A 57,671-nucleotide genomic window follows, 5' to 3' on the forward strand; every position below is an offset into this window, starting at 1 on the left:
GAATTGGGGACGTATTACTAGTGGAGCCGCTGCTGCGGTGAAGGGGCGTGTGTTGTTAACATGGGCCAGCCCGATATATAATCCAAATGATGATGTGGAAAGGTGGCAAGCAGCCTATGATGCTAATCAAGAGGCGAAAACACTGTTGGTGCAAAACGGTTTTGGTCTTTACACGGAAGGGAATCTCGCGAATGGCGAGGCATGGGGCAATATGTGGTTTAAGGAGGAGGGAAATCCGGAAGCCATTATTGTTTTTGGATTCAACAATATGCCAAAAGGCGGAAATTTTACGAAAAACAGCGGCTGGGAACAAGCCATTAGACCCAGAGAAATTAGTGGTGGCGGTTCGGTGACCCCGACTAAACAAATAGTAGAAGCATTTCCGATGAAAGATGGGAAGCGCATCGATGATGCCTCTTCTGCGTATGTTTATGATGCGAATAAATTCTACAAAAATAGAGATCCAAGATTCTATAAATCTTTTGCGTATAACGGTGCAATCTGGCCGTTCGCTGGTGAAGAAGGATATCGGGTGTGGACCTATTCATGGAAAGAAAATGCAAACGGAGCATACAAATCGACGGAAACAAGAGGTGCAAACGGCAGTGGAATATACGTACGTAAAGCTTCCAATATAAACGCGAGCAACGCAATCAATAACTTCGAAGAAAGTGGAACAGACTTTATGGAATACCGCTTTGCGGAATTAGTTTTGAACATTGCTGAGTGTGCGGTTGGTATCAATCGTCTAAATGAAGGGTTGGAAGGGCTGAAGGCTATACGAGAGCGTGCAGGTGTGGAAAATAATGACGGTTCGTACGGCTTAGCTGCTGTTGCTGGGAATAGGGACAAGTTGTTCAAAGCAATCCTAGACGAAAGGAAAGTTGAACTAGCTTATGAAGGTAAGCGTTTCTACGATTTGAGACGTTGGATGCTCTTCGATAACGAGACCGGTATGAATACCCGTTTGGGAATTCCGGTACTTAATGGTACGAGACGGACGGGGTACAGGATAACTGTTCGTAATGAGGACGTGCCATTCTATAGCGCTGTAGATCCATTGTTGGGAGAGGCGGCTCCGCTGGTTAATAGAAACGCGACAAGTTATCCCGAAGGTATAGCGACATATGACGAATATGTTGATTATCTATACGATAATTATTTTTTAGTTGAAGAGCGAGACGATTTAGACCGTACAAATGTTTCTCCGGCTTGGACATTTAGGTGGTATCCGGAGTACTATTATTTTGGAATACATCAGGGCGTTTTAGAAGGATCTCCCTACCTCGAACAAACAAAGGGATGGAATAGCTTTGACGGTGCTGGAACTTTCGATCCGTTACAGTAAAGAACAAAGTTAAAAATCAGAAAACTCCTCGTTCCAAAAAGGGGCGAGGTGTTTTTGTTTATAATGTATTGCAAACCTTTTTATCGCGGGGGAGCTTGTCGTTTGCACTGGGGCAATTGGATAACGAATATCAGAAGGTTGCCATGGACCGCGTGGAAAAGATGGTCGAGAGAGTACAACCTGCTTTGGCCACCGATAAAAGGAATAACCATATGGGTTTGGATCCAAATAACGGATAAGACGCTGCCGCGATATCAGAATCTGGCTATGCCAACATAGAGATCTACCTGAACAAACTCGCTGCGAAGTAAAAACAACAGCTTGCTTACTATACGTCTCCTATATTGTCGCCGACTAATATAGGAGACGTTTTTGTTCGGATAATATGGTACAAATAGTCGTGAAGATATTATAGATAAATCGCCCGTCATCTCGCTAACTTTGATCTCACTGATATCAATTGGTAGGTGATATACCTAGATATTATCATTAAATTTATGTATATGAACAAAATATTTTCATTACTTGTGGTGATTATTGCAGTAGCCACTATACAAGAAGCAAGGGCACAGTACCCGAAAATACCGGCGGAAGTAAAGGCGGAAACCGATGAATTGATGCGGAAGGCACAGGAGCAGTCTGATCTCGCCTGGAAAAAAGCCTGGCCGACTATAGTACAATATGCCAAACAAGGGAAACCTTATATTCCTTGGGCTTCTCGCTTGACAGATTTACCGCAGGCGGAAATCCCAGCCTTTCCGGGAGCTGAAGGTGGCGGTAAGTACTCCTTTGGTGGCCGGGGTGGTAAGGTGATTGTGGTCACCAGTCTGGAAGATAACGGCCCGGGAACTTTAAGAGAAGCCTGTGAACAAGGAGGGCCGCGTATTATCGTGTTTAATGTGGCGGGAATTATTCGCTTGAAAACACCCCTGATGATTCGCGCGCCTTATGTTACCATTGCCGGTCAATCTGCTCCGGGCGATGGTGTTTGTGTGGCAGGGGAGTCCGTTTGGATCGATACCCACGATGTTGTTATCCGACACATGCGTTTCCGTCGGGGCGAAACCTATGTTGGTAGACGAGACGATGCCATCGGAGGTAATCCCGTTGGGAATATTATGATCGACCATGTTTCGGCCAGCTGGGGACTAGATGAGAATATGTCTATTTACCGCCATATGTATAGCCCGGGAGGAGACTATCCAGAAGTGAAATTAGGAACGGTAAATGTGACCATACAGAATAGTATTTTCTCGGAAGCTTTAGATACGTACAACCATTCTCTAGGGAGTACACTGGGGGGCGAAAATTGTTCCTTTATGCGAAACCTTTGGGCAAATAATGCTGGAAGGAATCCGTCGATTGGTTGGAACGGTATCTTTAATTTTGTGAATAATGTGGTGTTCAACTGGAGCCACCGTACCACCGATGGTGGCGACTATACCGCGCAATATAATATCATCAATAACTATTACAAACCCGGACCTGTAACCCCAGTGGGTAAAGATATCTCCCATCGTATTTTAAGGCCTGACGCAGTATTGTCGCGCTTGGATACCTTGATGTATGGCCGTGCGCATGTTGCCGGAAATATTATTGACGGTAATGCTGCAGTAACAGCGGATAACTGGAATGGTGGCGTGCAATTAAATGGTAAAGAAGGAAGCCTGAGCAAGGAAGAGGCACAACATTATTTAGCATTGATCAAATATGATAAGCCGTTTCCAATGCCGGAAATGACCATTTTGTCATCGGATAATACCTTTGACCACGTCATGGATAATGCCGGAGCAACGCTGCCCAAAAGAGATCCGGTGGATGAGCGTATTATTCGTACCGTGAAAACCGGTAAACCGGAGTACGCTGAAGGTTTAGACCCCGAGTCATTTTATCAGTTTAAACATAGAAGGCTTCCCGCTGATTCGTACAAACAGGGTATTATCACCGACGTCGCTCAGGTGGGGGGCTACCCCGAATATAAGGGTAAACCTTATAGAGATACCGACAACGACGGTATTCCGGATGACGTAGAAGTAAAAATGGGATTGGATCCTAAAAATCCAAATGACGCGGCTGAAATAACCGAATCAGGTTATGCTAACATTGAGCTTTACTTAAATGAATTAGCGTCAAAAGGATAAAGATGAAAATGAAGTCATGTATATCTAGCCTGCTTCTGATTTTCCCGTTTTTTTCTTTCGCACAATATCCGGTCATCCCCGATTCGCTGCAACAAATGGCAGATGCTCGGGAAAAGGCAGAGGAACAGCGCTTAGAGCAGGCATGGGAAATGGCAAAAGCTGTCATGGAGCAAGAAGGAAAGCCGTATATTCCCTGGGCGGCTAAACCCGAAGATTTACCGCAAGCAGCTATTCCGGCGTTTCCGGGAGCTGAAGGCGGAGGAGCTTATACACCGGGTGGACGTGGAGGAAAAGTATTTGTCGTAACCAGTCTCGCAGATAGCGGTCCAGGTACCTTACGGGAAGCTTGCGAAGCAGGGGGTGCGCGGATTATCGTATTTAATGTTGCTGGGATCATCAATTTGGAGAAACCCATCGTAGTTAAAGCACCTTATGTCACGATTGCAGGACAGACCGCGCCGGGCGATGGCGTCTGTGTGGCAGGAGAATCTTTTTTGATTGATACACATGATGTCATTGTGCGCTTTATGCGGTTCCGTCGGGGAGTGACGGATGTAACGCGGCGGGATGATGCGCTGGGAGGCAATGGTGTAGGAAATATTATCCTTGATCATATTTCCGCCAGTTGGGGGCTGGATGAAAATATGTCGATGTACCGGCATGTATACGACAGAACCGGCAAAAACTTAAAGTTGCCTACCGTGAACATTACGATTCAGAACTCTATCTTTTCGGAAGCGTTGGACACGTACAACCATGCTTTCGGAAGTACCATTGGGGGCTTGAACAGTACGTTTATGCGCAACTTATGGGCGTCGAACATTAGCCGTAACCCTTCTATAGGGATGTATGGTGATTTCGGATTCGTCAATAATGTAGTCTGGAACTGGTGGAATCGGAGCGCAGACGGTGGAGACCACCGCTCGGAATATAATTTCATCAATAACTATTACAAGCCGGGACCGATTACGCCATTAGACAAACCAATATCCTACCGGCTTTTAAAGCCAGAATCCGGTAGGAGCAAGGAAAATGCCGGGACGTTTGGAAAAGCGTACGTGCATGGAAATATCGTGGAAGGCAATCGCCGTGTCACGAAAGATAATTGGGATGGTGGTGTACAGCCGGCAGTGGACGGAGATCCTACTCCTTATTTGGCGAAAATCAAAGTAGACAGCCCGTTTCCGTTGTCTAATTTTGGCAAGATATTATCAGCAAAAAAAGCATATGATTATGTGCTGAAAAACGTTGGTGCGACCCTTCCGAAACGAGATGCGGTAGATGAACGTATTGTAAAACAAGTAAAGACGGGTAAGGTGTTCTATACAGAGCCTGTTGAGCCCGTACAGCCGTCGCCTTATGTAAAACGTCGGTTGCCGATGGATTCGTACAAACAAGGTATCATTACGGATGTCCGCCAGGTAGGTGGGTATCCTGAATACAAAGGTACTCCCTATAAGGATACCGACAATGATGGTATTCCAGATGAGGTCGAGATGAAGATGGGACTAGATCCAAATAACCCGAACGATGCTGCACAGATCAGTGATAATGGATACGCCCATATTGAGAACTACCTGAACAGTGTCGTTCCAAAGAAGACTGTTACACCTTTTTAACCACTTAAAGGCGCTTTTTTATTAGTTTAGTTTAGTTTAGTTAGTTTAGTTAGTTTAGTAGGCTGTTGCGATCGCAACAGCCTCTTTTAATGAACTCCCCGTGTTCATTTCTTTGTATAATGTTTGTGTAACCTTTACAGCGCTATAAATTCAACGCGTCTATTTTGGGTTCGTCCCGCTTCTGAGTCATTCGGAGACACAGGAACCGCTTCACCTTTTCCGAAGGTCTCTAACCTGTCTGCGGCGATGCTATGCGTCGACACTAATATCTCCTTGACGGCCGCCGCTCGCTGTTCGCTTAACGTCAGGTTTGTTTTATCATCTCCGACATTATCCGTATGCCCAACGATCTGCAAGCGTAATTCCGCATTTTCCAAAAGCAGATCAGCAACCGATTTTATAACGCCAAACGACTCTGGTTTTATGCGTGAAGCTCCCGTGTCAAACAGTATCCCGGTTGTGGTAAATGAACCATTTTGAAGAAGATGTTGGCGAGGCGGCACTAAGCCTTTCGCTATTTTGATGTTGCTGATGTAAATGCCGATTTGCTCATCCTTGTACGGACTACTTGCTAATTTGAAAAACAATTGATTAAACTCTCCAGCTTTTGCTACACCTTTTGGTGCATCATAGAGCTTATCCCCGTCAATCCAAATACGTAAACGTTCTTTCTGAACTTGGATAGCTACGTGTGCGATTCGTTGGTACCATGTTTCTACCTTTTTGACATCTTTTGCCGGACTGTTGAAGTACCGAATATACTTTTCATACGAATCCAAACTAAAGGTTCCCGAATGGGCATGCGGTGAGATGTTTACATAGAAGGACTTGTCGCCATTTTGTTCGTTGAGCAGCTTGTTTGATGTAGGAGGCTGTTCACCCGAAGCTAATAAGCCAAATCTAAACTCAGGAGCCATCCATCCCTGAAAGTCTATATCGAAGACCATATCAAATTCTACGCTAAAATCTTGGCCAAACCCTTGTTCATTACCGGACAAGACAACGCTTCGTTGTGCCATGCGTAACCATTTCCCTTCGATGTTATTTAAATTAACGATAACCGAACTGCCATTGCTGTTCCAGCCTGAAGGCAATTCCCCAATTGGATCGTCGGAAAAATTTGCCGCATATAGTATAGAATCGCCAGGAATGAAATCGTATTTGCTGTAAGATTGGAGCGGGTTGTTATTTTGTGGTTCAACAACATGTGTGTTCGTTGATTTGTCTTGCTGTATCGTTGTATCTTGTCCGTTGGCAGTAGAAGCCGATTCTATAGCTTTATCGATTCCTTTGGAAACAGCTTTGTCTGTTTCGTTTAGTATTTTATTCACGGCCGTGTTTTCTATCCTACCTTTTACTTTCTTCAATATTCCCTGAGAATAGAGCGGACTGATGACACATGCCGATTGTACGGCGACGACCAGCATGATTCTTGTCCATATCACTGTTTTTTCCATCTTAATATACTGTTAATAAGTTTTGATAAATCTACCTAAGTATATAGTTTACCAACTATTTTTTCGACAAACGGCTATTTTTGGCGTTCTATGTTGTTGTTTGATCGATAAAATATGCAGTGGCGTGTTATTAAAGTTTAAAAGTCACGCCAAGGTTCAATATTCCAGCACCGTAACCTATTTCTCCGAATGCGCCTACTTTTTCGGTAAACCAATATCTAGATCCAATATGTCCACCCCATAAGAAGCCACCGGCAGAAGCAGAAAAAGGAGCATCATCGTCTCCGTCCCATTTAACCGATGCAATATTATAGCCGAGCATTATTCCCGCGTAAGGATCGAATTTTGTTGAATTTACTTTCAGGTGGTACGACCCCCTCGCTGCGGCCAGGATATGGGTATACTTCCAATTTCCATAACCACCAAAAGATTCTTTTTCAGTTGAAAATGCGGCATATGCGCCCACACTAATCCGATCGGAAACAGCCTGCTCATAGCTCAGGCCTACGGGTATACCGAAGCCGCCAGCGATACCTACCCCTACATTAAGCATCTTGTCTCCTTTTTTAAAAGATTGCGCCGCGGAGGTTGTAGCGTATAAGATGCACGCCAATGTAATAAATGCAATGTTTTTAATCTTAGTCATGATTTGTTTAAGTTTTATTTTTTGTCAGGACAAAATTAGATGAAGAAAAAGATTGGAATTTACGTGCTACTACGGAATGCCAAAAAATCAGTATGACCGTCATATATGGTATCCGGCAAGGCGAAATTGCAGCATTGAAACAAGAACTGCTAGCGTATAAGTGATATGCTATAACCTAATACATCAATTCCTTGATGGCCGGGAGATAGTTTCGACTGACGTTCAGCTCTACATTATTGGGTAGCGTGATGAATGTTTTGTGAATGTCCTTATATAGTTCCTTTAGGTGATCCAAGTTCACGACGTATGATCGATGGACACGTAAAAATTGGTGAGGGTCAAGCCTTTGCATAAATTGACCTATTCCCTGTGTACTTAAAAAAGATTCGTTGTGAAGGGTATAGATCCATGTATAATCTTTGTCCGCTTTTAAATGCGTGATTTCGGAAACAGGGATACAGGTCAAACGATTTCCCTTTTCCACCAGAATACGTCGCGGATATAAGGTTGATTTCTTATCAAATGGATTCCCGACCTCGTTGTTCTTACATTCAAGTTTATGTAAGGATGCCTGTAAGCGTTTTGTGGTGAGCGGCTTGAGTAGATAGTCTACTGCATCATATTCAAAAGCTTTGGCTGCGTCGGCTGGCGTCTCAGAAGTGAGGATGACAGCGGGTGAATGTTCTGTTCTATCCAGTACCTCAAACCCATTGATGCCAGGCAGTCTCACGCTGATGAACACCACATCTGGCTGAAGTGCGTCAATATGCCGTAAAGCTTCCAGACCGTTACAGGCTTCCCAAAAAGTAGCGGGATACCGATTTTGCTTCACTTCATCAATAAGTTGCCTACGAAACAAACAATCTCGGTCCACAATAAGCAAAGTTTGTTTTCTCATATTTCGTTTATTACCAAGTTTCGTCAAAAATAGACGTCGAAGCAGTGATTTAGAACTGACAAATGTCAGAAAATGAAGTTCGTATAATTTTTGTTATCTTCGTCTTCATACAATTTGGCGGAGAATCGATATGCTTTTGCGACACCATTTTGAACACGTATGCGCTTTTGCTGGGAACTATAATATACACTTCACTCCTGATGAATTTGATATGATACGCACCCACACCAAATGTGAAGTCTTACCTGCGCATACCGTACTCATGGAACAAGGTAAAAAGGTGGATAAACTGTATTTTCTCAATCGGGGTATTGCAAGATTATACCGCGTTCATAATGGGGTGGATCACACACTGGGTATTGTTTCAAGCCATTATTTTTTATCCACGCCCTTATATCTGCAAAGTGGCGAGATTTCTACCTGTTCTCTGGAATCATTGAGTGAGATCGATGTGTTGATATGGGACAAGGAAAGTGCACTCTACTTGAAAAAACACATCCCAAAGATGGAAACTATGGATTTGGCCGTCATGGATACGCTACTCAAATGGTTGCAGGATATCCAGATCAATTCCATCTGTATGACGGCCGAAGAACGCTACGTTCATTTGATGGAGACGCAACCGCTTGTTATCCAGCAAGTTCCATTAAAGTATATTGCATCCTTTTTGGCCATACATCAAGACAGTTTAAGCAGAATTCGTAAAAATTTGACGCAGCGGAGTTAAATAAGACCGCGGAGATAAGCTTCTTTAACAAGTCCCGCGGTCGTCTTTATATTAAGCTTTTGATTGAGGCTGTGTCGGTGAGATTCCACGGTACGGACACTAAGGAAAAGCTTGTCGGCAATTTCCTGATTGGAATATTCGTTTGCTATCAAAGCCAGAATCTCAAGTTCCCTGTTGGTGAGCTTAACGTATGCCGTCGCTTTTCTGCCATGAATAGATTGCTGTAGGATCTGTTGTTCAATCTGCTTATCGATGTACTGTTCCCCTGCTGCCACCGTTTCTATAGCCTGAAGAAGCGACTCTTTTTCTGTGCCCTTAAGTAAGTAGCCCATGGCACCATTCCGCATCATTTTTCGGACGTATACCACGTCGTCATGGTTAGTTAGCGCAATCACGGCAAGCTTTGGATATAAAATAAGGAGCTTTTTACAAAGATCTATTCCGTTTGTATCGGGCAATTCGATGTCCAACAACAGTACATCCGGAGTTTCTTCACTTAATTTCTGTAATAAATCGGCACCGTCTTGAGCGGTGAAAAGGACCTGGTACGCCGGTTCATCTTGTAGCATTTTTAGAAGTCCATTGATGATCAAGGAGTGATCGTCTATTATGCCAATAGTTATCATATATGCTGATGTTGTTTCTTGTACAAAAGAAGAAAGAATGGAGACGATATTTTACCGTATTAGTACGGAAAACATCGTATCGTATCCAATACGTTTAAAGATCAACAGTCGCTTTGTCCAAAGATGCGGTCATAGGGCAGTCAATCTCGATAAATACAGAAGTTCCCTGTCCGATACAAGATCGAATATCGATGTTGCCCTGCAGTGACTTTACACGATTATTCAAATTGTGAAAGCCAATACCATTGGCCCAAAGGGTTTCGGTATCGAATCCTGTCCCATTATCTTCAACGGTGATCAGTAAGCGTCCCTGTTCTTCGCTGAGTTGAACAATTCCTTCAGTAGCTTGTGCATGTTTCAATATATTGGTCACGCATTCTTGGATGACACGATAAATGGTTAGCTGAGAACCCTTGTCTAATTCAGGAAGCTCGCCCATGACGTAGCAATGCATCTGGAAGTCCGGTTTATTTACCCTTTGGCAAAACGATTGAATGGCGTAGCCAAGTCCTTCCTCGAGAATCATTTCTGGCGCAAGGTTGTGGGAGATATTCCGTATCTCGCGCACGGCTATTTCTATCAATTGACTTACTTCTTGGAATGTCGTACGGGGGTCGCTATGTTTCGTCATTGCGTTGATTTGTAGGCTTGCTGCTGATAAGATACTGGCTACACCGTCGTGCAGTTCCTTCGCTGTCCGTTCCCGTTCCCGTTCTTCACCTGCTAATTGTGCTTCGATCAGCTTCTTTTGCAATTCCGTAGATTGAGCCTTTCGTTTTTGTCTATTTAATAGTCGTATGGCGACCAATCCGAATACCAACAAAAATATCGAAAAGATAAAGATAATAAACCATTTATTCTGACGGTCGAGTTCGGCAGCCTGCTCGACGATCTTGAGGTCTCGTTCGACGATCTGCTTTCTATTTTGAGCCGTTTCATATCGTACTTCAAGTTCCTGTATCGTTTTTTGTGTTTCTTGGCTCTGTAGCGAATCCTTTAGCTGTGCATGCTTTTTGTGAAAATTCAGCGCCTGCTTATAGTCGCCAAGCGCTTCGTTGATGTCGGCCCCATCTTTATACAAATCGACAAGCTGCGGTGTTGCCAATTCCGTTGTCGCTAGTTTAAGAGCCATTTCGAAATATTCTTTTGCGGCTTGTGCACTACCTATTTCTTTAAATATACGCGACATCCCTGAAAGTGTGTAAACCTCATTTCCGGGAATCGATTTCGGGGTGATGGCCAGCGCTTTAGCAAATGTCTCGAGCGCCAATGGATAATGCTGCTGCATACGGTATACCTCGGCCAGATTATTCAGTGCCTTGATTTCCATCTGTAGGTCACCATAGGAGCGTCCTATGGATAGATACTGTTTCCCATGATGTACAGCGTCGGCCAATTTGCCTGCCATGGCCTCCGCAACCATCACATTGACGAGGCTGTTGCCCATAGATATCGTGTCCTTTAACTGCCGAGCTATTTCATAAGACTGCCACGCATATTCCAGACCTTTGTCGAGATCTTGGAGATCCAGCAATAGGGAGCTCAAATTATTAAGATATTTTCTTCTATCAGACAAGTCCTTGTGTGTTGGATGTTTGATTTCGTTGGAAATTTCCAGCGCACGGATCAGGTTGTTTGCAGCTTCTTTTAATTGTCCTTTGGCCTGATGCTGTAACGCGATATTATTGTATGCTGCAGCCGCCTTCGGACGATTGTTTAGACGTAAGCTTATGGTTAGGGCGAGTTGAGCATATTCCATAGCCTCCTCAAATCGCACTTGATCGTATAGAAATACACTGTAATTGCCAGCGAACAATAGCTTGCCCGATTCTGAGTTCAATTGATCGGCAAGTTCGCCAGCTTGTTTGAAATAATATTCAGCGGAATCCGGGAGCCTCTCCTTCTGTTTTTGTTTCGCGATTTCCACTAAGTGCGTAATTCGAGAAGTATCTTGCTTCCCTATGAAAGAGGAAGTTTCGGACGGTAACGCGATAAAAAGAAATAAACAAAGTGTGTACATAGGTATTCTGGTAATATCCTGATTAAGTTGAAATATAGATCGTTTAAATTTTTCTGCACATCTCTTTCTACTAAAGTTTTTATTCATCGACCAAGTGTATCAGCGAGCGACTAAGATACAATGGAATTTTGATGCAGGACATCCGTAGCAATACGGAAAATTTGTGAATAGGCTTTACTACAGTTCTTTTCGGGTTAATATCCTCCTAGATTCGCAAAAAAAATTATGATGAAGAAAATTGTATTCATTCTTATATCAGGTTTGTTATTATTGATATTGTTTTCCTGCAAGCGGGACGAACATCAGGAGCCGGAGGAACCCACGTTTCCCTTTATGAAAGTGGGTAACCAGTGGAACTATAGGCTGATAACCGAAGCAGGGGAGACGGAGATCAGTTATATGATCGCAGATAAAACGAAACAAAACTACTTCAAGGTATTGTTGAATTTTGTAGGTTCAGAACTGCCTGCAGTGGATCATTTTTGGTACGCCGATCAACAGACTTTTACGATGGCAACGGAGTGGCCGGACAGTGACCTCAAATTTACGATGTTAGAGAAGGCGGCCAAAGTTGATGACCGTTGGGAATATTTTGTTCCGGCACCTTTGAATCCAGAGAATGACGATCTTTCAGGTACGATCACCTATGAAGTAATAGCGGTTAATGCTACTACGATAGCCATTGGAAAGACGTTTACGGATGTATATAAAGTACGACACACGGCGTCGTCCCATCCGCAATTTTATGCGGACTATTTCATTAGTTTGTCCTCGGGAATCATAAAAATGGAGGGAATGGGATATGTGCGGATAGATGATGACGAGATTGCATATTTTCCGCTAGAATGGCAATTAAAATCGAAGAACTTTTAATGTTTTTATATCAATTTAATGAACATCACGCTATTTTACAAGCTGTTTATACTGGGACTGATTGCCATATCGTTCAATTCCTGTCGATTGGATTTAAATGATAGTAGCACCTATCCGGCGATAGATCAGCAAAAGATAATTTTACATCATTATTCCGTATACGGACTGCTACCTGTATCACAGGCCTATACGGATGCTGTGCTGAGGGAGTCAGAAAGGGGTTGTTTCAAACCTGATCGATCATTTATAAATGGTGTGTTGGCTGCTGTGACATTAGGTATATATACGCCGAATGGAACGGGTAACTAGTAATGAAAGGCTTCAGAATATTAATAGGTCGTACAGCGGTGATATGCATACTAAGCAATATTATACTGACAACATCACTCACGTTAATGTTGATAAGCGCAGTTGAGATAGTCAATACACTGTATTTTAACCAGGGAAACCTTAATTCCTATGGAACGGGCTTTCTTATTGGAAATGTTTTTTTGTTTTTTGTGTCCACGTTGTTAAGTTATAAGTTGGCAAAATCTATACATAAAAGATCCTGATTAGATCGTTTTGCGCTGTTAGCGTGCCTTTCCGGGTTTTCTTAAAAAATTCGTATCTTGCAGTAGACACTAATTATGAACTGGAAATGCCGGAAAAAAACTTGATTCATGTATGGAAGGAAACCCTATCGTCCAAGCCCGTTACTCGGGAAACGTTCAAAGGGATGCATCTCACTGCATTGCATCAGGCAACCCAGCAAAAACTGGACGAGTATCTGTTGTGTGTCCGGTTTGAACTCCACGATTTTATTCTCTGTGAACATGTCTTGTGGATCACTCTATTGTTTTTATGAAGAAGTTGGTTGTTCGGGTAAGAAAATCCACTGTTTTCATCCGAAAGCTAACTATCCTCTTAGAAGAATGAGCTGTTATATGTTTTTAGTTAACTGTTTTTCTTTTCCTATTAGTTGTCCTACGAGAACGACTGTCTCTTTTTGCCCGGTAGCTACCTACTCAGACAGAACAGCTAACGCTATCTGTACAAGCGTTAGCTGTTTTGTTAGAAAACTTAGCTGTTTTTCCGAAACTGTTAACTCTTCTATCCTGTGTCTGTTCTGCTGGTTTACCTTAAACAATGGTTCTTTGATGGCATAAATGCTGTTTTTATAATGAAAATCTGTTGAAATAGTATTTGTAAAGGTTCGTTTTTTCGCCAGAAAGTTTTTCGGGGTACCCCTAAAATTGGCGAAAACACGAACCTTTTGCCTGCTTTTGTGCCGCATCTTTGTACTGTACGTACGAATCGAGTAATTCATAAATTTTAAAACATTAAAAAAGAAAGAAATGGCAAAACCAATCTTTAGAAGCAAGAACGCAACGGAGTTATTGCGTTATGCAGAACAGATCTTTAAAAAGATGACAGAGAACGCGGACATGTTTGTTGATCCGGTTCCGGATTTAGAAACGTTGGAAAGCAGACTATCCGCCTATCGGGCTGCTTTTGCAGAAGCCTCGTTTCGTGATCAACGGGCGGTTATCCTGAAGGGGCAGGAGGGTGAACGGCTACAGGAGATCGTCTATCGCCTTTCCCACTATGTGGATGCGGTGGCGCAGGGTGACCCCGGTATCATCGTAGCGGCAGGATATCAGCCCTCCGAGAGTACGGGCAACCGTATCGACCGGACACCTAAAGCTGAAAACCTACGTGTATCACATATACAGGTGGGATTGGGTATCGTCCGCGTACGGGTAAAACCCTGGAAACCGGCCAGGCTTTACCGTTACGAGTACCGTAAAAAGGGCTCGGAAGAGTGGACGGGCATCCTGCACAGTAGTTCAACGGTAGAATTGCGCGGGCTGGATAAGCTGCAGGAATACGAATTCCGGGCATCCTACATCGGCCGGGACATCGAGCCAAATTTTAGTGATACCATCACGGCGCTTGTTGTCTAGCAAGGCAAAGGGGAAAGTCTCAGAACGGGGCTTCCCCTTGCTTTCAGATTTAGATTTTAACTCCTTATCTTTATAACAATTAAAAAATTATGGAATTATAACCCAGTCCCATCCTCTCCGCACGATCACGCTACGGTATGACCGCTCGAAACTAGCACCGGAGTTCGAAACACTGGCGCTGCAATATTTTCAGGAGATGCACGACCGCACTTGGGAAATCAAGCAACGAATAAACAACGCGAGGCTCCAGATACCAGCGTTCAACATCCAGGTGGAGGAACTGGACGCCTTGCTAACGGAAGCCAAAGGGAAATTTAAGCACCTCGAAATGGCCTATGAGACAAATCCGTACAAGGACACGATCCGTGTGCAGCTGAAGAAGCTATTGGCTGCTATAAATACATTTTTGGAAAGCTTCGTGCCCAAACTGGTAACACTGACAGAGAATTATTACGATTATGATGATTATACCTTTGCACAGGATAAATGGAGGACGGAAACCGCTCATCCGCAATTCCACAAAATCTTTGCGCATTACCAGGACTGTTCCGTGGATATGGTTTTCTTTGACGCGGATCTGGACGATTTTAGGGGTATACTCAGCTTTGTAAAAAAACAAGAGGGGAAATACTACGAGGAAATGGATACACTCATCGATGATTATACAGATCTTAACGAGCAGTTGGCCGATTTTTTTGAGGCTGTCGAGAAATTCGATGAAGGGTTAATAATGGGTGGTTGAAATCAATAGCATAACATCATATTAGGGGACTATCCGAGAAGCAGGATGGTCCTTTTTTGTTTTGCTGCACAACTGATTCGCTATCGGCGGGGCAAGATTACAAAACGCCGGAAAGTCGGATATGGTAATATTTCACAATAAAAAGGTAATGGGCTATAATATTTACGATGTGTTTATTATCAATTTTGTTACAACGACTAGCGATTATATATTTAGTTATAGCATGTTTGTAGTAGTACATGTGTAGAAGGGAGAAAAGGATTAGCATTATAAACGTTTTTTTAGTACTAACTAATAGAGGAATCGTAACTGAAAATCGTAAAGATTAAGAAAAATAATAAGAGTCGCGCATAGTGTCTTTTGTACAATATTGGCAGTTCGGGATATAGTCAATACGTATTCCGATGGTAAATTATCGACTATCTTGTTGGGATGGTTCTTGATTATGGCATGTTGTCGCTATGTGGTTGTGGATTAATTAAGGGAATGTAATTTAATAACCTAAAGTATAATTTAATTAATAACAAAAAACCTAAAAAGATGAGATATAAAAACTTTATGGGTAGTGTATTTTCGATTGGCAGGATGTTTTTTCTCTTTCTGTTTGTCGCGTCCATTTACGCGTGTAATAAGGATGCAGCGCCAGGTCCGCCGACGAGTTTGACACAGATGACAAGTGGTATTACCATTGAGCATGCAGACACATCTCTTGTACTGAAGTGGAGCCCCGGGATAGCCGCTTGGGAAGGTGATGACCGTCGAGCTGAGGTGTCCTATCAAGTCCAGATCTCTACAGATCCTACCTTTAGCGATGCGAGTCAGAATTCGCTTGATTTAGAAACCGATTCCACATGGTTTTTTCTTGGTGACGAGGAGATCACGCCTTTGCAGGAATACTATGCTCGTGTACGCACGGTGAAGAATACCGGTACAGGTGCTTCTGGGTGGATAAACACACCGAGCTTTCAGCTAAAACCTATAGATCTCTTCCGGCCAATTAAAGTATGGAATCTGACGGATGAAGCCGTTATTTTGGGCTGGGCGACGCACGGTGAACTGAATACCTTGGTAGTGGAAACTGCTGAGGGTACGGATAAGCAGGAATTCAATGTAAAAGACGCCGGCTCGCTCTCCAAGCTAATAGAAGGATTATCATCTGGGAAAAACTATGTAGCGAGACTCTTTCGTCATGATGACAGACCATTAGGTGTGTTGGAATTTACGACGAAACCTACGGTGGAACAGGCAGGTTATATCGATTTGCGTGCTTCTAGTGACCCAATGATCTTGCAAAACACCTTGAATACGGTGCCAGCCGGAAGTACGATTGCATTGAAGAGAGGGATGACCTACACCATTACAGAAACCTTCAAGCTTGATCGTGATGTAACGATAACGAGCGAACCGGGCTTCGGTAATCAGGCACGTATACAGATGTCTTCTTCTTTTGACGTAGCGGAAGGATCGCAGATTAACTTGATCAAATTCGAGGATGTGGAAATAACAGGAGAAATAGCAAGTACTTATGCCTTCAATTTATCTCCGGCCTCTACCATTAAGAAAATTGAATTTGAAGCTTGCCGGATATCGGATCAAAGAGGTGTGGTGCGTTTAAAAGATGCAGGATCGAAAATCGTGGAAGACTTTGTGATCAACAATTCTATTGTCCAGAATATCGGAAATTATGGACTGCTTGCCCCCGATCATGTGGATGGTACTGTAAACAATATCCGCTTGACAAACTCTACTATTATCAATGCAGAGTGGATTGTCCGATATAATAATTCGGCGGTTAATCATTTGAATACTATGATAATGGAGAATATGACCTTCTTCAATGCGCCACATAGTAATCGATTCATTATTGATATGCAACGGACAGGAAGTACGATCGGTAGCTTTACCGCTCGCAATACGCTATTTGGCTATACGGCAGGAGGGCGTTCGTTTAATCGGTTTGTGCCGAATTCGGTTTCCGCAACGAATAACTTCGTTACGTCTGAAGCGATCTGGGGCACCTCGGCGACTCAGGGATTGGCAGCAGCAGGTATCGTGCGCTATTCAGCGACTTCAGAGCAGGTTTTTGCCGCGCCGGATAAGACTAACTTCGCCAATAGCGATCTGACCATTATCGATGCTGCGTTGTTTACTGTCGGTGATCCGCGTTGGAGACCCTAAGTGAAGAGAAGAATAATAGAGATGAAACCTATTTTTAGAATGAATAAACTTAAAATGAAGTATATGAAGAGTCGTGCTGATATGCCCCAAGTTGTTCTAAGGGGAACACGAAATGTGCTGCTGGCCTGCTTGCTAGCCACTCCTTTTGTGGGAGTGGAAGCAGCCGATATACCTGTTCGAGAGCTGACGAAAATCGAGAAGCTTGTCAACATAACAGGGAAAGTTATCGATCAAGATGGCAACCCGGTCGCTGGCGCCACCGTTTTGGTAAAAGGAACAAAGTCGGGGGTACAGACGGATAAAGATGGTGTATTTAGGATAAATACGCCTGAAGGAAATACACAGCTGGTCGTGAGCTTTGTTGGTTACAAAGTGCAAGAAGTCAATGTTGGTGGAATGACTAGTATCACCATTACATTGGAATCCAGTGATGCGATTGAAGAAGTGATTGTAACCGGATACGGTACGCAGAAGCGATCCGAAATTGTGGGATCCGTGGCGACGATAACAGGAGAGGAGCTGATGGATATTCCGGCACCAAATATTGCCGGGGCCTTACGAAACCAAATCGCCGGTGTAGGCGTGAGCGAAGTCTCTGGTCGACCAGGATCGCGTATCTCCTTAAACATCCGTGGGGCGACGACGAGTGAAGCTGGCGCTTCCATCAACGCGACATCTGAACCATTGTATATTGTCGACGGGATTACCGTGGGCGCTGATGTGTTCGATGCGTTGGACCCTTCCATGGTGGAAAATATTACCTTCTTAAAAGATGCATCTGCAGCCATCTATGGGGCAGCTGGTGCGAAAGGAGTAGTTCTTGTTACAACCAAGAGAGGAAAGCAAGGGAAACCGAGTATATCTTACAATGGTTACCTCGGAATTACCGATGCCGCGCGAAAACCTGATTTTTTAACAGCCTATGAATTGGCGCAGTTCCTGAACGAAAGCGCATTTGTAGGGAATAAACGAGCAAGTGAAATGTTTTCAGAGGCTGATTTGGCCTATTTGAGGGGCTTAGATGCGGAAAGTTGGTACGATCAGCTGTGGAAACCGGCAGTGATGCAGCGGCACAATCTAAATATTTCCGGTGGCGGCGAGCGTACGACCTTTTTTGTGGGCGGAAGTTTTCAGAATCAGAACGCTAATTATGCCGGGATGAAAAATGACAAGTATTCGTTGCGTAGTGGCTTGACGACGACTATCGTGGAAGGATTAACCGCGGATATTGCTTTTAACCTCAATCATAATATTCGGGAAAGCCAGAACCAGATTGGTAATGAAACCGATGCGGATTTCTACTCCAAACTGATTGCAACCCCGGATTGGGTTCCAATGTATATCAATGGGCTTCCGGTAAATATTAATGGTCAGAGCAGCAATCCTTTAGCCGTTCTTAACTCGGGCTATCTGCAAACAAGCAAGTCGCAGGATTACAACATCAATGCTAGCTTGAACTGGGCGCCTTCCTTCCTAAAAGGCTTTTCCGCAAAACTGCAGGTTTCGCAAAGAGGAGGGAACAGTAGTGGCGAACAATATGTGCCGCCTTATCGGTTGTGGAATTTTCAGCGTATGGGCAACAACGGTGAATTATACTCCAATAGTTTGGTTGCATCGGGAAATCAATATAATGAAGTGCTCCCTAAATCAAGTTCTACGTTGGACGCGAGTTTAGGTAACACTAGTGGCTATCAGGGATTTGTTACGTTGAATTATAATGGAACTTTCGCCGATCATACGATAGGTGTGGTTGTAGGAGCGGAACAAACGGTGTCGAACAGCGATAATCTGTCCGTTCGTTGGCTGAGCCAGGCGATTCCAGATAAGATGGACTATTGGGCATTTGATTTACACGATCGTCCAGGCCGTTCTATAGGCGAAATGACCAAGCGCTCAGGTTTTGGACGTTTGAGCTATGATTATAAGAAAAAATACATCTTGCAGGTGGTAGCACGTCTGGATGCTTCGTCCAACTTTGCGCGGGGCGACCGCTGGGGTTGGTCGCCAAGTGTCGGCGCGGGATGGATCGTGAGTCAGGAAAACTTTTTCAAGGACAATGTGGACTTTGTAAATCACCTGAAACTGAAAGTAAACTGGGGGATTACGGGCGATGACCGGGTTACGGATCGTCTGTGGCAGGAACGCTATAGTGTCGATATAAATAACGGTTATATGTTTGGTGAGGGGAACTACGGTGTAGGCCTTAATCCCACTGACTATCCCAATTTGCTCATCACCTGGGAGAAGAAGCGTTCCTTTAACTTCGGGATTGAAACTACGATGTGGAACAACCGCTTAAACCTGAGTGCAGAGTTCTTTCAAAACAAAGTGTTTGACGGATTTGACCAAGGTGTCGATCAAACAAATCCGCTGTACTCAGGTTTGATTGCACCACCGGTAAACTACCGCGAAGCTTATAACTGGGGTTCGGAATTTACCATTGGCTATAATACCCGTATTACAGACGACTGGAGTATCAATGCCGGCATGAACTTCGGCTGGGGGAATTCTGTCGTAACCAAGATGCTGTATAATCCGAATGCGTTTACAGAGCGAGATCGGACACATAACGATTGGTTAGGGACTAAATTTGGCGTGGATCCGCGGAAATACAATACAAATAACATCGGATATCTAACAGAGGGGATGTTTCGTACACAGGAGCAACTGGACGCTTTTATGGCCGAAAACCCGAACTATACCATTAACGGTGATGTGCCACAGGTGGGCTGGATGATCTATAAAGATACCAATGGGGATGGCGTGATTAACTTTCTAGATAAAGACATATTGTTTGATCGTACCACACCGGTATTCTCCACGGGAATCAATCTTGGTGTACGTTACAAAGATTTCAGTTTAAGAACGAACATCATGGCCCGTTTTGGCGGAAAGGTATTTGTGGACAGCCGGGCGAGGACTAAACCGAGTTACAACACCAATGTGCCGATTTTCTGGCGTGACCGCTGGTCACCAGATGATCCGATGAACGGCAAGTACCCAAGGGCCGACGATCCGTATATCAATGACGCGGCTGATATCTGGGCGCTAAACGGAACAACTATCCGCGTGAACAACATGACGTTGAGTTATGCAGTGCCATCAAATGCAGCTCGTCGTATAGGTTTGTCAAACGCAAGGCTATTGCTGACGGGCAATAACCTTTGGACCCTTGTCAATCCGTTCAGCTACAAGGATCCTTATAGCTCCCAGGTGTATAATTACCCGATCGTACGGACGATATCGGTGGGTTTGAGTGCTAGTTTATAAAATTAATACGAAGAGACATGACAAAGAAAATATATACAAGGTTTCGGAAAGGCTTCATGCTGGCAATATCTTCTGCCGTACTGCTTTCCTGCAACAACGACGACTTTTTTATCCTGCCCGATAGGGGAGGATTGGATGCTGAAGGCTTATGGAATACCGAGGGTGCTGTAAATATGCACCTTAATAAAGCTTATGAATTGATTATTCCTCGGTTCCCCTATCAGACGATTCCCTCGCGCTTCGATATTCACCTGGTCAGTGACGAAAACTTCTTGGCATCCGATGGTGGACACGGTGCGCGGGCCATGGGAATTTTCGGCACGGAGCTGATCAATCACGATGTGTTTTACGTCGGGAACCGTTATACGCAAAACTACCTAGATAACCGTTATATGGATATTGCCCGCTGCAACAACGGGATTAAATACCTACCGGAGAGTACGATTGCCGATCATATCAAATACCCGATGTTGGGGCAGTATTATGCGTTGCGGGCAATGGTTTATCTGGAGCTAGTAAAGGTCTACGGTGGAGTACCGCTGGTACTAGAACCACAGGATCCCGACAATGTGATGACAGATGGTCGGTCTAGCGCCCGTGCCTGTTTTGAACAGATTGTAAGTGACCTCGATAATGCCATGACGTATCTTAAAGATGTAACATGGGGAGGGAGCGAATGGGGACGTATAACCTACGAAGCCGCCGCCGCATTGAAAGGCAAGGCGTTGTTATATTGGGCCAGTCCACAGTTTAATCCACTGGATGATCCCAAGCATCCGCACGATGCGTCACGCTGGCAGGAGGCGCTTGTAGCGAATAAAGAGGCGTACGATATCGGTTTGGCATCGGGACGCCGTCTGGTAGAGGAATATGGCATGATCTTTCAGACCAAGGGGGCTTCGAATCCCGAAACGTTAATTTCTCGTCCTTATTCCAATACGGAAGCGCGGCGCGGACATGATGAGGAACGGAGATCGCGGCCGAGATCAGAAAGCCAGAATGGATCACCCTTTAGAGGCTATCAACCTACCGTGAAACTGCTCCGTGCTTATCCGATGAAAGATGGAAACCGTATCGACGAGTCAGGTGATTATACCTTCAATGAAATACTATTCTGGAAAGATCGAGATCCTCGTTTTGAAGCGACCATGGCTTATAACGGTAGTGTATGGGAGTTGAGTGGTAAGGAAGGGCGTCGTCAGTGGAACTATGAGGGAGCATCGAATGGTGGAGACTTGGAAAGTGCCAATTGGGCCGTTTACTGTAAAAAGTTTACTACACCAGATTTGGCTGAAGCCTCCGTTCCATATAATGATGGACGAGGAGGAAGTGGTATGGACTGGATCGAAATGCGTTTTGCAGAGGTGATGTTGAACCTAGCGGATTGTGCTAATGAAACCGGTGATATGGCGACGGCAAAAGATATGGTACGGCAGATCCGTGATCGTGCCGATATTGAACAAGGTAGTAACGATTATGGGTTGGGTCGGATTGCCAGTAAGGAGCAAATGCGTGAATTGCTCCTCAATGAACGTATGATTGAGTTTGCTTTCGAGAACAAACGTAATGCTGACCTGCGCCGCACCCGAAACTGGTCTAAGCTAAGCGGTGAATTTTTGGAAGTTTACCAATTACAGGTGTTCGGCATTAATAATGACGCTAGAAGGGACACGATTGCAAAATTACAAACTGTTGTTAATGAAACAACCGGAGAGCAATTCCGCGATCGTCTGGATCTGAATGATGAGGAAACCTATCTGAAGTATTTTCAACCTCACGTCGCCCGGCCGCAGGAAACCAACTTTAGGGCAATCTTTATCCCGGAGTACCACAATTTCTATACCTTCCATAACGACTTTGTACGTCGGGGTGTGAACATCGAAACCACGATCGGATGGGAAGGCGGAACCTTTGATCCTCTAGATGATTAAGTATCGAGATAAGAACCCATGGAAAAAATTATATAATAAGAAAGATGATGAAAATAGCAAGATGGATCCCTCTCTTTGCGATACTATTGGCCTTTGTAGCCTGCAAAAAAGAGTCGGAGAATATATTTACGATGTTTGAGGACGTCAAGGTCACTTTTCACAATAACAGTGAATATGCGATTGTAGAAGATGCTGTCGTCAATGATGGCGATAGTGTACATATTTACTTTACTATTACCTCGGCTAAAGAGGATATGATGTCGGTAGTGGTAGACAGTACTAACGGTACCGGGACGTGGTCGCAGCGTTCGATACCGATATCAGAAAGCGACCGCCGTTCCTATTCCGGCGTCGTCAAGTTTAAAATGCAACGCGATGGGAAAATGACTTTCCGTTTTTATGCGATGAATGAGAAGAATGTGTATATAGGTGATGGGTATACATCAATTACGGTAGATGCTAGACCCAGCTATAATCTGTTCGCCGACCGACGGTTATACGCGCCTGTTGAAGGAGAAGACTACCCAAGCTTTTTGTCACTCAGTACGGGGAAAACCTACAGCTATAGTGAGGCTGCTGCAGTATCAGACCAGATAGACTTCGGAATTGATACGATATTTGATAGCAGACCAGGGAACACTACTTTTTTGGTTTACAATTTATATGCATTGACTGTGGATGAGTATCCGGTGCCGTACTACGATGTTTCGGGCTGGACAAAGCGTGAGACCAAGTTTAGTGCGCCCGTGTCGTCTTCAAATTCACGGCAGTTCTTTACCCAAACATTGGTGTCGTCCAGCAGAATCGAAACGGAGGCAATGAAGCAAACGATTGATAAAGAACAGACAAACGGTGTAGAATATAATTCCGGAGGAATGGTGGCGACGCAGATTATATACTTCCAGACACCAGAGGGTAAATATGGGGCAATGTATGTCAACCAAGCCACACGCGACCAGCAAAATAGGCAGTACGTAAGTGTTAATATCAAAATCCAGAAGTAAAATCAGCATACATAACATACAGGTGAATCTAATCCGAGCATGTTATTTTACATGCTCGGATTTTTTATATCCCTACCGCTGAACAACAACACGGACTCAAAAAAGCAAAATAGGGAGGATAATCGCTTGGGTAATATCTTGAAATAACGCGTAAAAATGGTATAATAAATAATACACAAACCTGCCTATCTTTAACTAATTAAATCGCTAACGCTTTAAACATCAGTTTTTAAACCTCATTCGCAGTTTAAATGAGTTGAAGCATAGTTGGCCAAAAGGTGAGTAATTACCTATTTAAAATCTGAACAGTATGTCTATAAAAAATATAGTTTCCCGTCGACTTGCCTGTGGATTAGCGTTTTTTAGCCTATTTTCAGCACAAACAGTTTGCGCCCAGCAAAAGCCGGTGGTGAAAGTGGATCTTAACGAAAGCAGCCGCCGAGTTACGGAGACGAACGAAGTTGGTTACGCCTCGTGGCAGGTAAAAGCCAGTATGTCTGATACCTTCACACAAGGCAATATAAAAGTAACGTTTACAAAGATAGGGAGCGGAAGCGGTGAGCTGGCGTCCGAATGGTACAAAACAGGTATGGGGTCGCCTAACTTTGCCTATTTGGTTTCCGACGGACTCACGCTAAAAGATGGAGATGCCGCAGGAAAGATTGAGATGCGAATCAGTGGGCTGCCGGAAGGTAAAAATACCCTGCTGACGTATCATAACATCCCCCACAGCCCGGAAGGCAATACATTCAGCCCTATCGTGATTTCGCATAAAGGTAAAAAGCTAACGGTGCAGCCGAGCGTGAGGGCTCTCAGAACGGCGGACGCTGTAACCGCTTATACACATCTGGATGTAAAACAAGGCGAAGATGCAGTTGTCGTATTTGAGGCCGGAGACAAAACAAACGCTGTTATCAGAGATCTCATTATCAGTGCGTTCGAAATCAACACGCCTGATGCCGCGAAACAGGCGCATTCGCCATCACCAGGCAATGCCGATGAACACGTGGAATCAAAAGGCAAAACCTTGAAACTGACTTGGGAATCCGCTCCCGGTGCGACGAAACGTGCGGTCTATTTTGGTTTGGATTCGACCAAGGTGGCTGATGCGACGCCTGATTCTCCCGAATTCAAAGGGGAGCAAAGTGCAACTGAATTTGTGACAGGTGACCTTTACAGCATGGATACGTATTACTGGCGGGTAGACGAGATAACCGGTGAGGGAAAAACAAAGGGTGACGTCTGGTATTTTCGGCCAGCACAGCTGGCGTTTCCAGAAGCGGAAGGATACGGCCGATATGCGCGTGGAGGCCGTGGTGGAAAAGTAGTTGAAGTCACCAATCTGAACGATAGCGGCCCCGGGAGTCTGCGAGAAGCCGTAGAGGACCATACGGGGCCAAGAACCATTGTCTTTGCCGTATCGGGTATTATCCACCTGAAATCCCGTCTCGTTGCGAATCAACCTTACGTGACCATTGCCGGACAGACCGCGCCGGGTAAAGGCATCTGTATCGCCGGTGCACCTTTTGGATTCACGGGGAATGACGTCGTGGCACAGCATCTGCGTGTTCGCTTAGGTGCGGGGAAAACCGCTGACGGCATGGGCCTGACCGGTGCAAATTACAGCATTGTCGACCATTGCTCGATCAGTTGGACAATCGATGAGGCTTTCAGCTCACGGGGGGCAAAAAATATTACCTTACAGCGGACGTTAATTTCCGAAGCGTTGAACTCGGCGGGGCACAGTAAATATGAAAAGGGTAAAATGCATGGGTATGCCGCCAGTATTGGAGGAGATGTAGGAAGTTTTCACCACAATCTATTGGCACATTGTTATGGCAGAAACTGGAGTCTGGCCGGCGGTTTGAATGGTGACGGATTTTATAGCGGTAAACTGGACCTTCGCAACAACGTCGTATATAACTGGGGCGCGCGCGCTACAGATGGTGGAGCTCATGAAGTCAATTTCGTAAACAATTATTATAAGCCGGGTGCAGGAACAACGCAGTTCTTCGCTTTCATCGGTGATCATGAAAATGTCGGAAAAGGTATGCAACGTTGTTATTTCAAAGGAAATGTGATGCCTGGACATTTTGACGAACGAAACCAGGAAGCGGGTAGGAAAGCAAGATATAGTAACGGAGACTCCGAAAAATATGAAACATTTGTCGATCAGCCGTTTTTTAATCCTAAAGTGACTACTCATAGTGCACGGCTGGCCTATAAATTGGTGTTGTCTGATGTGGGTAACAACCGGCCTGGGTTGGATGAACACGATCAGCGCATCATCCGGGAAACGATTGATAGCACCTATTCTGCAACTGGTAGTATATCCGGTAAGCCGGGCTTCCCCGATCACCAGGATGATGTAGGTGGCTATGATGACTATCCTGAAGTAAAACGTGCTGCTAACTGGGACAGCGATCATGACGGGCTACCGGATTGGTGGGAAATTCATCGTGGGTTACATCCCAATTCTCCGAAGGGGGATTTTTCAGATGCGAATCTGGACAAAGATCGCAATGGTTACACGGAATTGGATTATTATCTGCAATGGATGTCCAAAGCGCACTTTAGCGCAGCGGCTGGAGAATCCTTAGAAATAGATCTCCAAGCATTGTCTAGAGGATTTACGGAAGACCCGACATTCCAAGTAAGTCATGTGGAGAATGGTACCGTATCGTTGGAAAGTGGTAAAGCTGTTTTCAAACCGTCCGCTGATGGCGTAGGTTCGTTTGAGTTTACGGTCACGGACGAGGAAGGCGATAGGATGACGCGGAAGGTCAATATTCTCAGCGGTATCACGATCTAGCCACGATCTGTTATGATTAGAGAGATACATTTCACGCGTCGACAAAATGATACAAGAGCCGGAGAATATATTATAAGTATGCTTCGGCTCTTTTACCTAGATTTGTCTAGTGTAATGAAACGAAAAAATAAACAGTATATGATGATCAATAAAACATTTCCACATAATTCGCTGAAAAAAGGTCTGTTTTTTTTAACGCTTATATTGGCGGGAACTGGGGTTGACGCACAGCAAGCGCAACCTGAACGCGGACAGATCCCTCCACATCCTCCAAGATTACCCGAAGAGGTTATTCCGGCATTTCCTGGAGCTTGGGGCGGGGGGATGTTTACGACAGGAGGCCGCGGAGGAAAAGTAATCGCAGTGACGAATCTCAACGATAGCGGCGAGGGTAGCTTACGTGCTGCTTTAGAAGCAAAGGGACCGCGTATTGTTGTTTTTCGCGTCGCCGGTACGATCAAAGTGGATGGAGACCTAAATATTGATCATCCCGATATTACCATTGCAGGGCAATCTGCACCCGGTGACGGAATTTGTGTTGCCGGAACCTTAAACATCAATACACACAATGTTATTGTTCGGCATCTACGGGTACGTCGAGGCGTTCCGGTTGGAGGACAGGGCGATGACAACATCGGCGGAAATCCACATCATCATATTATCATTGACCATTGTTCAACGAGTTGGGGGATGGACGAAAATATTTCCTTATACCGACACATGCGCCCGTCGGCAGACGGAACCACGCAGATTAAAGATCCCGCGGAGCATATTACTATTCAATGGACGATTTCCAGCGAGGCACTAGATGCTAAAGGACATGCTTTTGGAGCGACCTGGGGAGGGACACCGTCTACATTTCATCATAATCTCTTTGCGAGCAACACGGCGCGAAACCCATCTATTGGTATGTCGGGCGCGTTTGATTTTCGATATAATGTGCTTTTCAACTGGCGTCATCGGACGATAGACGGTGGCGATGAGACGTCGATGATAAATATCATCAATAACTATTTCAAGCCGGGTCCGGCGACGAATGATAATATGCGTGGCATCATAGCGCGTATTGAACAACGTAGTATGTACTCACCTGGCAATGCATGGGCAGCAGGTGATTGGTATCCGAAAGAGGTAAACCGTCCAGGAAAATGGTACGTGGCCGGTAATGTCATGCACGACAATGAAGAGGTTACCCAAAACAATTGGGCGGGTATGCGCATGAAAGAAACAAAAGGATCGATTATTCCCAATGATAGCGAAGGAGAAAAGTACGCGCGGGTGTACACGCCATTTGAGGGGTGGCCGGTGGCACCACATCAAACGGCGGAAAATGCTTTCGAAGCCGTATTGGCGAAAGCAGGAGCCACCCTGCCGAAAAGAGATGTGGTTGATGCTCGCGTAGTGGAAACGGTGCGGACAGGAAAACCGACAACTGCAACAGGTATTATCAAGTCCATTGATGAAGTGGGCGGTTACCCGGAGTTAACTTACGACCCCGCGGAAGTGCTTGTTGACACCGATGGCGACGGTATGCCGGATGAATGGGAAATAAAATATGGTTTGGATCCAAACGACCCTTCGGATGGTGCTAAGGACGCCGACGGCGATGGATATACCAATGTGGAGGAGTATCTGAACGGAACAAATCCAAAAGAGAAAATCGATTACCGGAATCTTGGTAACAACGTGGATACCATAAGTTAGCACACAATTGTCCTAACACAAACGCTCGTCTGCCGCAAGTAGACGAGCGTTTGTGTTACTTCACGATTCTTCCGTCCGTCGACAAAATGATACAATAGCTAGAGAAAATACTATAAACATGACTACGGCCTTTTCGCTATGTTTGTATAAACGATAAGTAAGCTTACACACAAAATATTCAGGTTATGGTCGAGATGTCTAACTGATTTATTTAAAGCGTTGTAGATCTTTTTTAAACGGTATTTAAGTTGAATAATAAACATACATTTTGTACATGGATTCCGAGTAAATTATTGCTGGGATTCGCGTTGTTTTTTGTCGGCTGTTTTGTAGGATATGCCCAAGATGCCACTAAACCTTTAGTCTGGAAGGAAGGAAAATTAGTCTACCAGCCAGACTCACTGGGCAACCGCATCCCTGATTTTTCGCATGCAGGCTATGCGGGTGGTAACACAGCTATTCCCGAGGTACCAGTGAAAATGGTTGTGCCAATACAAGAGGGCGACGCTACGGCACGTATACAAGCTGCGATTGATTATGTGTCGCAATTACCTGTGGATGAGAAAGGGTTACGTGGAGCGGTGCTGTTGCAATCGGGAGAATACCGTCTATCGGGTTCTTTGAAGCTGCATACTTCCGGTGTCGTGTTGAGAGGTTCCGGTTTTACAGAAAACGGCACCTTATTGATAGGTGAAGGCACCACCAGAGAAACGTTAATCCGCATAGCAGGGAAGCCTGATGTCGTCCGTGAAAAGAAACAACAGGTTCGGGATGCTTATGTTCCTGTAAACGCGCGGACGTTCCATGTGGATAATGCAGGCGATTTGCGTACGGGCGACCGCATCATGATTACCCGTCCGTCAACAGACGCATGGATTAAGACGCTGAAAGCGGAAGAGTTTGGAGGCGGGATGTCGTTCTTGGGTTGGAAACCAGGGTACTGGAATACGACTTGGGATCGGACAGTCGTTCGCATCGAAGGAGACTTAGTTGAGGTAGATGTTCCCCTTACGATCGCTTTAGACGAACGTTATGGTGGTGCTATGGTGGAGAAATATACTTGGAACGGCCGGATTGAGCAGGTCGGTATTGAAAATATACTGCTGGAGTCGACTTTTAACACGTCGAATCCAAAAGACGAAGACCATCGATGGATGGCTATTACGGTTGAAAATGCGACGAATGTATGGGTTAGACGCATGCAGTTCCGCTACTTTGCTGGATCAGCCGTGTACGCAAAAGAAACTTCGAGTAAGCTGACCGTCGAAGATTGTATATCGAGAGATCCCGTTTCAGAAATCGGCGGACAGCGAAGATATACCTTCTATACCCGAGGCCAACAGACGTTGTTCCAGCGACTGTATTCGGAAAAAGGTTACCATGATTTTGCCGTAGGTTTTGTAGCTGCCGGTCCGAATGCTTTTGTACAATGTCAGGCGGTAGAACCGTACAGTTTTAGTGGTGCGATAGATAGCTGGGCTTCTGGCGTATTATTTGATATTGTGGATATCGATGCACAAGCGCTGCGTTATGGCAACCGCGGACAGGATGGAAAAGGTGCCGGTTGGACAGCAGCGAATAGTGTGTTTTGGCAATCTACGGCAGCACTGATTGAAAGTGTGCAGCCGCCAACTGCACAGAACTGGGGATTCGGTCTCTGGGCGCAGTTTCAGGGGGACGCCTATTGGGCGGAATCAAATAGCCATATTAACCCGCGGAGCTTGTATTATGCGCAACTGCAAGAGCGAGTAGGAGAGTCCGCTAAAGAAAGGACGGTGCTGTTGCCCGTGACCACCGAAGCTTCCAGCAGTCCATCAATTGAAGTTGCCATGGAGTTAACGGAAATTGCCCGGGAACCGGCGGCGCTGTTAACGGATCTAATCGCCGGAGCAAACGATCGTGAATCTTTAAATGTCTCTACAGCAGGCGTAAAGATCTTAACAAACAAAGACGTGCCAAAAGAGAAGGCCGTCGTGAAAACAGCCGATATGACAATCAGGAATGGCTGGTTGGTACGTGGTGACGAGGTGCTCGTGGGGCTTAAACACGATATTCAATGGTGGAATGGCAACATCCGTCCACGTGGACTAGAAGCTGCCAAACCGCATATTACCCGCTATGTTCCCGGAGAGACCGGAACCGGTCTGACGGATGATCTCCAAGAAGTGGTAGATAGCATGTTGGTGAACCATGTCTTGAGTATAGATCATAACTATGGTTTATGGTATGATCGCCGTCGGGACGACCATCAGCGGATACGCCGGATGGATGGCGAAGTATGGCCGCCGTTCTATGAATTGCCTTTTGCCCGAAGTGGGCAGGGACTGGCGTATGATGGTTTGTCGAAATATGATTTAACAAAATACAATCCTTTCTATTGGAGTCGCCTTAAACAATTCGCAGATTTGGCAGAGCAAAATGGACTGGTACTGCTGCACCAGAACTACTTTCAGCACAATATTTTGGAGGCAGGGGCGCATTACACGGATTCCCCTTGGCGGACGGCGAATAATATCAATAACGTAGGTTTCCCGGAACCGGTACCGTATGCAGGTGATAAGCGGATTTTTATGGCGGAACAATTTTATGATGTTACGCATCCCGTACGGCGCGAACTTCATCGAGCCTATATTCGCCAATGTTTAGAGAACTTCAAAGACAATACGGGCGTTATTCAGTTGATCAGCGCCGAATATACGGGTCCGTTGCATTTTGTAGAGTTTTGGCTCGATGTGGTCAAGGAATGGAAAGCGGAAACAGGCTATGATCCGGTTATTGCACTCTCTACAACGAAGGATGTGCAGGATGCGATCCTTGCCGACCCGATACGTTCGAAAGAGGTACAAGTCATTGATATCCGTTACTGGTATTATCGGAAAGATGGAACGGCTTATGCCCCGGAAGGAGGCAAGAATTTGGCGCCGCGTCAACATGCACGGAAAATGAAGGGTGGTGGTACCTCGGACGAACAAATTTATCAGGCGGTCTCCGAATACCGAAATAAATTTCCGGATAAAGCCGTGACTTATCACAGTGCGAGTTATCCCGAATATGCTTGGACTGTGTTTATGGCGGGAGGTTCCATGGCAAACGTTCCTCGGATAGCGCACCCCGAATTTTACAAAGAAGCTTCTGCTATGCAAGCAAAAGTTCAGCAAGGCGTATGGACATTGCAGGGAAATGGTGCGGCTATCTTTTATAACCCAGATAAAAAGCCATTGCAAGTGGATTTGACGAAATGGAAGGGAACTTATAATGTGTACCATATCCATCCGAAAACCGGTGCTATCCTGGCTACAGAGAAAATCAGGACAAAGCAGGACGTAACAATCAAGAATTTTAAAAATGCCCCAGAGATTATCTGGATAACCAAGAAATAATATGAACGTTATTCGTAAGAACCTATTACCATTTGTGTTTGCAGGAGCCTTATTTTCTTCCTGTACTTCGACTTCTGATCAAGAAGCATCGTCAACCGGAATGTCTGCGTTGAAAGTATCGGAAAACGGAAGGTATTTATCCACCGATGATGGGGAACCCTTCTTTTGGCTTGGCGATACGGGTTGGCTGTTATTTAACAAATTGAACAGGGATGAGGCGGAACAGTATTTGGAAGATAGAAAGCAAAAAGGATTCAATGTGGTGCAGGCGATGGTTTTGCATACCGTACCGTCGGTTAATGTGTACGGCGACTCGTCTATGGTGAATAAAGATATTTCGCGTCCGCTAGTGACAGAGGGTAATAATCCTGAAATAGCGGAAGAGTACGATTATTGGGATCATATTGATTATATTATTGACCGAGCAGCGGAAAAAGGGATTTATATGGCTCTGGTGCCTGTATGGGGATCGCCGGTAAAGGATGGTAAAGTTTCGGTCGAACAAACGAAGAAATATGCGACTTTCTTAGCAGAACGTTGGAAAGATAGGCCGAATATTATTTGGTTGAACGGTGGAGATATTCCAGGATCCGACTCTACCGCTGTTTGGCTGGAGATGGGAAAAACTATTAAGGCCATCGATTCAAACCATTTGATGACCTATCACCCACGGGGTAGAACGGCCTCTTCGGATTGGTTCCACAATGAACCTTGGTTGGATTTTAATATGGTGCAATCTGGGCACAGACGTTACGACCAGGATACTTCCAGCAATGAAAAGAAACATTATGGCGAGGACAACTGGAAGTTTATGGAGGTGGACTGGGCGCTGAACCCCGTGAAACCTACGATTGACGGAGAGCCTTCCTACGAGGGTATCCCACAGGGGCTGCATGATACAAAGGAACCCGTTTGGCAAGACCATGATGTACGCCGTTACGGTTATTGGTCCGTGTTTGCCGGTGCTTTCGGGTATACCTATGGACAAAACTCGGTGATGCAAATGCACGCCGCAACAGACACCACCACAGCGTACGGATCAACCACGCTATGGACAGAGGCCATGGATGCACCGGGGGCCGGACAAATGCAATTCCTGAAGAAACTTATGTTGTCTAGAGATGGTTATTTTGATCGTGTCCCCGATCAGAGTCTCTTGGCCGAAAATGGTGAAAAATATAACCGCTTATTGGCTACACGAACAGACCATTATGCATTTATCTATAATTATAATGGTAGAGAAATGAAAATCAACATGGGGAAAATCAATGGTGATAAAGTGAAGGCTTCTTGGTTCGACCCCCGTACGGGCGAATCAATCGTGATAGGAGAAGTAGAAAATACAGGTGTACAGACTTTTAAGCCAGAAGGAGGAGAGAAAGATGGAAATGATTGGGTGTTGGTTTTAGATAGTTTATAGGAGCATGAAAGGTAAAATAAAGGCTTTAGTTGTTGTGTTAATAGCATCCCTTTTGGCATCTTGCCAGAGGGATGTCTATATGTACACTTCTTTTCGTGAACCCGCCGATGGCGGATTACAGTATTTGTACAGTGAAGATGGCTATTCCTGGACGGCGATTGATGGGATTTTCCTGAAGCCCGAACTAGGCGAACAAAAGATCATGCGGGATCCTTCGATGGTACGTGGTAAAGATGGGGTGTATCATTTGGTATGGACCATCGGTTGGCAAGGTAATGAAGGCATTGGGTATGCTTCTTCGAAAGATCTGATCCATTGGGAAAACAAAAAGATTGTACCCGTTATGGCGCATGAGGAGACAACGGTCAATATATGGGCCCCGGAGTTGTTCTATGATGAGGATGAAGATCGCTTTATTATTATATGGGCATCGACTATCCCTGAGCGCTTCCCGAAAGGGGAAGAGGAAGAACGAAACAACCATCGGATGTATTACACGACTACGAAGGATTTTGAAACGTTTACGGAGACGAAGTTATTCGCAGACCCAGGATTCAGCATTATCGATGCGGTCATTGTAAAGAAAGATAAGAACGATTATGTATTAGTCTTAAAAGACAATACGCGTCCGAACCGAAACTTGAAAGTTGCTTTTGCGGATAATCCATTGGGGCCGTATGAGCAGGTGTCTGAGCCCTATACAGGCTTTAAAACAGAGGGACCCTCGGTGGTTAAACTTGACGATGAATGGCTCATTTATTTTGATTCTTACGGCACTATGAGCTACGAAGCCGTGTCAACCACAGATTTTAAGACGTTTAAGAACGCCAATCATAAGATTTCGGTGCCGAAAGGACATAAACACGGAACGATTTTCAAAGCATCCAAAAAAGATTTGGAAGGATTGTTAAAGGAGCAAAAATAATAGTTGTTTTGCTGTCACTTTGGTAAGCGGCAGTGTGACGAGAGGAGCAAAAAAAGAAAAGTAAAAAGATGAGATCAACAATATTAGGTATAGCCTTGTTATGTACCGCGCACTATGTGACAGCACAAGACACGATGACCTACGTGGGAAAAACTCTGTCCAACGTAGATTATCATCACGGACAGTTGAAGCCTGCTGTGGGAACCCATAACATACAAACGTTTCGGGCAAACAGAGCCTATCCTGAGCGTGCAGGGGGATTAAACTTTACCTATAATCATCAACCTTTTCTAGCGTATTGGAACAATACGTATTACCTACAATTTTTGAGCAATCCGATAGGCGAACACGTGGCGGAGGGTAAAACCTCTCTTCAGACATCCAAAGATGGTTATACTTGGTCAGATCCGATAGAGCTGTTTCCGCCTTATCTGGTACCGGAAGGGTTTACAAAACCAGAACGTACGGACAAAGCTGGGAAAGACCTGTACGCGATTATGCACCAACGTATGGGTTTCTATACCGCGTCTAACGGTAAGTTGCTGACCATCGGTTACTATGGTGTAGCGCTCGATGCAAAAGATGATCCCAACGATGGTAACGGTATTGGGCGTGTCGTCCGGGAAATAAAAAAAGATGGCTCTTTCGGTCCGATTTATTTTATCCGCTTTAATGCGTCATTTGACCAGAAGTTAGCGGAATTTCCATTTTATACCAAAAGTAAAGACAAGGCATTTGTGGCAGCCTGTAAGGAGTTGATAGATAAACCACTGCAAATGCAACAATGGGTCGAAGAAGCTGATCGTGACGATCCATTAGTGCCTTTCAAACGTCCGTTAAAAGCATTTGCTTATTATACACTCGATAATGGCGATGTGGTCGGTATGTGGAAACACGCCCTAACATCGGTCAGTAAAGATAAAGGCAAAACATGGGTGTACGATCCACTACGCGCACCGGGTTTTGTGAACAGTAACGCGAAAATATGGGGTCAACGTACAGCTGACAACCGTTTTGCCACTGTTTACAACCCGTCGGAGTTTCGTTGGCCTTTAGCGCTATCGACAAGTAATGATGGCCTAACTTATACAGATCTACTGTTAATCAATGGCGAGATTACGACCATGCGCTATGGGGGTAACTATAAATCGTACGGACCCCAATATCCAAGAGGGATACAGCAGGGTAATGGTGTACCGCCGGACAATAATATGTGGGTGACATACAGTATGAATAAGGAAGATATGTGGATCTCGAAGGTGCCTGTTCCAGTTACGGCGACTGTGACGGGTAATGTAAACGATGACTTCTCCCAAAATGCCGTAGAAATATTCAATCAATGGAATATATACAGCCCGTTATGGGCGCCGGTTCAGCTGGAAAATAATACCTTGGTACTAAAAGATAAGGATCCTTTTGATTATGCAAAGGCTGACCGGGTGATTGCATCTTCAAAGAAAGCAAAAATAGCCTTTACCGTTACGCCGAAACAGACGGATCACGGTAAGCTAGAGATTGAGTTGGTCAATGATTTGGGACAGGCAGCTGCCCGTATGGTGTTTGATGCGGAAGGACATATTTTGAATAAAGCGGGATACCGTATGGCATCCGTACAATCTTACGAAGCTGGAAAAGCCTATCATATTGTGCTAACTGTAGATGTACATACGCGCTCCTATCAGATCAACATCAACGGAACAGATAAAGGAACACGTTTGTTTTTCCAGCCAGTCAGTGAGATCAGCCGGGTGACATTCCGCACCGGAGAGGTACGTCGGTACCCGAACGCGGATACCCCAACAGATCAGGATTTTGATGTGAAGAACGCGGATGAGATGGACGAGGAAGCAGCATACGCTATTTCATCGTTCCAGGCAGAGAAATTGAATTAATGATTAACCAAAAATTTGACATGAAGCGTAGTTATAGATGCGTATGGATGATGTGCTTGTGGTTTGTAGGATTCTCGTTTACGTATGCCCAAACCACAGAAATAAAATATTTATCTGGAAAAGGTAAGGACGACGGCGTGCTGTGGGATTTCTTCGTAACCGAAGGTATGAATTCGGGGAAATGGTCCAAAATACCGGTTCCTTCTAATTGGGAATTGCACGGGTTTGGTAAATATAACTACGGATTTAATAAAGAAGAAAATAAGGGTAAAGAAAAAGGTCTGTATAAATATACGTTTACGGTAGACAAGGCCTGGAAAGGACAGATGGTAAACCTGGTGTTTGAAGGAGTCATGACCGATGCCGAGGTGAAAGTAAACGGAAAGTCTGCCGGAGAAATCCATCAAGGTTCTTTTTATGTTTTTAAATACGACATTTCGAAGTTGCTCAATTATAAGGGCGACAATCTATTGGAAGTCTCGGTAGCTAAGCATTCGGTCAATAAATCGGTGAATGCGGCGGAACGGGAAGCCGACTACTGGATATTTGGTGGTATCTTTCGCCCCGTTTATCTGGAAGCCTTGCCACAAAGTCATATTCACCGTGTATCGATTGATGCTAAAGCAGACGGTCATTTTCGTAGCATCGTGCAGAAAAGAGGCGGAGCGGATGAAATTCAGGTGCAGATCAAGGATGCTAACGGGCAACCATATGGTGATGTTCTTTCGGCCCGTTTTCAGGACGACCAGACCGAGGTGAAGGGACAGTTTTCTAATCCGGCGTTATGGTCATCGGAATTTCCGCATCTATATCAAGCGCAGATCACACTGCTAAAGAACGGGAAAAAGGTACACGAAAAAACACAGAAATTTGGCTTTCGAACGGTGGAGGTTAAAGAGCGTGACGGTGTTTACATCAATGGTGTAAAAATAAAATTCAAGGGCGTTAATAGGCATTCTTTTCATCCCGAATCCGGACGTACGACGAGCAAGGAGATCAGTATTCACGATGTGAAACTGATAAAAGAGATGAATATGAACGCTGTTCGGATGGCGCATTACCCACCGGATAACCATTTTCTGGAAGTATGCGATTCACTGGGCTTGTACGTGATGAATGAGCTTGGCGGCTGGCATGGCTACTATGATACCCCGACGGGTACAAAGCTCCTGAAGGAAATGATGGTGGTATCGGAAAACCACCCTTCGATTATTTTCTGGGCAAACGGAAATGAAGGGGGACATAATCCCGAGCTCGACAGTATATTTTTTGCTTACGATATCCAAAAACGCCCATTGATCTATCCTTGGGCGGTGTATGGTGGTTTCGAAACAACGCACTACCGGGAATATAATTATGGCATCGGTACGTATGACCACGGCCATAATATTGTGATGCCGACGGAATTCTTGCATGGTATGTGGGATGGCGGGCATGGTGCTGGTATTGAAGATTACTGGACAGCGATGTGGGCTAATCCGCTGTCGGCAGGTGGATTCCTTTGGGATTTTCAAGATCAAGGATTGGTGCGTACGGACAAGGACAATATCATAGATACCGACGGAAACCATGGTGCGGATGGTATTGTGGGGCCTTATTATGAAAAGGAAGGGAGCTTCTATACCATTAAAGAGGTATGGAGCCCGATATTCTTCGAAAGAAGGGAAATGACGGCGGGCTTTGATGGTGCGTTTAATATCGAAAATCGATATTCGTTTACCAATACAGATCAGTGTTCGTTCAGTTATGAACTTAAAAAATTGGGAGCGTATGGGGAGAATAAAGGAAGCCATACTGGAACAATTGCTGCACCTCGTATAGCGCCTTATCACCGTGGTGTTTTGAAAGTAGATTTTCCAGCGGACTGGCAAGACTATGATGTCTTATATATCACGGCTAAAGATGTCAACGACCTGGAGATTTTTACGTGGAGCTTCCCGATAAGCCGTCCGAATCAAATTGCAGAAAATCTGAAGGAGACAACAGGCACTGCCGTCCAAGTCAACGAAACGGTTTCGCAGTATGTCGTTACGGCAAACGGCATTACCGTGCGTATTAATAGAGAAAGCGGATTATTGGAAGAGGTAAAAAATGCAAAAGGTATTATTCCGTTTCATAATGGTCCTACCGTACAGGAAGCGGTGACAAATTTCAAGAACTTCACGCTTAAGCAGGAAGACGACAAAGTGGTGATCGCTTCTACATTTGACAGAAAAGAAAGCTATAATACGCTGACCTGGGAGATATACCCTTCCGGGCAAGTAAAGATGCATGTGCAATATTTCCCCGAAGCGTACTTTACGAAGTATGTGGGTGTCAATTTTTCCTTCCCGGAAGAGAAGATAAAAGGAGTAGAGTATATGGGAAGGGGACCATACCGCGTATGGAAGAACCGCATGAAAGGAAATCAGTTTGGCGTGTGGAAGAAAGATTATAACGATGCCGCAACGGGTGAAATACCGTTTGAGTATCCCGAATTTAAAGGATACCATAGCAATATGTACTGGACGAAGTTCATCACCGACGAACAGTCTTTCTTGGTGTTTACCGATCGGGAAGATGTATTTCTGCGTCTGTTTACACCGAAAGAACAAAAGGATACTGACTGGAAAAACATGGAGCCGACCTTTCCAAATGGAGATATCTCTTTTATGAATGGTATTTCGGCTATCGGTACGAAAACCCAAAAGCCGGAAACAACCGGGCCAATGGGGATGAAACACGTGTACTATGACTTTGAGAAGGAGCCTATCCGTGCCTTGCATATGGTGCTGTATTTTGATTTTTCAGGGCAGTAGCCGTAAAAGATAATGTGTATGAGAAGTATAACGAAAACAATAGATTTAATTTGGTGCATTGACGGGGTTCTCATTTCCGCATTTTCTCATGTACGTCTTTTTTTGTCGTTTCTCTTTTTGTGTATAAGCTTATCAGCTTTTGCACAGCCCAGCGTAGATGCGCTGCGGTGTGAGTTGCTAAGTAATCCCCTGGGAATTGATAAAACAAGTCCACGACTGAGCTGGCAGATACAATCAACAGAGCGGAATGTGATGCAGACCGCTTATCATATCCTCGTTGCGTCGTCACCCGAGAAACTCGCTCAAAATAGCGGAGATCTTTGGGATTCGGGTAAAAGGATATCTGACAACTCGATTGCGGTATTCTACGATGGGAAAGCTTTAGAAAGTGATACGGAAGTTTATTGGAAAGTAAAAATATACACCAATAAGGGGGAATCAGATTGGTCCGCTCCTGCCTCTTGGCGGGTCGGGTTGCTGTATTACAAGGATTGGAACCGCCGTTGGATCGGCTTTGACGGATACTTTGACAGCGACGATAAAGAAGCCGGTTATCTTAGTGCTCGCTATTTCCGGAAGGAAATGTCGTTTTCCAAAGAAATAAAACAGGCTACGGCCTATATCATGGGGCTGGGTTTGTACGAACTGTACATCGATGGTCGGAAAGTGGGCGATCAGGTATTGGCGCCAGGATTAACAGATTATACCAAAAACGTTAAATACAACGTATTTGATGTCACGAAGTTGTTGAACGGCAGCCAGCATGCGTTTGGCGTGATATTGGGTAACGGACGCTATTATGCCGTGCGGCAGGAAAAGCCCTATAAGGTTAAGCATTTCGGGTTCCCCAAGATGCAGATGCAGATCCGTATTACCTATACGGATGGCAGCACGCAGACCATCCATACAGACGACACCTGGAAAGGCACAACGGATGGGCCTATTATATCCAACAATGAATACGATGGTGAGGTGTATGATGCGCGTAAGGAACTGAACGGTTGGGCAAGGATTGGTTACGACGATGCGACATGGATGAATGCTACGTATGTGCAAGAGCCCGGAGGGAATTACGACGCACAGATCAATAGCAATATGAAGGTGATGCAAGATCTCCAGCCCGTTTCTGTTACTGCTAGCGGGAATGGTAAATATATCATCGATTACGGACAAAATTTTACGGGATGGGTCAAGATGCGTGTACAGGGAAAAAGCGGTACGGAAGTAATACTGCGCTTTGCAGAATCCTTGAATGCGGACGGTAGTCTTTTTCGTGACAACCTCCGTGCGGCTAGGGCAACGGATACCTATATTTTGAAAGGCGGCACAACAGAGGAATGGGAGCCCCGTTTTACCTACCATGGTTTTCGGTATGTGGAGGTGGAAGGATATCCGGGGGATGCCGTAGCTGACAACTTTGTCGGTCGGCTGGTATACGATGACATGGAAACTATTGGCTCATTTAACTCCTCGAACGTGTTATTGAATCAGATACATCGTAATGCTTGGTGGGGAATTGCTTCCAACTATAAAAGTATTCCGGTCGACTGCCCGCAGCGAAATGAACGCCAAGCTTGGTTGGGTGATCGCCCCGTGAGTGCGTATGGTGAGACCTTCCTGTTTGATAATACCAACTTTTACATCAAATGGTTGGAAGATATTCGTTTGTCACAGAAAGAGGATGGTGCTATACCGGATGTAGCACCGGCTTTTTGGCGATATTATAGTGATAATATGACTTGGCCGGGGACCTATTTGATGGTAGCAGATATGTTGTATCAGCAGACGGGAGATGTTCGGATACTACAAGATCATTATCCGGCGATGAAGCGGTGGATGCATTATATGCGCGCCCGTTATATGGACGACGAGGGTATTATCACTAAAGATAGTTATGGCGATTGGTGTGCTCCACCGGCAACCATAGAAGAGGGGCGGGGGAAGAGCGCGGATAAGAAATATCCCAACCCACTCTTATCTACGGCATACTACTATCATTTGTTGAATATGATGGCACGCTTTTCCGAACATACCGGAAATGAGCAGGATCGTGCAGGGTTTGAAAAAGCTGCGGCTAAAATGAAAAAGGACTTCAACAAACGCTTCTACCACACGGATGGCTACTACGGTAATAATACGATGACCGAGAACATCTTGGCCATGTACTTTGGTTTGGTGGAGGAAGAACACAAGACGAAGTTAGGGGATAGGATCGTCACGATTATCGAAAAGGAAAATGGCGGACATTTAAGCACCGGTGTTGTCGGAACGCAGTGGGTAATGCGCACACTGACCGATATGGGACGTGCCGATCTTGCCTATAAGCTGGCCACCAATACGAGCTATCCTTCATGGGGCTATATGATAGAAAACGGAGCAACGACCATTTGGGAATTGTGGAATGGCGATACAGCCCATCCGAGGATGAATTCGCAAAACCACGTCATGATGTTAGGCGATTTGTTGGTCTGGTATTATGAGAACTTAGCGGGTATCAAATCGAAAGAAAATGCTTTCCAGACGATCGTGATGAAGCTGGAACAAATCAAAGACCTGAACGCGGTAAATGCAAGCTACCGGAGTTTATACGGTGCTATTTCTTCCTCGTGGAAACGAAAGAACGAGCGATTTGAATGGAATATAACGATTCCGGCGAATACCAGGGCACAGGTGTATATCCCGGCGAAAGAGCTGCGGACGATTACCGAAAGCGGGAAATCGGTTACAGCAAATGGGGATATACAGATTATTCAAGAGCAAAACGGACTGGTGTTATTGGAAATCGGATCCGGCAACTATCAGTTTTTATCTAAATTTTAGCATGTAATGAAGCAGATAAGCACATATACAACAACGACAAAGCGATGTTTGTCGGATTACTTCCTCACTTCGTTCATCGCAATGACGTGTTTTTTTGCTTTTTTCTTCGCGCCCCTAAACGAAGCGGTGGCACAGGAAAAAAACGCCTTGTATAAATGGAGAAAAGGCATTGTAAAAGACGAGTTTATCTATGATACAGCCGCTTTTCCTTCCTGTCACTCCGCGAGTATCGTGGAGACGACAGCAGGCAACTTGGTATATACTTTTTTTGGCGGGACGCGGGAGCGTAATCCGGATGTGGAGATCTATATCTGCCGCTATGAAAACGGAACGTGGACCGCACCGATGTCTGTCGCCGATGGCGTGCAGGAAGACGGCAGTAGATTGCCAACCTGGAATCCGGTACTCTACCAAATTCCTGATGGCGACTTGTTATTGTTCTATAAAGTTGGTCCAAAACCGTCGGAATGGTGGGGTTTGTTGAAACGTTCGACAGATGGCGGAAAAACTTGGTCGGCCGCAGAAAAGCTTCTTGATGGATTCCTTGGACCGATAAAGAATAAGCCCGTTTTATTAAGTAATGGCAATTTAATTTGCCCCACAAGCACCGAGGGGAATGGTTGGAATATTCATTTTGAAATCACAGCTGACTTTGGGAAAACTTGGCGAAAAGTGGGGCCGATTGCTACAGGAGAAGATAATCTCCAAGCAATTCAGCCTAGTATTTTAGATCATGGGAACGGTAAATTACAGATTTTAGCGAGAAGCCGTAATTGGGCTTTGATAGAATCATGGTCTTACGATAATGGGGAAACGTGGACACCGTTGAACAAAACGACGCTGCCCAATAACAACTCTGGTACGGATGCCGTCACGATGGAAAATGGAATGCATGTGCTGGTATACAATCACGTATTGCCGGGCCCTGAAAATCCAAAAGGACCGCGTACACCACTGAATGTCGCGGTTTCTAAAGACGGTAAAAAATGGGATGCCGTTTTGATTTTGGAGGATTCTCCGATCAGTCAATATTCCTACCCGGCCGTTATACAGACGAAGGATGGCTTATTGCATTTCGCTTATACATGGCGGCGACAAAAGATGAAGCATGTGGTGGTAAATCCGAAGAAATTAAAGAGAAGAGCAATCAAAGACGGCGTCTGGCCAAGTGTCAAGGGCTACGAGCTGCCTACTTTAGAAACGTACAAAGCAGAAGAAGAATAAATAGATTATCGAAATAAAAATATGTCAATAGATCGGATATTAAAGGTTAGCTTTCCGGGGGCGTTGGTTTTTGGAAATGGTGTGCTGAAGCAGCTGGCCGAAGATGTGGTGGCGCAGGGATATAAAGCGGTCGTTATCATGACAATCAAGCCACTGTTGGGTTCGTTAGCGGATTTGATGGTAGCATTGGAAAGAAATAATATAGCGTTACTGATCGATACCAGTATTGAACAGGAGCCTTCCTTTTCAGATGTGAAACAAGTGTTGGAACAACTTTCAGCGTTTCCTGCAGATGCAATCATCGGCATCGGTGGTGGCAGTGTATTGGACGTGGCAAAAGTGGTAGCTGCACAGCTAGATAATACGCAATCTCTGGAAGATATTGTCGGAAACGGGATGTTAAAGGGAAGAAATAAGGCGCTTATTTGTGTGCCGACCACCTCGGGAACGGGAAGTGAGATGTCTCCAAATGCGATTTTGGTAGATGATGAAAATCAGAAAAAAGGTATCATCAGTCCTTTTTTGGTTCCGGATAAAGTCTATATAGACCCTTTGCTTACGATTGGTGTGCCGCCTGCTGTTACAGCTGCTACCGGCTTGGATGCGTTGACACACTGTTTGGAAGCATACACCAATAAATTCTCGCAATCTTTTATCGATATGTATGCTTACGAGGGTATGCGGCTGATAGCAGCAAACTTGGAAGAAGCGGTTCATAATGGAACAAATGAGGAGGCGCGGTATCATGTAGCGATGGGAAGTATGCTGGGCGGATGCTGCTTGGGGCCGGTTAATACCGCGGCAGTACATGCGCTATCGTATCCGTTGGGAAGTATGTTTCACTTGGCACATGGACTTTCCAATGCATTGCTATTACCCTATGTGATGGAGTATAACTATGTGGCTTCTCCAAAGAAGTATGCCGAAGTGGCGATTGCTTTAGGATGTGACCGCTTAACCACGGATGAAGAGACAGCTCTTGCCGGTATTGCAAAAATAAGAACACTGATCAGCGCTTGCGGTATCCCAGCTCGTTTACGCGATGTGGAAATACCTAGAGAGGCTATTCCTCAAATGGCGGAGGATGCCATGAAGATTACACGGTTGTTGGTAAACAACCCGCGGGAAATTACCCTGCACGATGCCATATCAATATTTAATGCTGCCTATTAAAATGAAAGAAATAAGAAGAAAAAAAGAAACTATTGTGCCAGTGGTTGCGCCACTGAAACAAGATTTAAGTTTGGATCAAGATGCTGTAGCCCGTATATTTTCGTATTTGTATACCAATGGAGCCACACCCTTTATCCTAGGGACGACGGGCGAGTCGGCATCGCTCTCCAACACGTTTAAAGAGGCATATCTCAGAGCAGCCGTGGCGAATAGACCGGAGGGTGAAAAATTATATGTGGGCATTTCGTCAAATATCCTCGAGGATTCCATTTCCTTTGCCAACTTGGCGTTCGATTTAGGGGTGTCCGAGGTGGCGGCGACACTGCCAACCTATTATAAGTTGTCGGATGGACAGATGGAAAAATATTATCTGGATTTGGCTGAAGCGATTACGCCTAATTTGATTGTCTACAATATCCCGGCAACTACCCACATGTCTATACCGCTGAACCTGTTAGATCGGCTAAGCCATCATCCTAAAATTGTGGCTGTAAAGGACTCCGAGCGTAATATGGAGCGATTGGATCAGTCGCTGGAGTTATGGAGAGATCGAACAGATTTTAAGCATTATATGGGCTGGGCAGGAGCATGTGCGCATTCGTTGATTAACGGTAGCGCGGGAATTGTACCCAGTTCCGCTAATTTTGCACCGGCTATATACCGAGATATGTGCTTAGCGGTAGAACAAGGTGATTTGGAAAGTGCTTACGCTTTACAAAAGCAATCAGATGACTTAGGTGCTTTGTATCAATCCAACAAATCGTTGGGAGAATCCTTATGGGCATTGAAGCTATTGATGAAGCAGTTGGGTTTATGCGAATCCTATATGATGCCACCCTTGTATACGTTAGGAAAACAGGAAGAAGAACATATTGTGAAAGCCTATCAAACGTTGATAGCAAAAGATAACATTAAACTGAATTTAGTGAGTCATGCATAAACCAATCATTGGAATAACGATGGGGGATCCAGCGAGTATTGGCCCCGAAATCGCGTTAAAGGCGCTATTGAACCCGCGCGTGCAGGAAATCTGTCGACCTATTTTGGTAGGCGACGCATCGGTTTTTCAGCAAATCGCGTCGCAACTAGCGATCCCGATCCGTATCCGATCTATTGACGCCGTTTCTGATGCACAGTTTACATCTGGAGAGGCCGATGTCTTCGATTTGAAAAATACAGACTTGTCAAAAATAAACTTCGGCGAAATGTCGGCCGAGGCTGGAAACGCTTCTTTTGAGGCGGTGACGAAGGTGATCGACCTGGCCTTAAAAGGGGAAGTGGATGCCACGGTAACCGGGCCGATCAACAAGAAATCAGTTAACGAGGCCGGGCATCATTTCGCCGGTCATACCGAAATATACGCACATTACACAGAAACAAAGAAATATGCGATGCTCCTCGTGGAAGAAAACATGAAGGTGATCCACGTTTCTACCCATGTGTCTTTACGCCAAGCCTGTGACTTGGTGAAAAAAGATCGCATCGTCGAAGTGACGGAGTTATTGCATCAAGGGTTGATCAGCCTTGGAGAAAGCAACCTGAAGATTGGTATTGCTGGGCTGAACCCCCATGCTGGTGACTCCGGCCTATTCGGTACGGAAGACGATGAAGAAATTGTGCCGGCAGTAGAAGAAGCACGTAAACGAGGCTATGATGTAGAAGGGCCTGTTCCGGCGGACACCTTGTTTTCGAAGGCCGCTACCGGATATTATGGTGGTATCGTGGCGATGTATCACGACCAAGGTCATATTCCTTTTAAGCTCACCGGCTTTAAATGGAATGCGGAGAAGAAGCAAATGGATAGCGTGAAGGGTGTCAATATCACGATGGGTCTTCCGATCATCCGGACTTCTGTCGATCATGGTACAGCGTTTGAAATTGCCGGAAAGGGTGTCGCGAGTCCGGATGCGATGGTGTTAGCTATCGAATCTGCAGTACAGCTGGCACGGAATAAAAAGTGATTGGAAACTAGGGACTGGTAACTGGAGATGGAGACTGGAAAGGCTTCTAATCGCTAACACCTAATATTTAATCTCTAAATAAAGAATATGTCGATATTGGTAATTGCAGATGATTTGACGGGTGCTGCCGAAATTGGGGGCATCGCGTTGCGTTACGGATTATCGGTAGAAATCGTCCATACATGCGCTGTATCAACAGACAAAGACGTACAGATTCTGAATACGAATACACGTTCTTTAAAGGCAAATGAAGTGCTTGCTCATCTTAGGGCACTTTTTGCGGCCGACTTTTCGTATCGTTGGGATTGGATATACCTTAAGTTTGATTCTGCTTTACGCGGACATATCGTAGCGGAAATCTCCTTTTATCGCGAAGCCTTTCAGAAAGATAACGTGGTTTTTTGTCCGGTTAATCCCGCTTTGGGACGTGTGATCGCGAACGGTTTGTATTGGGTGGAAGGGAAACCTATCGGAGAAACAGACTTTGCACGTGATCCGGAGTTTCCGGTGCGGAAAAGCGGGGTGTTGGAGGCGATCGGAGCGGAGACATGGATGCTTGCAGAAGAAGTGCCGATAGCACCGCATAAAGATATGCCTTATACGGTTGCGGCTGTCCGAGATATGGACGATCTGAATCGGTGGGCAGCTTCTTCCACATCTTTTGGGATTTATGCGGGGGCAGCCGCATTTTTTGAGGCTTTGCTGCACTATCGCATGTCGGATTTTTCCACAACTGTGGAGGATGAACCCTTTCTAAAATCTCCTCTTCTGTATGTTTGTGGATCTAATCATGCGCACAGTATTCAACGGGTAAAAAACTTAAATACGGATGACGTAATATATTGGCGCCATATCGGAGAGGAGGAGGAATTGGCCCGGAATATATGTCAGAAAATCAATAAGAGTGGAAAAGTGGTATTTGCTGTAGAGCCTTCGCATCGCGTAGAGGCACGTATTATTCGGACATCTATGGCGCAAGTAGTAGCGTTGGTTCAACAGCATTGTGCGGTGCAGGAGTTGTTGATTGAAGGGGGTGCTACCGCAAGAGCGGTATTGGAAGCCTTACATATCGATACGCTCTGGCCGATATGGGTATACGGGCAAGGCGTGATTCGGAACGATATACCGGGAACTACATGGACAGTAACATTGAAACCGGGGAGTTATCCTTGGACTGATAAATTATGGGTATTTTAGCCCAATCGATGTAATATCGAATAATGATAGATAAACCTTATGTTAAGCATATTTGATTACGGAATAATAATAGCTGTTTTATTGATTACCTTGTACTTTGGTCTTCGATATGCTAAAAATCAAAAATCAACCGAAGCGTATTTTTCTGCTAAAGGACGTGTTCCATCTTGGGCAATCGGGATGTCACTCTTGGCGACCCTTATTAGTAGTGTTACTTTTCTAGGGTATCCCGCTGAAGGGTATGCCAACAATTGGATATTGTTAGTACAAGGGTTGATGGTGCCTATTGTACTGCTCGGTACGGTGTGGTTTATTGTGCCGCTATATCGAAAAGTGATTGGATTGAGTACCTACGAGTACTTTGAAAAGCGTTTTGGCAATTTTGCACGCTATTATAGTTCTATTGCGTTTGTCTTGCGCCAGTTCTCCGGAATGGGAACAGTTTTGTATCTCTTGGCCGTCGCCTTGTCGAGCATGACAAATATCAATACCTATTGGATTATACTGGTGGTGGGAAGTATTATCGTGATCGTCAATTTGCTGGGCGGTATTGAGGCCGTCATTTGGCTGGATGTATTTCAGGGATTCATGCTCTTCGCCAGTGGAATTCTCTGCATATTGGTCATTATTTTCTCTGTGAATGGTGGATTTCCGGAAGTGTGGCGTGTGGCATCGGAAAACGGACGAACGGGATTTGGACCGTACGATCTGGATTTTACACGATTAACTTTTGTCGTGATGGCCATCAACGGGATGTTTTATGCGATTCAAAAATACGGTACTGATCAAACGGTTATTCAGCGGTACCTGACAGCACGTTCGGATAAGTCGGCTATACGTGCTTCGTTAATGGGTATTTTGCTGACTGTACCGGTATGGTCACTTTTTATGTTTATCGGCACGGCTCTTTTCGTGTATTATACACAGCAACCGTTACCTGATGATGTGGGTCCCAATAGCGTATTCCCTTATTTTATCATGACACAGCTCCCGGTAGGTGTAGTCGGTTTTATATTAGCGGCCATGATCTCTGCAGCTATATGTAGTTTAAGTGCAGACCTCAATTCGTTGGCGGCTGTAGGTATTGAAGATTATTATAAAAAGCTTCGCCCAGAAAAGGTGGATAACGAATATTTGAGAGCGAGCAGGTGGATGGTTGCCATTGCGGGAATCCTATCGATGTTGATCGGGTTTATTTACGTAGAATTAGGTAGCGAAAGCATCCTGGGCATCATCTTTACGCTGTATGCGATATTTTCGGGAGGTATTGTAGGGGTCTTCTTATTAGGGATTTTTACCGAACGAGCGAACCGTCAGGGGATCAATATTGCGATTGTGGTATGTGTTATCTTTACGGCCTACGCATTTTTAACCAGTACAGAGATTGAATTTAGAGGAGAGTCGTTTGTCCTACTGGATCTCGGAGCGTTTAACTTTACACATAACAAAATGATGTTGGGTGTGTACAGCCACTTGGTGGTTATCGGCGTGGGATATGTCGCCAGTCTGTTCTTTCCGAAACCAGAGCTGGATCCTAATTTATACTATAAGGGATGGAAGGCAAACCGTAAATTGGATAGAGAAAGGGGGATAGAATCATGAAAAGAATCTTAGCTATTGTTGTGGTATATTTATGTTGTTCTGGCCAGTTTAGCCAGGCACAAAATTCCGATGATAAGTACCGGATACCCTTGCAAGATGTTATTGGCATGTTAGAAGAACGATACGACATCCAGATTAAATATAATGAAAGCCAGGTCAAAGATAAATGGCTGAATTACGCTAAATGGCGTTTCCGACCCGATGTAGATGAAACACTTCGAAATGTACTGAGTCCCTTAGATCTGAAAGTAAATAAAGAAGGAGAAGGGAAATACAAACTCAAGGAATATGAATATTACCGTTGGGAACCGCAGGACGGTTGGGATTATTTGGACGAGTTGGCGACGCAGTACAACGATAAGGAGAGCTGGGAACAGCGAAAACAGAAAATCCGTCCGGATTTATACAACGCCCTGAAGTTGTCGCCCATGCCGGCAGCACCGCATTCGGTGCCGTTAGTGACGAAAAAACGGACGTTTAAGAACTATACCGTAGAGAATTTCGCGCTGGAGATTATGCCCGGATTATATGTAAACGGCTCTATCTATCGGCCTTTGAAAGCAAAAGGTAAAGTCCCGTTGATGTTAAGTCCGGATGGACACTGGGGAGGTCATCGCTTCCGGAAGGATGCGCAGGTTCGCTGTGCTATGACAGCTCAAATGGGCGCTATAGCGGTTAGTTATGATCTCTTCGGTTGGGGAGAATCGACCTTGCAGTTTAAGCCCGAAGATCATCGCCGAAGCTTGTCATTAACGGTACAGACATTAGGGGCTATACGGATATTGGATTGGATGCTGCAAGACAAAAATATCGATACCGATCGCGTTGGTATTTGTGGTGGCTCCGGTGGCGGAAGCCATACCGTACTGATGACAGCCCTGGACGACCGCATTACGCTGAGCATTCCTGTTGTTTCCTTGTCTTCGTATTTCTACGGCGGCTGCCCTTGTGAAAGTGGGTTACCGATCCATATGGCTGCTGGCGGAACAAATAACGTAGAGTTGGCGGCTATGGCAGCCCCTCGGCCGCAGCTGGTGATCTCGGATGGGAAGGATTGGACGGCACACATGCCGGAGCATGATTTTCCGTATCTCCAGAAAATCTACAGCTACTATGGAAAGACCGACATGGTGGAAAACGTACACCTCCCCGAGGATGGTCACGATTTTGGTTACGCCAAACGCAAGCCGGTCTACAATTTTATCGCGAAGCATTTTAAACTCGATACCAAGGAGCTTAAAAATGCAACAGGCGATTACGACGAGTCTAGCTGTGTGATAGAAGAAGAAATAGCCTTATATGCGTTTGGGCCGAATGGGGAAAACCTGCCCTCAAACGCTATACAGGGCTATGAAAATTTAGAAAAACGCTTTAAAGATCAATAAAATGGAATCATTAAATAGACGAGCATTTATAACAACGGCTGTCCTTGGAGCGACGGCGTTGATGTTACCAAAATCGACGTGGGCGTTTGCGCTGAAAGAACAACGTTATAAAGTAGCGGTTATCGATTTGATGATCCTGAAAAGACAGAAGCTTGGAGCCGTTAAGCTGACCAGCGAAATTGGTGCGGATGGCCTCGAAGTGGATATGGGTGGATTAGGCAATCGCGATACGTTTGACAACCAGTTTTTCGATGACGCATTTCGAACAAATTACCTCAACGAATTGAAAGAATATGGTATCGAAGTAGCTTCGGTCGCGATGACCGGCTTTTACGCACAGTCTTTTGCAACGCGCCCGACATACCAACAAATGGTAGGCGATTGTCTGAAGACTTGCCAGTTGTTGGGTGCGAAGATAGCCTTTTTACCACTGGGGGTGCAGGGCGATTTAGTGCAAAATCCCGAACTGCGTCCGGCTATTGTCGAACGATTGAAGGAAGTGGGAAAAATGGCAAAAAGAGCGGGTGTTATCGTTGGAATAGAAACGGCTCTAGATGCGCAAGGAGACGTGGAGCTGTTAAAAGAGATCGGATCGAAGAATATCCAGATCTATTTTAATTTTTCCAATCCGTTAAAAGAAGGACGGGACTTAATAAAAGAACTCCAGATCCTCGGTAAGAAACGTATTTGTCAAATACACTGTACCGATGAGGACGGTGTATGGCTAGAGCATAATACACGCTTGGATATGCCCAACGTAAAAGAAGCCTTGGATAAGATGGGCTGGAAGGGCTGGTTAGTGATCGAGCGCTCCAGAGACGCGAGCTTGTCACCCCGGATGGTAAAAGAGAACTTTGGGGCCAATACCAAATATGTAAAATCTATTTTTCAAAAATAAAGGGCCTTATCGCCGTTTATAAAACTATAATTGCATGAAAACGATATGGATTGGTTTAATGGCACTTTTGTGTGCGGCTTGCGCCTCGACCTCTTTACAAGAAAGATTAGACAGCAACTTACCAAAATATGACGAAGTAGGAGCCGCTGTGATGCCGGATAGTATTGCAGCTATTCAATCGCCTTTTTTTGCGTATGACTTCAAACGTCCCTCCTTTCCCGAACGTATCGATTCACTATCCCCTGGTGAAGATGTTATCCAGAACGGTATCGATCAATTAGCATCTGCCGGTGGTGGAACATTGGTGTTGACCAAAGGGGACTACCTGTCGGGGAGAATTGAATTAAAATCAAATATCAACCTACATCTACAAGAAGGTGCTGTGATCACGTTCAAAAGTGAGATCGCAGATTTCTTGCCGGTGGTATATACGCGAAATGAGGGAATAGAATTATACTCGCTAGGAGCGTGTGTGTATGCAAACGACGCGGTGAATATCGCCATTACGGGTAAGGGAAAACTGATTGGCCCAGGGGATGGTTCTATACGCGAGCAGACGATGACACACGACGTCATCGAAAATATCGTGCGCAGCGATACACCGATAGAAGAACGTATATACGATGGTAAGACCGCAGAATTTATTTTTCCGCCAGCGATGATTGCACCCATCAACTGTAAGCAGGTTTTTATCGAAGGGCTTACGTTGGAACGCTCTGCTTTTTGGAATGTCGTGCCGACTTTTTGCGAGGATGTGATTATCCGCGGGGTGCAGGTGTATTCTAAGGGTATTCCACGCGGTGATGGGATCGATATTGAATCGTCCAAAAATGTATTGGTCGAGTATTGCAGCCTGTATACGGGCGACGATTGTATCGCGATAAAAGCGGGTAGGGGGTACGACGGACTTCGTGCAGCCAAGCCTTCAGAAAATATTGTGGTACGTTACTGTTTAGCCGGCGAAGGGCATGGTGGTATCACTTTGGGTAGCGAGACAGCGGGTATGATTAAAAATCTATACGTTCACGACTGTGCCTTTGATGGCACGGATGTGGGGATACGCTTTAAAACACGCCGTCCACGCGGTGGTGGCGGGCAAAATATAGCCTTCGAAAATATCCGGATGAATATTGGGAAATCTGCGTTGCGCTGGGATATGCTTGGAAGTGCACAACATGTGGGCGCACAGGCCAGCCGTGACTTTGCAGTGGAGGTCAATGCCCTGACACCGAAATTTTCGGATGTAACCATTAATAACGTACTCATCGAATCAGCTAGGGAGTGTATTCATGTAGAAGGAATTCCCGAATCGAGATTGGAAAATGTGACGATTTCTAACATGCACGCTACAGGAAAACGTTATTTGGCGATTAAGGATGCGGAAAATTTTGTTGTCCAGAACAGCGAGATACATTGCGACGACTGTGTGATAGATAGTGTACATGTAACGGGGTTAGTGCAGGAGAATGTGAAGTTGGCACATTAAGCGTTGTTGTTTCCCCGTATCCGGCTTAGGGTGGAAGACGTAATTCCTAAATACGAAGAAATAATTCCAAGAGGAATGCGTTTTAACACATCTGGCCGTCGGCTCATTAAATGCTGATAGCGTTTTTTTGCGTTGTACACACGGAGCTCGTTTGCTTTTTCCTCGCTTCTGATATAGTAGTGTTCTGTGAGCACACGCCCGATATAATTAAATTCGGGGAATTCACTATAAAGGCGCATCAGGGCGTCATACGACAGCACGAGCAGGGAAGTATCCTCCAAAGTTTCCAAAACTTCAAAAGAAGGTTGCCGCCCGAAGAAGCTATACACCGATATAGCAAGATCACCCTCAAAAAGTAGCCAAGACGTGCTTTCTTTCCCATGACTATCAAGATAAAAGGATCTCATTGCTCCCTGCCTAATAAAATAAATCGACTGCTGTACCTTCCCGGTGTCCAGCAACCGGTGTTTTCTTTTAAGTTGCCGCAGTTGTGTGTTTTTGATAATTGCTGCACGCAGTTCGGAACTGATGGTATGAATGCCTTCGAATAATGTAATTACAGCCTCTTGTGCAACGGCTTGCTGCGTTTCATGGTTTCTTTTGGTATTGTCTGTCATTTAATAGGAAATAAAAATTAGTCTTATAAATATAGTGATTTTTTGAAAAAAGCCAGTTTTAAAAAATCTCATTTTTTTATTTTTTGCCTTTTGTCAAAAATATTTTGACAAAAAAGGGTTTGTTTTGTGATGATTAACACATAATAAACAGCATAAATATGAAGAGAAATTTAATTTTTGTGAAAGTCCTGCTATTAAGCCTGGCGCTGGCTTCGCTACATGCTTGCCAGAAAGACTTTGTGCAGTCTTCGGAAACAGAAGTATCCGAGGAAGAATTTACTTTGGCTACGGCGAAGCAGCATTTTCGGAGTTTGGATAAAAGGCTGGCAAAGGAGAATCCGGTTTTGGCTGATCCGAAATCTTCGGAGCTAGTGTGGAGCCGCTCGTATGTCGAGCATCGTGCGCAGGTAGATTTTGCAGAGATACCGCTTGTAGCTAAACGAAAACGGGTCAAGCTCTACAACTTTCCACAGGATAGTCTGAAATACGAACCCGACCCTTCTGTTGGAGAGCTATCGGTTCAACGCTTATTATTTTACAAAGGCAAGGATGGTGAGATAATGGAACGTATCGTGACGTATATTCCTGATAAGGAATATTTGATTCGTCGTAAAATGGAGATGGGGCTAAACACGATAAAGAAGATGCAGAGCAACTTCAGTGGCTATATGGAATATCGAACATTAGAGAACCGGGTTACGAAAATTTTGAGGCTGAAAGATGGGAGAGTTGTTAGAAAATATATACCTAGGCAGTCGGTTATTGCTAAAAAGACTACTTCGAACCCATCTTCGGAGCCGATTGTTTCAAGTAGAGGCTGCCATACTACTTGTTTCCCCATATTTGATTATGTCTGTGATAGCTACGTTGTTGAGGAAGAAATTATTGTTGAATGTATCAACCAACAAGTCGGACAAGACTGCGATACTTATTGTGATCCAGACCCAGACCCAGATCCAAATCCAAATCCCAATCCAACCGATCCTGAACCGGAGTACTACGACTGCAATGGTGTACGGAACGGTTCAGCTTATACTGCTGAATGCGGCTGTATCGGTGGAAACACGGGGATTTCGGAATGTGTTGACGCGTCTATTCCAGATGATGCAGAATTGATTGGACAAGAAAATCCCGAGGTAAACCCTGAAGACTATACCGATTGTTTTGGTAATATTAGTAATACAGGCGCGAGTTTTAAGGTAACGGCTTACGTCTTAGAACCGAATCCGGGAACTAATGATTTCTTTGGCACAAATAGTGTGGGCCATGTTGCGATAGGACTTACAAAGACGGGAGGAAATGGTCAGTCCATTACCCAGGTATTGGGATTCTATCCTGAGGGGGCAAATATCTTCAAAGAATATACCGGGCCATCCAAAATCGTGGATAACGGTGACTCAGATGATCTCATGCCCTACACTATAAAAATGGACTTTGACATGGGAAACAACGCGGCTGCTTTTCAGAACATTCTAAATAAAGTAAATACGCCTCCTGCAACGTATCATGCCCTTACCAACAATTGTGTACGGTATGTCTATGAAGCTTGCCAAGCCGGAGGATTAGCCGTTCCTTTTCAGATGTCGACTATTTACATGTCAACAACGCCATTTTCTCCACCTGTTCCAGTTTCTGCCTATACCCCTGCAGGTATGGCGCAGGCCATGCGGGGTGCCATGGCGGGCGGTAATACAAATATAAGTACAGCTAATAATGTCGATGTGCCCACGAGTCACGGACCCTGTAACTGAAAAATAGATGATATCATGAAAAAGAAATATGTTCGGTTAATTGTTTGGACTTTTGTTTTTATCTTATTGGTTTGGATAACCAATTTTACGATCGTTGGGTATTTCCTGAAACGGAATTATACGTACAGCAATTACAATGGTTCTTTTAGGCATACTGAAGATAGATTAAAAGGTAAATCCTACGAAGGACGAGACAATAGATATAAAACGTTTCTTAAAAATCATCCGGAGGTGAAAGACAAACAGCTCTATCGTACATTTTGGTTGAACCCTTGGTATTTTTGGGAATGGAGAGAATGGGTAGAGCATTTTGATCGGTTCACCCTTCCTTATATTTCCGAGAATGGAATTCAGCAAAACCGTGAAACGGAAGGACTGGATACTAAGGATTAGTGACTATTAAGGAATAATATAGTACGCCGTTATTAAAGAGCTCGTACCTCTATGATTTGGATAGCTATAACTGTACAGACTATGCACTTGATGTTTTTAATAATGCCTTATCGAGTAGCAATCAGATTAGTCATACAGGTTTTACAAAACCCAATGATTTATATGATACCTTAGATACGATGTCTTCAAATAATAGTGTTATTACGAAGCATGCATCTAACAATCGTTCTCCAATAAGTACAAACTGTAACAATTAGAGTGTGAAAAAGAAAGTAATCATCTGGATTGTCGCAGTGGTAGTCGTTTCGAATCTACCGATTATTAATGGTGAAATATTACGAGGGGTGGACTCGGAATATTTCCGTTATTCAAACGCGGATGCCACATTTACGTATATTGATCACTTTGGCTTTAAATCGGGAGGATATTTTAATAAAAGAGTTAGCGAAGAAGGTATTAAGAGAGACTTGAATTCACAAGGCGATACAATCGAAATTTTCCGATTGTATCGGATCAATCCTTTATGTTTTTGGCGTTGGAGTTATTACATTATAGTCAGTAGACAATTTAGGTATAAGAGTTGGAAAGAAATCGAGCCTCGACGAGAGCCGTTTAACAAGCGTATGAATCCGTTGCAGCGTTTTTAGCCATCGAAAAGATGAAAAAGAAAACAGTGACACGCGTAATTGTTTGGGGAGTTTTCTTCTCGCTGATGGTCTGGGTGACCAATTTTACGATCGTTGGGTATTTCCTGAAACGGAATTATACGTACAGCAATTACAACGGCACCTTTCGATTTGATGAAGTTAGATTAAAGGCTTTTGGATATGATACGAGAGATAGTAGCTACGCTTATTTTCTTAGAAATAATGCGGGGATGAGAGACGAAGAGCTCTATCGTACCTTCCGACTAGACCCTTGGCGATTCTGGGAATGGCGAGATTGGGTAGAGCATTTCGATCGGTTTACATTGTCTTATATTTCCGAACGGAAGATACAACGTAACCGCGAATCGGAGGGGCTGGATAACAAGGATTAGCAATTATGTTGAGGAGCAGGATAACGATGGCAAATGAATTTTTTTACTTCTCCTGCATTTTTTGCCTTTTGTCAAAAATATTGCGGAATAAAAGGGTTTATTTTGGGATGATTAGCATATCATAAACCGTATGAATATGAAGAGAAGTTTAATTTTTGTGAAAATCCTGCTATTAGGTCCTGCACTGGCTTCGCTACATGCTTGCCAGAAGGACTTTGTGCAGTCCTCGGATACGTCTGTTTATTCAGAAAAATGAGGACGATAATATTATATATGTCTATATTAGTCATTCTAGCCCTAAACACGAATGCCCAAGAGCAATTGCAACAGCTTAAATTAAATACCCTTACTGTAGAAGAGATTAATCCCTCGACATTTGACAAGATCATCCAAGAGCAGCGTGCAAAATCGCATATATCAGTTTCAGGAAACTGGTGAGATCATTAGGATTAGTAATCATCGAAATCCGGAACTCCGCGATCATTGGGACCAAAGTGTATTGGGGTATATCGAAATGTTTACAGGAGGGGAGCATGGTTTAGACTGGGAAGAGTATGTAGAGTATGTGAATGGGAAAACTTATCGTGCTGTGATTTTTTTCAACAAACATAATGTCAACGTTGCTAACTATATTCTATATCAAGATAAGCAGAAAAAAATTGACCTTTTCATTACCTATCTTAGCGATTTGCCGGACGATGTGAAAATACGGAACATGAAAAAAATAATCACAGGTATAAAGTTTGAGTAACGGTAAATTTTGTGGATAAAATGGCGGTAAATGCTGTAACACGAAGAAGATTATGTTTATTTTTTTTATCCGCATGTTTATGTGTCAGTATCGTATTGCAAAGCAGATCCTTTATTATCGGTTTTTTCGTGGGACTTGTTTTTTTTATTTTTTTAACTGCCCAAGAAAAAAAGCAACTCAAAGGATGGCACTACGTACTCACCGCTGTCACGATGTTAAGCATATTATTAGTGCTTACTTTACTACTGAAAACAGGATCGACCTATGGGAGATTATTTATCTACAAAGTCAGTTTTCCGATGTTCTCCGAACATTGGTTGCACGGTATGGGCTTAGGAAACTTTAGATCGCAATATTTATTGTATCAGGCAGCTTATTTTGCAGAGGGTAAACAGACACAAGAAGAAATGCTGCTGGCGGATAATACCTATTATGTATTCAATGATTATTGGCAATTTTTAATCGAGGGAGGTATTACAGCAGTTTTTGTGCTTTTGTTCGCAATGTTCGGCTTAGGCTATCTTTTCTTGTCGAATAGACGAAAATACTTGAGGGGGATGCCGAATATGCTCATGCTTGCTTGGAGCCTGTTGATGGGTCTTCTATTAGTTGCCTTTTTTACACATGTATGGGAAAAAACGCTGTACAGGCTATCGATCGTTGGGCTGATCGCTATCATTCTTTATTTTAGTTTTATATGGGGTGAGAAGGTAAGTAGAAAGTCGTTTTTATTGGGAGTTGCCTCAATATTTGCTCTGGTTCTTTTTCTCGCCGACATTGATAAGCTTTTGTATCATCAGGCTTATTCAACATGGCGGAAAGCCGAGCGATATTGTTTCTCCGGTTACATGCAGGAGGGTTTGGAACTATTTGATGAGGTTTATTCTCCGTTAAAACATGATGTACTCTACTTGACAATGTATGCATATCAACATAAGAAAAATGAAAACTTTGAACAGGCATCGATCCTTTTCCGGGAAGCTGCAGCGATTAGACCCTCTAACGAGCTATATAGGC

Annotated in this window: 43 protein-coding genes (2 of these 43 only partly in view); 37 read left to right on the top strand and 6 right to left on the bottom strand. The window is 44.6% G+C overall.

Translation table 11 applies throughout. From position 1 onward, the window contains the following. The 4 genes from H8B06_RS10235 to H8B06_RS10250 form a co-directional block, all read left to right on the top strand. On the top strand, positions 1-1,348 hold the 3' portion of the coding sequence (locus H8B06_RS10235; protein WP_190994176.1) for a RagB/SusD family nutrient uptake outer membrane protein. The gene continues 665 nt to the left of window position 1, outside the view; 1,348 of the gene's 2,013 nt are visible here — the last part of the coding sequence; the start codon falls outside the window, past its left edge; the stop codon is at positions 1,346-1,348. 68 nt (positions 1,349-1,416) lie between these two features. Next, the gene (locus tag H8B06_RS10240) at positions 1,417-1,587 is read left to right on the top strand and encodes a hypothetical protein (RefSeq protein ID WP_190994177.1); all 171 of its coding nucleotides are present in this window, start codon (positions 1,417-1,419) and stop codon (positions 1,585-1,587) included. A 264-nt stretch (positions 1,588-1,851) separates the two neighbouring features. After that, positions 1,852-3,489: a polysaccharide lyase gene (locus tag H8B06_RS10245; RefSeq protein WP_190994178.1), complete on the top strand. Its 1,638-nt coding sequence runs from the start codon at positions 1,852-1,854 to the stop codon at positions 3,487-3,489. 2 nt (positions 3,490-3,491) lie between these two features. Beyond that, a complete protein-coding gene (locus H8B06_RS10250) occupies positions 3,492-5,108 on the top strand; it encodes a polysaccharide lyase (RefSeq protein ID WP_190994179.1) in 1,617 nt (538 codons plus the stop codon). Between the two features lie 134 nt (positions 5,109-5,242). Here H8B06_RS10250 and H8B06_RS10255 read toward each other — a convergent pair whose 3' ends face one another. From H8B06_RS10255 to H8B06_RS10265, 3 genes are all read right to left on the bottom strand, one after another. After that, complete coding sequence (locus tag H8B06_RS10255; protein ID WP_190994180.1) at positions 5,243-6,565, bottom strand: OmpA family protein; 1,323 nt, start codon at positions 6,563-6,565, stop codon at positions 5,243-5,245. Positions 6,566-6,695: 130 nt separating this feature from the next. Then, complete coding sequence (locus H8B06_RS10260; protein WP_190994181.1) at positions 6,696-7,211, bottom strand: hypothetical protein; 516 nt, start codon at positions 7,209-7,211, stop codon at positions 6,696-6,698. A 175-nt stretch (positions 7,212-7,386) separates the two neighbouring features. Further along, positions 7,387-8,109, bottom strand: a complete 723-nt coding sequence (locus tag H8B06_RS10265) for a LytR/AlgR family response regulator transcription factor (protein WP_190994182.1) — start codon at positions 8,107-8,109, stop codon at positions 7,387-7,389. 211 nt (positions 8,110-8,320) lie between these two features. On the opposite strand from H8B06_RS10265, the gene H8B06_RS10270 reads away from it, so the two are divergent. Continuing rightward, positions 8,321-8,836 (top strand): Crp/Fnr family transcriptional regulator, encoded by a 516-nt coding sequence (locus H8B06_RS10270; protein ID WP_223857604.1) that lies wholly within the window; start codon positions 8,321-8,323, stop codon positions 8,834-8,836. Here H8B06_RS10270 and H8B06_RS10275 read toward each other — a convergent pair. Beyond that, positions 8,833-9,462, bottom strand: a complete 630-nt coding sequence (locus H8B06_RS10275; protein ID WP_190994184.1) for a response regulator — start codon at positions 9,460-9,462, stop codon at positions 8,833-8,835. The genes H8B06_RS10270 and H8B06_RS10275 overlap by 4 nt on opposite strands. Positions 9,463-9,556: 94 nt before the next feature. Continuing rightward, positions 9,557-11,482, bottom strand: coding sequence for a tetratricopeptide repeat-containing sensor histidine kinase (locus H8B06_RS10280; protein WP_190994185.1), 1,926 nt, complete (start codon positions 11,480-11,482; stop codon positions 9,557-9,559). A 225-nt stretch (positions 11,483-11,707) separates the two neighbouring features. Between H8B06_RS10280 and H8B06_RS10285 the strand changes: the two genes are divergently transcribed. The 25 genes from H8B06_RS10285 (at position 11,708) to H8B06_RS10405 (ending at position 52,103) form a co-directional block, all read left to right on the top strand. Further along, positions 11,708-12,355, top strand: coding sequence for a hypothetical protein (locus H8B06_RS10285; RefSeq protein WP_190994186.1), 648 nt, complete (start codon positions 11,708-11,710; stop codon positions 12,353-12,355). An 18-nt stretch (positions 12,356-12,373) separates the two neighbouring features. Continuing rightward, on the top strand, positions 12,374-12,664 hold the full coding sequence (locus tag H8B06_RS10290) for a Bor/Iss family lipoprotein (protein WP_190994187.1): 291 nt from the start codon (positions 12,374-12,376) through the stop codon (positions 12,662-12,664). A gap of 1,028 nt (positions 12,665-13,692) precedes the next feature. After that, positions 13,693-14,301: a fibronectin type III domain-containing protein gene (locus tag H8B06_RS10295; RefSeq protein WP_190994188.1), complete on the top strand. Its 609-nt coding sequence runs from the start codon at positions 13,693-13,695 to the stop codon at positions 14,299-14,301. A gap of 196 nt (positions 14,302-14,497) precedes the next feature. After that, positions 14,498-15,043 (top strand): hypothetical protein, encoded by a 546-nt coding sequence (locus H8B06_RS10300; protein WP_190994189.1) that lies wholly within the window; start codon positions 14,498-14,500, stop codon positions 15,041-15,043. Positions 15,044-15,583: 540 nt separating this feature from the next. After that, entirely contained in the window at positions 15,584-17,221 is a 1,638-nt protein-coding gene (locus H8B06_RS10305) for a DUF4957 domain-containing protein (protein WP_190994190.1), read from the top strand. A gap of 39 nt (positions 17,222-17,260) precedes the next feature. Then, a complete protein-coding gene (locus tag H8B06_RS10310) occupies positions 17,261-20,491 on the top strand; it encodes a SusC/RagA family TonB-linked outer membrane protein (protein WP_190994191.1) in 3,231 nt (1,076 codons plus the stop codon). A 17-nt stretch (positions 20,492-20,508) separates the two neighbouring features. Then, positions 20,509-22,422: a RagB/SusD family nutrient uptake outer membrane protein gene (locus H8B06_RS10315; RefSeq protein WP_190994192.1), complete on the top strand. Its 1,914-nt coding sequence runs from the start codon at positions 20,509-20,511 to the stop codon at positions 22,420-22,422. Between the two features lie 44 nt (positions 22,423-22,466). Next, positions 22,467-23,426: a hypothetical protein gene (locus tag H8B06_RS10320; protein WP_190994193.1), complete on the top strand. Its 960-nt coding sequence runs from the start codon at positions 22,467-22,469 to the stop codon at positions 23,424-23,426. 310 nt (positions 23,427-23,736) lie between these two features. Further along, positions 23,737-26,238: a pectate lyase family protein gene (locus H8B06_RS10325; RefSeq protein ID WP_223857605.1), complete on the top strand. Its 2,502-nt coding sequence runs from the start codon at positions 23,737-23,739 to the stop codon at positions 26,236-26,238. A 138-nt stretch (positions 26,239-26,376) separates the two neighbouring features. Continuing rightward, positions 26,377-27,942: a pectate lyase family protein gene (locus tag H8B06_RS10330; protein WP_190994194.1), complete on the top strand. Its 1,566-nt coding sequence runs from the start codon at positions 26,377-26,379 to the stop codon at positions 27,940-27,942. Positions 27,943-28,190: 248 nt separating this feature from the next. Then, the gene (locus tag H8B06_RS10335; RefSeq protein ID WP_223857606.1) at positions 28,191-31,322 is read left to right on the top strand and encodes a DUF6298 domain-containing protein; all 3,132 of its coding nucleotides are present in this window, start codon (positions 28,191-28,193) and stop codon (positions 31,320-31,322) included. 1 nt (position 31,323) lies between these two features. Continuing rightward, positions 31,324-32,742: a glycoside hydrolase family 140 protein gene (locus H8B06_RS10340; RefSeq protein WP_190994195.1), complete on the top strand. Its 1,419-nt coding sequence runs from the start codon at positions 31,324-31,326 to the stop codon at positions 32,740-32,742. 4 nt (positions 32,743-32,746) lie between these two features. After that, positions 32,747-33,667, top strand: a complete 921-nt coding sequence (locus H8B06_RS10345) for a glycoside hydrolase family 43 protein (protein ID WP_190994196.1) — start codon at positions 32,747-32,749, stop codon at positions 33,665-33,667. A 68-nt stretch (positions 33,668-33,735) separates the two neighbouring features. Then, entirely contained in the window at positions 33,736-35,559 is a 1,824-nt protein-coding gene (locus tag H8B06_RS10350; protein ID WP_190994197.1) for a sialidase family protein, read from the top strand. A gap of 20 nt (positions 35,560-35,579) precedes the next feature. Next, on the top strand, positions 35,580-38,357 hold the full coding sequence (locus H8B06_RS10355; protein WP_223857607.1) for a glycoside hydrolase family 2 TIM barrel-domain containing protein: 2,778 nt from the start codon (positions 35,580-35,582) through the stop codon (positions 38,355-38,357). Between the two features lie 18 nt (positions 38,358-38,375). Next, complete coding sequence (locus H8B06_RS10360) at positions 38,376-41,177, top strand: alpha-L-rhamnosidase (protein WP_190994198.1); 2,802 nt, start codon at positions 38,376-38,378, stop codon at positions 41,175-41,177. A gap of 6 nt (positions 41,178-41,183) precedes the next feature. Beyond that, a complete protein-coding gene (locus tag H8B06_RS10365) occupies positions 41,184-42,401 on the top strand; it encodes a sialidase family protein (RefSeq protein WP_223857608.1) in 1,218 nt (405 codons plus the stop codon). Between the two features lie 21 nt (positions 42,402-42,422). Next, positions 42,423-43,574 (top strand): iron-containing alcohol dehydrogenase, encoded by a 1,152-nt coding sequence (locus tag H8B06_RS10370; RefSeq protein ID WP_190994199.1) that lies wholly within the window; start codon positions 42,423-42,425, stop codon positions 43,572-43,574. Position 43,575: 1 nt separating this feature from the next. Then, positions 43,576-44,514: a dihydrodipicolinate synthase family protein gene (locus H8B06_RS10375; protein ID WP_190994200.1), complete on the top strand. Its 939-nt coding sequence runs from the start codon at positions 43,576-43,578 to the stop codon at positions 44,512-44,514. Then, on the top strand, positions 44,507-45,535 hold the full coding sequence (pdxA, locus tag H8B06_RS10380; protein ID WP_190994201.1) for a 4-hydroxythreonine-4-phosphate dehydrogenase PdxA: 1,029 nt from the start codon (positions 44,507-44,509) through the stop codon (positions 45,533-45,535). Before H8B06_RS10375 ends, pdxA begins: the two co-directional genes overlap by 8 nt. A gap of 87 nt (positions 45,536-45,622) precedes the next feature. Next, positions 45,623-46,732, top strand: a complete 1,110-nt coding sequence (locus tag H8B06_RS10385; RefSeq protein ID WP_190994202.1) for a four-carbon acid sugar kinase family protein — start codon at positions 45,623-45,625, stop codon at positions 46,730-46,732. A gap of 39 nt (positions 46,733-46,771) precedes the next feature. Then, complete coding sequence (locus H8B06_RS10390; protein WP_190994203.1) at positions 46,772-48,334, top strand: sodium:solute symporter; 1,563 nt, start codon at positions 46,772-46,774, stop codon at positions 48,332-48,334. Then, complete coding sequence (locus H8B06_RS10395) at positions 48,331-49,719, top strand: alpha/beta hydrolase family protein (RefSeq protein WP_190994204.1); 1,389 nt, start codon at positions 48,331-48,333, stop codon at positions 49,717-49,719. The genes H8B06_RS10390 and H8B06_RS10395 overlap by 4 nt, the downstream gene beginning before the upstream one ends. A gap of 1 nt (position 49,720) precedes the next feature. Next, positions 49,721-50,617, top strand: coding sequence for a sugar phosphate isomerase/epimerase family protein (locus H8B06_RS10400; RefSeq protein ID WP_190994205.1), 897 nt, complete (start codon positions 49,721-49,723; stop codon positions 50,615-50,617). Positions 50,618-50,651: 34 nt separating this feature from the next. After that, positions 50,652-52,103: a glycoside hydrolase family 28 protein gene (locus tag H8B06_RS10405; protein WP_190994206.1), complete on the top strand. Its 1,452-nt coding sequence runs from the start codon at positions 50,652-50,654 to the stop codon at positions 52,101-52,103. On the opposite strand, the gene H8B06_RS10410 is transcribed toward H8B06_RS10405, so the two are convergent. Further along, entirely contained in the window at positions 52,100-52,720 is a 621-nt protein-coding gene (locus tag H8B06_RS10410) for a Crp/Fnr family transcriptional regulator (protein ID WP_190994207.1), read from the bottom strand. The genes H8B06_RS10405 and H8B06_RS10410 overlap by 4 nt on opposite strands. Before the next feature lie 158 nt (positions 52,721-52,878). Here H8B06_RS10410 and H8B06_RS10415 point away from each other — a divergent pair, with 158 nt between their 5' ends. From H8B06_RS10415 to H8B06_RS10445, 7 genes are all read left to right on the top strand, one after another. Continuing rightward, positions 52,879-54,471, top strand: coding sequence for a hypothetical protein (locus H8B06_RS10415; protein ID WP_190994208.1), 1,593 nt, complete (start codon positions 52,879-52,881; stop codon positions 54,469-54,471). A 15-nt stretch (positions 54,472-54,486) separates the two neighbouring features. After that, positions 54,487-54,864 carry a hypothetical protein gene (locus H8B06_RS10420; protein WP_190994209.1) on the top strand — a complete coding sequence of 126 codons (378 nt, stop codon included), beginning with the start codon at positions 54,487-54,489 and terminating at the stop codon, positions 54,862-54,864. A 260-nt stretch (positions 54,865-55,124) separates the two neighbouring features. Continuing rightward, positions 55,125-55,511, top strand: a complete 387-nt coding sequence (locus H8B06_RS10425; protein ID WP_190994210.1) for a hypothetical protein — start codon at positions 55,125-55,127, stop codon at positions 55,509-55,511. 11 nt (positions 55,512-55,522) lie between these two features. After that, the gene (locus tag H8B06_RS10430; RefSeq protein WP_190994211.1) at positions 55,523-55,903 is read left to right on the top strand and encodes a hypothetical protein; all 381 of its coding nucleotides are present in this window, start codon (positions 55,523-55,525) and stop codon (positions 55,901-55,903) included. Between the two features lie 273 nt (positions 55,904-56,176). Continuing rightward, the gene (locus H8B06_RS10435; protein WP_223857609.1) at positions 56,177-56,341 is read left to right on the top strand and encodes a hypothetical protein; all 165 of its coding nucleotides are present in this window, start codon (positions 56,177-56,179) and stop codon (positions 56,339-56,341) included. Beyond that, the gene (locus H8B06_RS10440) at positions 56,304-56,654 is read left to right on the top strand and encodes a hypothetical protein (RefSeq protein ID WP_190994213.1); all 351 of its coding nucleotides are present in this window, start codon (positions 56,304-56,306) and stop codon (positions 56,652-56,654) included. The genes H8B06_RS10435 and H8B06_RS10440 overlap by 38 nt, the downstream gene beginning before the upstream one ends. Before the next feature lie 20 nt (positions 56,655-56,674). Next, positions 56,675-57,671, top strand: the 5' portion of a protein-coding gene (locus H8B06_RS10445) for an O-antigen ligase family protein (protein WP_223857610.1). 86 nt of this gene lie beyond the right edge of the window; 997 of the gene's 1,083 nt are visible here — the first part of the coding sequence; the start codon lies at positions 56,675-56,677; its stop codon lies off the right edge, out of view.

This window comes from Sphingobacterium micropteri, from assembly GCF_014692515.1.
In the GTDB taxonomy this organism is placed as follows: Bacteria; Bacteroidota; Bacteroidia; order Sphingobacteriales; family Sphingobacteriaceae; genus Sphingobacterium; species Sphingobacterium micropteri.

Bases quoted from the DNA above. Each gene is read 5' to 3' on its own strand.
- H8B06_RS10250 (WP_190994179.1), top strand. From the start codon at position 3,492: ATGAAAATGAAGTCATGTATATCTAGCCTGCTTCTGATTTTCCCGTTT.
- H8B06_RS10355 (WP_223857607.1), top strand. From the start codon at position 35,580: ATGAAGCGTAGTTATAGATGCGTATGGATGATGTGCTTGTGGTTTGTA.
- H8B06_RS10395 (WP_190994204.1), top strand. From the start codon at position 48,331: ATGAAAAGAATCTTAGCTATTGTTGTGGTATATTTATGTTGTTCTGGC.
- H8B06_RS10310 (WP_190994191.1), top strand. From the start codon at position 17,261: ATGAATAAACTTAAAATGAAGTATATGAAGAGTCGTGCTGATATGCCC.
- H8B06_RS10255 (WP_190994180.1), bottom strand. From the start codon at position 6,565: ATGGAAAAAACAGTGATATGGACAAGAATCATGCTGGTCGTCGCCGTA.
- H8B06_RS10375 (WP_190994200.1), top strand. From the start codon at position 43,576: ATGAAAGAAATAAGAAGAAAAAAAGAAACTATTGTGCCAGTGGTTGCG.
- H8B06_RS10325 (WP_223857605.1), top strand. From the start codon at position 23,737: ATGTCTATAAAAAATATAGTTTCCCGTCGACTTGCCTGTGGATTAGCG.
- H8B06_RS10360 (WP_190994198.1), top strand. From the start codon at position 38,376: ATGAGAAGTATAACGAAAACAATAGATTTAATTTGGTGCATTGACGGG.
- H8B06_RS10330 (WP_190994194.1), top strand. From the start codon at position 26,377: ATGATGATCAATAAAACATTTCCACATAATTCGCTGAAAAAAGGTCTG.
- H8B06_RS10410 (WP_190994207.1), bottom strand. From the start codon at position 52,720: ATGACAGACAATACCAAAAGAAACCATGAAACGCAGCAAGCCGTTGCA.
- H8B06_RS10290 (WP_190994187.1), top strand. From the start codon at position 12,374: ATGAACATCACGCTATTTTACAAGCTGTTTATACTGGGACTGATTGCC.
- H8B06_RS10260 (WP_190994181.1), bottom strand. From the start codon at position 7,211: ATGACTAAGATTAAAAACATTGCATTTATTACATTGGCGTGCATCTTA.
- H8B06_RS10385 (WP_190994202.1), top strand. From the start codon at position 45,623: ATGTCGATATTGGTAATTGCAGATGATTTGACGGGTGCTGCCGAAATT.
- H8B06_RS10345 (WP_190994196.1), top strand. From the start codon at position 32,747: ATGAAAGGTAAAATAAAGGCTTTAGTTGTTGTGTTAATAGCATCCCTT.
- H8B06_RS10275 (WP_190994184.1), bottom strand. From the start codon at position 9,462: ATGATAACTATTGGCATAATAGACGATCACTCCTTGATCATCAATGGA.
- pdxA (WP_190994201.1), top strand. From the start codon at position 44,507: ATGCATAAACCAATCATTGGAATAACGATGGGGGATCCAGCGAGTATT.
- H8B06_RS10280 (WP_190994185.1), bottom strand. From the start codon at position 11,482: ATGTACACACTTTGTTTATTTCTTTTTATCGCGTTACCGTCCGAAACT.
- H8B06_RS10320 (WP_190994193.1), top strand. From the start codon at position 22,467: ATGATGAAAATAGCAAGATGGATCCCTCTCTTTGCGATACTATTGGCC.
- H8B06_RS10340 (WP_190994195.1), top strand. From the start codon at position 31,324: ATGAACGTTATTCGTAAGAACCTATTACCATTTGTGTTTGCAGGAGCC.
- H8B06_RS10300 (WP_190994189.1), top strand. From the start codon at position 14,498: ATGCACGACCGCACTTGGGAAATCAAGCAACGAATAAACAACGCGAGG.
- H8B06_RS10370 (WP_190994199.1), top strand. From the start codon at position 42,423: ATGTCAATAGATCGGATATTAAAGGTTAGCTTTCCGGGGGCGTTGGTT.
- H8B06_RS10305 (WP_190994190.1), top strand. From the start codon at position 15,584: ATGAGATATAAAAACTTTATGGGTAGTGTATTTTCGATTGGCAGGATG.
- H8B06_RS10420 (WP_190994209.1), top strand. From the start codon at position 54,487: ATGAAAAAGAAATATGTTCGGTTAATTGTTTGGACTTTTGTTTTTATC.
- H8B06_RS10415 (WP_190994208.1), top strand. From the start codon at position 52,879: ATGAAGAGAAATTTAATTTTTGTGAAAGTCCTGCTATTAAGCCTGGCG.
- H8B06_RS10400 (WP_190994205.1), top strand. From the start codon at position 49,721: ATGGAATCATTAAATAGACGAGCATTTATAACAACGGCTGTCCTTGGA.
- H8B06_RS10430 (WP_190994211.1), top strand. From the start codon at position 55,523: ATGAAAAAGAAAACAGTGACACGCGTAATTGTTTGGGGAGTTTTCTTC.
- H8B06_RS10315 (WP_190994192.1), top strand. From the start codon at position 20,509: ATGACAAAGAAAATATATACAAGGTTTCGGAAAGGCTTCATGCTGGCA.
- H8B06_RS10285 (WP_190994186.1), top strand. From the start codon at position 11,708: ATGATGAAGAAAATTGTATTCATTCTTATATCAGGTTTGTTATTATTG.
- H8B06_RS10270 (WP_223857604.1), top strand. From the start codon at position 8,321: ATGATACGCACCCACACCAAATGTGAAGTCTTACCTGCGCATACCGTA.
- H8B06_RS10435 (WP_223857609.1), top strand. From the start codon at position 56,177: ATGTCTATATTAGTCATTCTAGCCCTAAACACGAATGCCCAAGAGCAA.
- H8B06_RS10265 (WP_190994182.1), bottom strand. From the start codon at position 8,109: ATGAGAAAACAAACTTTGCTTATTGTGGACCGAGATTGTTTGTTTCGT.
- H8B06_RS10365 (WP_223857608.1), top strand. From the start codon at position 41,184: ATGAAGCAGATAAGCACATATACAACAACGACAAAGCGATGTTTGTCG.
- H8B06_RS10245 (WP_190994178.1), top strand. From the start codon at position 1,852: ATGAACAAAATATTTTCATTACTTGTGGTGATTATTGCAGTAGCCACT.
- H8B06_RS10390 (WP_190994203.1), top strand. From the start codon at position 46,772: ATGTTAAGCATATTTGATTACGGAATAATAATAGCTGTTTTATTGATT.
- H8B06_RS10405 (WP_190994206.1), top strand. From the start codon at position 50,652: ATGAAAACGATATGGATTGGTTTAATGGCACTTTTGTGTGCGGCTTGC.
- H8B06_RS10295 (WP_190994188.1), top strand. From the start codon at position 13,693: ATGGCAAAACCAATCTTTAGAAGCAAGAACGCAACGGAGTTATTGCGT.
- H8B06_RS10350 (WP_190994197.1), top strand. From the start codon at position 33,736: ATGAGATCAACAATATTAGGTATAGCCTTGTTATGTACCGCGCACTAT.